We start from the raw sequence: 53,074 nt of genomic DNA on the forward strand, positions 1-53,074 counted from the left end.
GTGGTGAGAACCCTTTTTCCTTGCGTATATTAGCTTGATGCAGGAATGTCCCAATCTTTGCTTGTGTGAAAAATTGTAGCATACGGGAATTAGATTTTTCATTTTCAGTAGAATTTGGTAAAATGGTAGACACAGAAAACATCCTTTCTTTGGTTGGTGTCGATACCAATATTTTACCAAAGAATAGGGTGTTTTTTGTGTTTACTTAATATTTTTTTCAATCAAAAGCCAAGTATGGCAAGGAGTTATGAGTATTTTTTTACTCCGAAACTTGAGTCATTAATAATCAAAAGGCTGGTGTTCTCACTTTTTTAAGAAATGTATTTGCCTATTACTGTTAATAGTACATTCTGATATATATTCCTCATTCGATTGTGATAAGGTCCAATTTCCTAACACAATCATTAATTCTTTATACTTCTTTTCCCCTTTGAATTTATTGTAGTAATCCCAAAATAATTTTTCAGTTGAAAAGTTCAATTTAATATGTTTCCCGTTTGGGTACGACGGATAGTTCATTTTATATGCAAACTCATCTTGAAACTTATGGTAGGGTGTGCATTGAACAATTTTCTTTCCTACAATTCCATTTCTATATCTATCAAAATTTCTTTCGTCTGCAAGAATATTATCAGACAGGTAATTATTATATATATCGTATTTGCGACACATACAATAGATTTGAAAAATTGTAGATATTGACTTTTCACCTCCTCCACCAGTTAAAGCTCTAGTTCCTTTTCCAACTTTTCTTCTAGAACTACTAATAGGATTTATCAGTTTATCAGAAATGTCATTAAAATTAAATTTAGACTCATTATATTTTGTAGGATCAAAAATTCCATCAGCTGTACAGAATACACTAGCATGCTTTGGGCCACTTGAACGTCTTCTGAAATGAGCACGTTCTGGATCGCCACCACTTACCAAACTCATTTCAGCTTTGCAATCTTTTGTATGACAGTAAAATATTTTGCCTACATCAACTATTGTAGTATCGTGAGCCTTGATTTCTAGGGTCTTATTAATATCTCTATATGCTTTATATGGCATTTTAAAATCCTCCTATCGACATTATATATGTGGATTTATTATAGCATGCTTTTTGGTATTAAATACTATTTTGATTTTAGTTCTACATCTAGTACATTACTTTGTTTTCCACTTAAAAACGCCATTGATCGGTAAAATACCGTTCAAATGACGTTTTAGGTGTGATTATAGATATGTTTAATTGTCTTTATTTTTTTGTAACCCCTTGACCAGCAAGGCTTAAAGCTAGTTGTCTATATATACATGCTTCCAATGGAGCTGGGAAAACAACGACCATTCGCATGATGGTCGGACTGATTAAAATCAGCCAGGGAGATATTATCATCAAAGATCACAGCATTACAAAGGACTTTGAAAAGGAAATCCGAAATGTAGGAGCGATCGTGGAAAATCCTGACTTATATAAATATTTAACGGGATATCAAAATTTAAAGCATTTTGCACGAATGGTTCCCGGTGTTTCCAAAGCGCGCATAAACGAGATAGCAGAAAGCGTTGGATTAAAGGTTAGCATTCATGAGAAAGTAAGTACCTACTCTCTCGGGATGCGCCAGCGGTTAGGGATTGCCCAAGCACTGTTGCATCATCCGTCCCTTTTAATATTGGACGAACCAACGAACGGACTAGACCCGGCCGGGATTCATAAACTTCGTAATGATTTGAAAAACCTTGCCCATCAGGAAGGGGTAGCGGTGTTTGTTTCCAGCCACCTGCTTTCAGAGATGGAATTGATGTGTGACAGGATAGCAGTTTTGCAAAAGGGGAAACTGGTCAGTATCCAGGAGGTACAGGACTTTATTTATAATAGTGAAGTTTCCCGTGTATGTCTCGAAGTAGAGCCTGCCCAAATAGAACAAGCAAAACAAGTGATTGCCGATTTACACAAAACGGTTATGTCAGCAGGTCAACCCGGAAAATTATCGATTCAGATGAATAAAGATCAAATCCCAAAGATAAACAAGCTGTTGTTGGATCAGGGTATTCAGGTATATAGCATGCAATTGCAGGAGCAAACCCTTGAAGATAAATTCTTGGAAATAATGGAGGAAAAGAAATGAAGGGATTAATAGCAAACGAATTAATGAAAATATTTAATCGTAAATTAACATGGGTCTTATTGTCCCTGTTGATTACAATAACAATAGGTGCCTTTATTGCGAATAAAATGAACGATAATCCTCCTACAGATTGGAAAAGTGAAACGACACAACTTGTACACCATGTTGTATGAATAACCGAGTGATAATAGATTGTCGCGTTACACATATACTTGAATAACAAATGGAATGAAAATTTGGATATCTATGTTAAAATTTAGAAGAAGTCATGAAGAAGTATTTATACAAACGTAGTTGTTATAACAAAATGAAACGATTATTTGTGGAGGATTATATGAATGCTAAAAGGCTTGCGGGTGAAAAAGCAATAGAATATGTCAAAGATGGAATGCTACTAGGCCTTGGGACGGGTTCAACAGTTTATTGGTCCATTTTAAAGCTGGGCGAGTTAGTAAAAAAAGGACTTGATATTAAAGGGGTACCTACCTCTATACACACTGAAAAGCTAGCCATTGAATTAGGGATTCCATTAGTAAGTTTGTCTTCAATAAACCAATTAGATTTAGCAATAGATGGTGCTGATGAAGCCAATCCGAATTTTGAACTTATAAAAGGTGGGGGAGGAGCCTTATTACGCGAAAAAATGGTGGCATCCATTTCCAAAAGATTGATTATAGTTATGGATGAAACCAAATACGTGACGAATTTAGGTCAGTTTCCTTTACCCGTTGAAATTGTCCAATTTGGATGGAAAGTGACTTATAATCAGATACGATCATTGGGTTGCAAACCTACATTACGAATGGAAAATGATGTCCCGTTTATTACAGACAATGGAAATTATCTATTGGATTGTTTTTTCGAGAAAATACAAGATGCCCATGCCCTGAATAATAGGCTAAATATGATTCCCGGTGTAGTGGAGAATGGTCTTTTTGTTCATATGGCTGATACGCTTGTGATTGGGGATAGAAATGGAAATGTAAAGACTTTACTCAAATAAAAACTACCATATTGAATTAGAATTTATCCCGAATTAACTGGCAGTAAGACCCCCACTTCGAGAATTCGAGGGAAAACAAGAATTGCAAGTGGGGGATCAACTGAAAGTCAAATCCCCGATTCGTTCAGGCCAACAGGATGTTGGTCACAAAGGCGTTGCGACAGGACGTCGCGAATTTAGCCTTTGATCTTCTCATCAGTGGGGGATGAAAAAACCCCCACTAAATGAAGTTTCACTTTATGAGTGAAGCCAGAATGAGTGAATCTTTTGCTCAAAGTGTTTGAATAAAAAAAGGGGGATTTCAATGGAGATAAAATACAACCTAACAGAAGAGGATTATCTAAACTTTAATCTGTTCCATGTCAAAAATTCAAAAACGGCAAAAAAAGCGATGAAAATGCAAAGATTTTTAATACCTATCGTCTTTATTGTTATACCCTATGTACTTTCAAAAATGGGGGATATGTCTTTATTTGGGTTACTTATCCCTTTTTTACTAATAAGTATTCTATGGATTATGTTCTATCCAAAATATTTCTATCATTACGTGATCCGTCATACGAAGAAATTAATAAAAGAGGGGGAAAATGATGGTCTATTAGGTGAACATCGTATGATTTTGTCAGAGGAGGGAATTGTCGATTCGGCTTCTAATCGTGAAACCAAAGTAACGTGGTCTGGTATAAAAACGGTTAAAGAAGACAAACATAACATCTATCTTTATAACAGCTCCGTAAGTGCCTATATACTTCCTAAAAGAGATTTGGATGATGTGGAAGAAATAAAAATTTATCTACAATCAAAATTAATAGAGATAGATTCATAATCTTAGAGTGCTCAAAAGCAGTAAAATGAAGAAGGGGGACCAACAACACAATTTTGGTACAATAAACATACCTTCAAATCGCCACTGTAGCTCCAGAAGGGAAGAGCGCCGGAAAACAAATTGTAGAGCCGGGTCGCAAGGCAAAGGTTTCAGAAGCACCGAAAAGCAAAAATAGCTGAGGCAGGTGCAATTCCTGCCGGTGAAATTCCGTAGGGAAGCGTGTTCTCCCTTAGCCTAAGCTTAGGAAACGAGTGCGGGTTCGAATCCCGTCAGTGGCATCTCCTTTATTACATAGTTAAAGAAAAGAGGGGATAATTTGCCCTGTTTGTGAAAAGGAAGATTAACACCATTTTGTCGTGTTAGCCTTTGCAGCCTTTTAGCAACCGTTTTACACTTCCTTAGCTGGAGGTATAAAAAATACTTGTTGTTAAATAAGAGGAATTTCCTTTAAATGTAGTTAGGGATTTTGATTTGACATCCATAGGAAGCCTTATATCCTACTTATTTGTCGTTTGCAAATGATGAAAATGTTTAATTTTATGGTAAAAAAACAAAGTAAATGGTTGCACCATTAAGTAAACACTAAATGAGTAGGATAATTTCCATCCGCTGTAGTTAAAAATATTAAATTTAACGGCTATTCCTTCAAACATTGTTCCAATAAGTGAAGAAATGACAATATAAAGTAATATCCAGAAACCTCGTACTTTTAATCTTTCATATAGATAGACATAGATATAGGAGAATGGTGCATATAAACAATATGAAATGACGTCAAATAATTCATATTTCCCTGAATCCATGATACTGTATAAGTCTAAATCAGGTGACGACAATAAATGGTCATGGATTCTTGCAGCAGTCGAGCCAAAAAAGCAACATAAGAATGATAAGACTTAAAGGAAAACGTTTAGGAAGCCAAAATATAAAAGAATAAGAAATGATGATTCCAATGATGATAAACCACTCATTCTCGTCAAATGTTTTAGGTAATTGTAAAGGTAGCATATTCAAATCCCTTCCTTGCGTAAGACCTGTTTGAAACTTAATTGCAGTAGATACGAAATAAGCAGAACGAAAGAAATGATGAGAAGTGATTGCCAAAAATGCCACTCGTTATAGTGAATGACCTTCCCTTTAACAAGCAGAAACTCAACACCATATAGAATGGCTACAAAAAGGATCGTGAATATTAATTTGGTCAAACGAGATTTAATGGTAACCAATAAATTGAAATACGTTAAGTGTAACAGCGGGATTGTGATTATTTCGTAAAGTCGAAAAATAATAAATAGTTCATGACTTTCCGTTATTTTCCATACTTTTAAATTGATATATAAAACACTAAAATAACTTGTAATTAAAAATTCCTGAATCATGAAAATAAATAAGTTCTCAAGCAGATTAAGCCTTTTCTTTACAATAAAAAAGACGACTATGAGCAGGATCATGATATTAAGAAGTATGAGGAACATTTTTATCAACTCTCATTTGTAATGACACATATCAATGAATGAATTCAGGGTTGTCATGACTTTCTCCTATTATCTGTATAAAAAATGTGAATATGTAAGATGAAATCTCATTTTTTTGTTATGTACGATTAGTCCCTTTTGTATGGGTTTCAAATTAATGACTGAGTTGATTGAATGCGATAGGTGGGAGAATAACGAAAATCATGAATTAAATTCACCGATTGTAACAAATACCATAAAAAAGAAAAACAAAAGAGCTGGTAGAATTATTGATGGTAAAGCAGTCTTTTTGATAATCAGAAATTATGTTCGAACATTGGTGACAAAAATATAATAAACCCTCTTCACTCTATTCTAAAAAAATCACCGCAGCCCTTTGCTTCATTCCTTTAACCTTTTATTCCCATTTCGTCCCCAACAAATGAGGCCCACTAAACTTCCGCTGAATGAGAGGAAAAAACCGATCCAATTTAACAGGACAAGCGATAAGATCAGTGTAGAAAACGACAGAGCAAGATTTGTTTTCCACAACATAATAAAGCCAATTAGCGCTACGATCGCGCCGAAAAAAAGAGGAACAATCAACGAGCCGCTTAATAGGAGTGTGAAACCGGTAAGGGCTACAAGGAGTGGACCGCTTTGTTGGGCATGAGCTTCCTCCGTCTCTTTGATCATCATTATAAAGTGGTAAATGGTGAACAAACCACCAGTCATCACAAACGAACCAGGAAACCATCTTACGATGAAATTCATACGACACCTCCACATTCTCTATTGTACCATTTATGGCATGACATGATAATTATGAAGGAGGCCTTTCAATCAGTGCTTTAAATGAAGTAAACATAATTATTTAACAAAACAAATAGAAGAAATTGATCAACAAATTTACTACTGGGGACTCCAAAAATGATCGAGATAGACGAATGAACTCTTTCGTCCAGATCAAGTGTGGAGAAAATTAATACGTCATTACCCATAGGTGGTACAACAGTTGTTCAAAAAACATTATAAATGATATAATTTAGTTAAATAAAATGCAATAATTATTTTGTTTAATGCTGCACAATCTGCACAATCAGAGGTAGTTGCAAATGTCTGTTTTTTAAACCCAAAAACAGGTACTTGAAATGATGAATGTTTCGGGGTTAACCATTTTAAGATGGGAAGAAAAAGGGTTAGTCCATCCTGTCAGACTAGAAAGTGGGCACCGTCGTTATAAAAAGAGTGAAATTGAAAAACTTTTAGGTTTAGATACAATAAAGTTGGATGATAAAGTGAATTGCATCATTTACTCAAGAGTGTCTACGAAAAAACAACAAAAATCAGGAAATCTTGAAAGACAAACGAGTCGGTTAAAGGAATACGCGTTAAAAAGAGGTTATCACATCATTGAAGTATATGAGGAAGTAGCTTCTGGGATAAATGAGAACCGGAGACAATTGAACTGACTTATGAAAAGGGTTGCTAACGAAGATATACATGTCGTATTGGCTGAATATAAAGATAGAATGGCAAGATTTGGATTTAACTATATTGAAAGATATTGCGATTCTCATAAAACTAAAATTGAATGAATTGAAACAAAAGATGATCAATCGTTAAACGAAGAAATGGTTGAGGATATGATTTCGATCATCACGTCGTTTTCTGCACGATTGTATGGTCAACGGGGAGCAAGAAAAATAAGATATCAAATGGATAAACTGAACAATGAGAATGAGAAAGGAGAGCATCTTTGATGGCTAAGAAAAAAGTTTCTGTCCATTTAACCTATCCTGGCATTGTGCAAGATCCAGAAGAAACAGAAACGCTGATTTTAGATGAGTTGATGCGCAAGTTCCAATCAGCAAAGCGTTATTTACGAGAGCGCATTTTCGAAGGCTATAATCGAAAAGAGGCTACGAATCTAGCGAAGCCCTTATTTATTGATAATACTCGTTACATGAGAGATGCTTTCCTGGAAGCAGAAGCTTCTATTTCCTCGCAAAAAGAATTGCTCCCTACCTACATACAAGACAACGAGAGGAAAATAGAAAAGTTAAAAAACCAAATTATTCGGCTCTCTACATCCAACAATAAAGTAGAGAAAAGAAAATACAAAGAATCACAGTTGAAGAAAGTGACCAAACAAAGGGACTATTTTCAATATCATGTGGATCATGGAACGGTTCCCAAAATGGTCGATGGTTCCAAACAACTTTTTCGAGAGTTGAAAAATGGGAAAATAACGAAAGAAGAATGGCGAGATAAACGAAGTAACGCGATTTATTCTCGTGGTGAAAAATCAAAAGGTGGAAATGAAAATATCAAATTGTTCTACTTAGGCGAGAATCTTTTTGAAATGCGTGTATTAAATCCTCTTCGTGCAAAACGCGGAGACCGTTTGACCTTTACGGTGCGAATTCCAGATAAATTCGCCTTTTTGATTGCTTCGTATTTAGAAACGGGAGAAGCTTATTCTGTCAGAATCCTACGAATAAAAGGAAAATATGAAATCCGACTATCTTTAGAAAGCCACATCACGACGGTTCCTCATTTTGACAAAGGAATAGCAGGGGTAGATATGAATCCTGATAATGTAGCTGTTACCATTACCTATCCGGATGGTAATTTTAGGGCATCCAAAGTATTTTGGATGCACGATCTCAACACGGTATCTGCGAATAAACGCGATTGGATAATCCAAAATACGGTTTTAGACGTTTTACAATGGATAAAATCGTTTGGCATTGATACGTTAGGCATTGAAGAATTAAAGTTCCTGCAGCAAAATAAAGGTGCTGCTTTTAATCGAATGGCGAGCAACTTTTCTTTTAGCAGTATGACAAAAGCCATTGTTTCTGGTTGCTTCAAAGCAAATATTGCCTTGATGGAAGTGAAACCTTATTATTCAAGTTTTATTGGAAAAATGAAATATCAGCAAACCTATGGTTTGTCCATTCATCAATCAGCCGCTTTTGTTTTAGCGCGTAGAGCTATGGGTTTTGAAGAAAAGATTCCGAAAGAATTGACGTCAGTCCTTTTCGCAAAGGAAGCAGAAGAGGGACAACAACTTACGGATTTATTCAAACACTGGAAAGCGGTTAAAAAATGGCATGATGATTTGTTAACGAAAAGGAAAAAAGTCCATTTCCACACAAGATTATGTTTCTTGCATGATTTTCTTATTTTAGATAGGTCGTTAAATCAAAGAATAGAGGTTCCGTTTTCATAAAATCGTTTCCTTAAGCTTGAATGTCTGCATGGACACTTGGGTGTGAAAATTCCAATGGAAGGATTGCCATGCGGGGATTTGAGTAGCTTTGGTAACGCCAGCCCTTTGGTGTGCTCTTCGGAGACCGAAAGACTTGGGTGACTACGGTAGCTAGACCCTTGCCAGCGTAGGGTCGAATAAAACGACTGTTTTATTCTTTACTTCAAAATACCTAAGATTTATTCTATTTTTATATGATAAATTATGGTTTTAAAGGAGCTGGAAAAGGCATTTCGACTACTTCACAAAATTAGGTAGAGTCACTGGATGTTAGGGGAAAGAGTTGAAGAAAATGAACTTCACTGACAGGAGTTGTCAGGGGAACTACTATATAATCTAAGTATACCTCAACGCAACTATCAACATCTGGGAGAGGTGCTTAATGATTAGATTCAAAAACTATATAACAAAGGAGAGAATGAATTGGTGATTTCAAAAGAAGAATTTATGGAGATATTGGAAGGAAATCGAAGGTTAACGATCCGAACGATGGAGGCTTTTCCAGAAGATAAGTTGTTTGATTATGCACCTGTAGAACCGCTTCGGCCTTTTGCGGAGATGGTGAAAGAAATTTTGAATGTCGAACGAGCTTTCATGAGGGGTATTGCGCGTGATGATTGGGAGTATAAAGACGTGTTTTCGGAGGTATCGACGAAGGCTGATTTGCTTTCGGCTTGTGAGAAAATGCGTGGGGAGACACGTGAAATGTGGTCCTCCGTTACGGATGAAAGACTTGCCGAGATGAAGGAAGATCCGTTTTTTGGCGCCGGGCAGCAAAGCCATATTGAACGGCTTCAATACGCGCTGGAAAATGAAATCCATCACCGTGGGCAGGGGTATATATATTTGCGAGTGTTGGGTATTGAACCACCGGCTTTTTATATCAGGTAAAGAACATTTCGTCTAATTCTAGAAGTGAAAGGAGGGGAAACGAATTCAAGGCATTCATTATGAATGTTTCATTTATCAGTGTCTGAGTATTTAACAACCAATATGAAAAATAGGGTATGGAAGTATCTGAAGAGGTTGGTATGGTGACATATCAACAACTGAGATGGCACCGCGAAACTATAACTCTCGTCCTCAAGAATTATTTCTTGGAGGTGAGAGTTTTTTTATAAGATACAAAAGTATAAAATTGGGCTAGTGCTGGGCTAGCTCCAGCAGCTAGCCCCCCGAGAGGCTCGTAGGATGCGAGTCCAATGGTCAGCAAGCTGGCTGACACTTGTTTTTATTCAAAAATAAAGTAACATGGTTAATGATTACACTTAAATTATTTTTAGGGCCTGTTTTGTTCCATCTTTTTTACAAAAACAGGCTCTTGCTTTGTTGTTACATTAGGTTTTATCGGCTAATTATTGCCATTTGCAAAGAAAATGCCTACAAAATGTGAAAAACATTAGGCTAAACATAAAGAAAGTCGAAACTTCCCACCTTAAGCATTGGTGAAAAAATAACAACAAATCATTTTGAACGAGGGATGATAATGAGTAAACCGCGAATTTTAATTGTGGAAGATGAGGAGAAAATAGCGAGAGTGCTTGAACTTGAGCTGACATATGAAGGATATGAAACGGTGAAGGTGCATGATGGACTAGAGGGATCTACGATGTTTTTAAAAGAAGAATGGGATTTAATCTTGCTCGATGTCATGTTACCAGGATTGAGTGGCATCGAAATATTACGCCGCATCCGTTCAAATGGGTCGAGTGTACCTGTTATTTTATTAACAGCGAAAGATTCAGTCGAGGACAAAGTGGCAGGACTGGATCTTGGGGCTAATGATTATATCACGAAGCCATTTCAAATTGAGGAGCTACTGGCAAGAATTCGGGCAGCGTTAAGATTAAATCGCAAACAAGACAATCCTGATACAGATACTAATTGGCTCCAATTCTCAGATATAAAACTAAGTGAGGATACGCGGGAAGTATATCGGGGGAAAGATTTAATTGAGTTGACACCGCGAGAGTTTGAACTTCTTGCTTACTTGTTAAAAAATGCGCGCCATGTTCTGAATAGGGAGCAATTATTAAATGGTGTATGGGGATATGATTATTTTGGGGATACAAATGTAGTGGATGTATATATCCGTTATTTACGTAATAAAATTGATAAGCCGTATGGCCATTCACTTATACATACGGTAAGAGGAGTCGGCTATGTGCTGAAAGATGAACGATGAAGTTGAAAACGAAAATAAATTTGTACACAACCGTAATGTTTATTCTCTTACTTGTATTGATTAATAGTGCAATCTATGTCACTTTTAGTCGGATGATGTATGATCATGAATTGGAAAGATCTGCAGCAGAAGCGTCAAAAACTGTAGAGGGAATGAATGCTGCGAATGCTACAGTCGAGATTGGAGATTTACTTAGGGCCTATATGCCTGTCAATGGAATGATTAAAATCGTTGATACAAATGGGAAGTCTGATGAAATCTTTACAGATCCCAACCAACAACATTTAATCGATATTCCTACCTCCTTTTATAAAGGAGAAACAAGAGAGATAATCGAATATAAAAATATGCCTCACACCTTCATTTCTCTACCTATTATTACAAGCGGTGGAGAGGTAGCTAATTTGCAACTGACGGAAAGCTTAGAGGGGACTGCTCATATTTTACGTACTCTCAGGGTTGTATTCATTGCAGTTACATTGATTGCTACTATCCCTGTGTTATTATCTTCACAGATTTTAAGTAATTTTATCTCTAAACCGATTGTATCGATGATCGAAACGATGGTCGAGATCCGGAGAAGTGGAAAATATAAACGTATTTCTCTACCGAAGCAATCAAACGATGAACTATCTCAAATGGGGAAAACATTTAATGCGATGATCGATCAACTCGAAACGAATTATGAAAGCCAGGAACAGTTTGTGATGAATGCTTCTCATGAATTGAAAACGCCGCTTACAATTATTGAATCATATACTGATTTATTAAAGCGTCGTGGGTTACAGCAACCGGAACTTTTTCATGAATCGATAGAAGCGATCCATTCCGAGGCGATTCGAATGAGGGAATTGACACAACAATTATTATTGTTGGCAAGACATAAGGATCAGTGGAATATGACGATGCAATCGGTTGATGTAGAGAAACTGGCGAGCGGAGTGATTCGATCTTTCCGTGCAGCTTTTAACCGGAAAATAGATTTGAAAATGAAAGAGCCCGTCATTGTTCACGCTGATCAGAAAAAGTTAAAACAATTGTTTTATATTTTAATGGAAAATGCCTGTAAATATAGTGATGCTCCGATTACTGTTCATATCGATAAAGATGAAGACAAAGGATTCATTGAAATTATAGATTTTGGAATAGGTATCCCCGCTGAAGAATTAACGAAAGTATTTGATCGCTTTTATCGAGTAGATAAAGCGAGGACAAGAAAAACAGGTGGCTTCGGTCTCGGCCTTTCGCTTGCAAAGGAAATTGCAGATGCAATGAATGCTCAGCTTCGTTTACAGAGTGAAGAAGGAAAAGGTACGACAGCGAAAATATATCTTGATCTTGCTGATTCTTATTAAATTCTCATTTTCATCCAGTATGATAAAACGAAAATGATGATTATGGAGTGAAATGTATGAGCAAAAAAATGAGGCGTCGACTAGGAATGATTGCTGTCCCTCTCCTTCTCCTTTTACTTGCCGTCATCGTCTGGCAATTGCTCGGTGTATCGAATTTTAGAGAGCCATTATCAGAAGCAGAAGTAAAACAAATGGCTGAAGAAAGATTTAATGGGAAAATGACCGATATTGAACTGGCAAATAATATATATGATATGACCATTAAATTGGAAACAGGGAAGTACCGTATAAAAATTGATCGTTCCTCTGGGGATGTGCTCGAAATTATTAGAACGGAAAAAGCACCCATTCAGAAATTTTCGGAGGAAGAGATAAGAGGGATCATCCAAAAAGAGCAAACCGGAGAAATTAAAAAGCTAAAAAAAAGGATAGACAATCAAGTGGTTTATTATGATGCCATTGTCGAAAATAGTAAAAATAAGACGTCTATGACGATAAACGGAGAAACCGGGGAAGTAATCAAAACAAAGGAAGAAAAAAAACAACCGCCAAAAGAGGTAACGAAGAATATAACGGAAGCGGAAGCGATAGAGATTGCGCTTGATACCGTCCACGGCAAAGTCGATGATGTTGAGCTTGAGAGTTCGGAAGGACAACTGTATTATTTCGTGGAAATAGAGCTTGATGATGATCGAGAAGCGAATATTCAAATCCATGCCATTACTGGGGAGGCAAAGATTATTGAATGGGATGAATAATACGAAAGCTTCTTCTCATCAATTTCTCATCTTCTCATTCCTATGTTCTCATAGTGGATGGTTATGATGTAATTAAATCAAAAATACAAGGAGGACATAGAAGATGAAAAGGAATATATTGATTACAGGGATTGCTGGATTTGTCATCTTAGGAGGAGCTGTTGGGGCGAACGCCATTTCACCTTCCAATAAAAAGCCGATTACACAATCAGAAGAGAAATCTTCAATTATTACAATGCAAAAAGCAACGGAAATTGCCATAAATGAAGTGGATGGGGTATTAGAAAGCGTTGAATTAGATAAAGAAAATGGTCGCTTCATTTATGAAGTCGATCTATCTGTCCCAGGTTACGAAGATGTGGATGTAGATATTGATGCTACTACCGGTGCAGTCATAAAGGTGGATAAAGAGAGAGCGAAGCAAACGAAAGTGAGCCAGCAAAACGAAAATAAAAACATGCCAATTACAGAGGAAAAAGCCATTTCCATTGCCTTGAGTGATACACAAGGGGAAGTGACAGAAATAGATTTTGATTCAGAAGATCTTGAATATGAAATGGAGATTAGCACAGGAAACAAAGAAGTAGAGATAAAAGTAGATGCAAAAACAGGTAAAATCCTTGAAAAGGATATTGATGATAATCATGATGATTGAGTAGTGAAAAGCTTCATAAAAAAGATGGACTTTTAATGTATAAGTGCGTGTTCAAAAGGGGGATAAAAAGGACGAAGAAATTCAAAATCCATTTTTACCGTACTTTTGAACATCATCTATAAGTAGGTGGTAGTATGGCAATTGAAATTTTTAGAAGGAAAGAACAAAAATATTTAATTACAAAAGAACAATATAGTGAATTAGTGAAACAAATGTCTCCCAAGACGCGTCCAGACAAAAATGGATACGATGGTAAGTATACGATCACATCTCTTTATTTTGAAAGTCCTGATAACAAAATTTACTTTGAAACAAAAAACAAATTAAAGTACCGGCAAAAGCTTCGATTACGCGTATATAATCATACGGATATTTATGGGCCAGCTTTTTTTGAAGTCAAACAAAAGCATAAAAAGGTCGTAAATAAAAGAAGGATGGTTATGCCGCTTGCAGATGCCTATCGATACGTAACAAATAATCTTCACTTACCATTAGAAGATTATGAGACTTCGAATCCACAAGTATTACGAGAAATTCATTATTTTCGTCAATTATATCAATTATACCCTGAGATGGTTGTCAGTTATGATCGACATGCTTTGCATGGTATCGACGATCCTGATTTACGGGTAACATGTGATTTTAATCTTCGTTGTCGTAACGATGATCTTTCTGTTGAACATGGACCTTTTGGGAGAAACTTTATTGATACAAATCTGGTTGTCTTAGAAGTGAAAGTAAACGATAGTGTGCCTCTGTGGTTAACTCGTATTTTACAAGATTTACAGTGTGAACAAAGGGGGGCATCAAAGTTTTGCACAAGCACGGAGTTATTAAAAGGTGAAGATCTTCCGAATGGTATCATAAAGGAAGAATTACAATTAGCAGGAGTTTTATAGAATGGATGCTATGAGTCAGTTTTTTTTATCAAATAATGTTATAAATGGGGCAACAGCATGGAAAAGTTTACTTGCTATGATGATTGCACTAGTACTAAGTTTGATCATTACAAAAGTCTACCAAATGACTTTTACAGGTGAACGATATTCTCAAGCTTTTGTCCATACCATTATTATCATGAGTGTGATCGTTTCGGTTGTGATGAATGTTGTAAGTGGTAATTCAGGAGTAGCCTTTGGATTGTTTGCGGTATTTTCTTTAATTCGCTTCAGAAGTGCTGTAACAGATGCTAAGGATATCGCATACATTTTCTTTGGTCTTTGCGTTGGTATGACCTGTGGTCTATTTAAATTTGACTTAGCGATAATTTTAACCATATTCGGTAGTTTCATATTTTATTTACTTTATAGGTTTAATTACGGTAGAGGAAAAGATACACAAATATTAAAAGTGACCATTCCCGAAAATTTAAATCACGAAAATTTATTAGATGATATATTTAAAGAATATACAGAAACCCATCAACTTCGACAAGTTGAAACGACCAATCTAGGTACAATGATTTTATACACATATGCCATTCGTAGCAAAAATGCGACAAAGGATAAAGAATTACTTGATCGAATCAGAGAGAGGAATGCCAATTTGAAAGTTTCATTAACCTATTTGGAGACAGCCAAGTAAATGAATAGAAAAATGGAATTCAATGTAGAGACCATCTGTAAATAAGTTTACAATGCAGGGATATAGCAGGAGGCTATAGGTTGTGGGGAACGCCTATTGAGGGGGCAGCCTCCTTATTTTTGTTTTAGTCTCCTTTTTAATGGGTAAAGGATGTACATTATCGACATTAAAAAGGAGAGATTGCATGAATAACGATCATAAACCGGAACCTAAAACACAGGAACCTCAAGATGACTATTTGATGCCTGATACTCAATCCAAAATGAATCCACTACCTAAGATTGAAGATGACGATTATAAAGGCAGCGAAAAATTAAAGGGAAAAGTAGCCATTATTACAGGTGGTGACAGTGGAATTGGTCAGGCGGTTGCGGTCGCTTATGCCAAAGAAGGAGCAGATATCGCCATTGTCTATTATGAGGCACATAGTGATGCAGATGAAACCAAAAGACTCGTTGAAAAACATGGTCAAACCTGCTTAACGATCGCTGGGGATGTGGGAGATGAACGTTTCTGTCAGCAAGTTATAAAACAAACAGTCGATGCTTTAGGCCATGTCGATATACTAGTGAACAATGCGGGAGAGCAACATGTTTGTGAACGGATTGAAGAGATTACGAATGAGCAATTGGATCGCACTTTCCGAACAAACATTTTCTCCATGTTCTATCTGACAAAAGCAGCGATGAAACATTTAGGAGAAGGGGCTTCTATTATTAACACAACATCTATTACAGCCTACCAAGGGAACCCTATACTTTTGGATTATTCTTCGACAAAAGGGGCTATTGTCTCATTTACGCGGTCATTATCGCAAAATCAAGAAATTCTTGACAAAGGTATTCGAGTAAATGGTGTAGCACCCGGTCCAATATGGACGCCTCTAATACCTGCTACATTTCCTGAAGATAAATTGGAAACATGGGGGAAAGATGTTCCTTTGAAACGACCTGGACAACCGAAAGAACTAGCCCCGACCTATGTCTTTTTAGCTTCAAAAGATGCGTCCTATATTTCGGGACAGGTCATCCATGTGAATGGCGGGCAGGTAGTGAATGGATAACCTTTCTAGGCAATATGTTATTGTAATTTTTTTACATGAAAATAATAAGTTTATTGGAAAAATGATGGTATGATGGACGTTCATACCATCATTTTTCATTTTATAGAGGGGGAAGGGCAAACATACTTCAGTACCCGTCTAGGTACTCCTATTAAGTCGATTCCTTGCAGTGATATTTTTCTTCGAAATGGGTATATGCGTCATCGCCTTACCTAACCCATATAAAGGCATATTTCCATAAACTGATTCATAGTGGCCACTCTTCAGTTCATAGGTTTCATGATAAATACCGACAGCCCCATTATTACCGACTTTTTGGTTGAAATTTTTCCAAGCGTTTAAATGCTTTTTGCCTTTTGCATAGGCCAATAAACCGTCGACCGCCAGTATGGTAGTCGAATGTCAAAGGCTGTGTGTAAATATATATAAAGTTAGTCTAAATTTTGCATTATACAGAAAGAACAAATTAACAATAAAAAAATCATAATTAGGAATAAAAATTTATTGTAAATCGATAAATGAAGTGTTAAAATCAATTTGACATTGACCAAGTGAGGTGCTTTTTATGAAACGAGGCTCAACGCTTTTTTTGAAAATAGCTGTTTTTCTGATTGGGACTCCCATTCTTGCCTTATGTTTATTTGGATTACCAATGGTCGCCAAAGAGGCAGTGGATAGTTATTCGGAGTTTGCTTATGTACTGTATGGCATTTTAATTGTGATGTATATATCAGCGATCCCGATTTTTATTGCCCTGTATCAGGCATTTAAACTTTTAAGTTATATTGACAAAAACAAGGCGTTCGCAGACATCTCTGTAAAAGCTTTGAAAAATATAAAATATTGTGCGATCTCGATTAGTAGCTTTTATGTCGTGGGCATGCCACTGTTCTATCTTATAGCGGAGGTAGATGATGCTCCTGGAATCCTCGTCATTGGATTGATCATTATTTTTGCTTCTTTGGTCATCGCCGTCTTTGCGGCTGTTCTGCAAAGACTTTTAAAAGAGGCGATCGCTATAAAATCGGAAAATGACTTAACGGTCTGAGGTGAATAGGATGGCAATTATCATCAATATTGATGTGATGTTGGCTAAAAGGAAGATGAGTGTGACAGAACTTTCAGAGAAGGTTGGAATCACGATGGCGAACCTTTCGATTTTGAAAAATGGAAAAGCCAAAGCGATTCGCTTATCAACATTAGATGCAATTTGTAAGGCTTTAGAATGTCAACCTGGAGATATTTTAGAATACCAAAATAATGAAGGCATTCAGGATGAATAGGAGAAAAGTGTGGAAGAAACTGGCGAGTTCCATTCAAATACATTGCAAAAAGAGGGGTTAGCGATGAATTTAGCCATTGAAAATAAGTCACAGAAAAAAACTTTAAAAGCGAAAAGCTTGAGAGCCAGTAAACAACTCATTCATTTTGGTTGGGAGCAGGCGCTGTCCTGTTTGTTTCCTGTTGTTATTTTTTCCGCCTTAGCTTTGACGAAAATTTTACCACTTCCATTTCTTGGGCGATACGACTGGATGCTGATCATTTGTCTTCTCATGCAGTGGTGGATGGTGCGTTCCGGGCTTGAAACTAAAGACGAATTAAAGGTGATCACCATGTTTCACCTGATTGGGCTTGCTCTCGAACTTTTTAAAGTACATATGGGCTCATGGTCATATCCAGAGGAAGGATATTTTAAAATTTTCGGCGTGCCGTTGTATAGCGGATTTATGTACGCAAGTGTCGCAAGCTATCTCTGTCAGGCATGGAGGCGGTTGAAGATTGACCTAATTAAATGGCCACCATTTCTGATCGTTGCGCCGCTCGCCGCAGCCATTTACCTAAACTTTTTTACCCATCATTATTGGATCGATATTCGGTGGTGGTTAGCTGGACTTGTGATCATTGTCTTCTGGAAAACGTGGGTGACATACGAAGTTAACGGAGCATGTTACCGGATGCCACTTGCCTTTTCTTTTATGCTGATCGGCTTTTTCATCTGGATCGCCGAAAATATTGCCACATTCTTTGGAGCTTGGACATATCCAAATCAGGCAGAAGCATGGAGCCTTGTCCATTTAGGAAAAGTCAGCTCTTGGGTTTTATTAGTAATTGTTAGTTTTTTGATTGTCGCAATGTTGAAGCGGGTGAAGGGGAATTCTCGTTAGGAAGGTTCGTAGTTTCTTTCAACTATAAAAATGATCTGTTTGTTTTTCGGAATGTTATAGATAGTCGCCTTTTTTACCTAGAGAATCGAACCGCTTACCCGATATGACGGAGAAGATGAATCTAATCCCCTTTAAGTAGACAAGAAAGTGAAAATTCTGTTTTCTTGAGGGTATCTACGGGGAGATTGCTAATTAGATAGTACACTACGTGCATCCACTCAACACCAGAACACGTTCTATTCCGATTCTTGTTCTGATTTGCTTTGCATGTGATGGAGCCGTAGACTGTCGGCGAGCTTCAGTTTTGTCTCCTCAAGTGACTGAAGCAATATATTTAAAAGTGGTCTTTACCTTTTTCATCTTTATTTGCTTCCCTTTATATTCTTCTCCCAATTGAATCAGAAGTTGTTTTTTTCCTTCAGAAATATTGGAGATCGTATAGGTGGTGGGCGTATCTTCTCCAGCTGCCACCTCGCCTTCCCCACTAATCCAATAGCCTGTGTTCATGTAGATCAAAGGCGTAATTGGTGGGAGGGATGTAAGAAGTTTAATACACTCCTTGTATTTCGGGAATAATAACTTGAATCAGCTATGTTACAATGAAAAAATAGGGAGGAAATAGAAATGGCAAAAGTTGGGATTTTAGTCGGAAGTCTTCGTAAAGATTCATTCTCTAAAAAAATTGCTCAAAATGTTGCAACCCTCTTTCCAGAAGAATACGAAACAGAAATGATAGAAATTGGCACCTGCCTTTATACAACCAGGATTACGATGATGAAAACAAGGTACCAGAGGCGTATACTACATTTCGGACAACCATGCAGGAAATAGACGCAGTATTATTCGTCACACCTGAATACAATCGCTCAGTACCTTCCGTATTAAAAAATGCATTGGATGTTGGTTCACGACCTTATGGCTCAAGTGTGTGGGATGGTAAGCCTGCCGCGATTATTAGTCAATCTCCTGGGAATTTAAGTGCATTTGGTGCAAATCATCATTTGCGACAGTCTCTCGTCTTTTTAAAAAGGTAAGAAAGTATAAAAATTGGCTAATGTTTGGATCTAGCTCCAGCGCCTAGCCCCTCGAGGTCAAATAACCCTGAACCTATGAAGGGAAAGATCGCCCTTCCTAGGTTCAGGAACATTTGCTTGTCGGGGCTGAACAAGGCGCTTGCGCTTTTCTTAATATGCCAATACTTCAGCAGCCAGAAGCCTATCTTGGAAATGTTGCAGAATTATTAGATGCAAATGGACACTTACAGAATGAAGGAACAAGAAACTTTTTACAAACATTCGTGGATGCGTTTATTGAGTTAATCAAGAAGCACTAGCAGAATAATTGTAATGGAAGAGGCTGGGACATAACTAGTACTTAGAAGCATTGGTCTTGGAAGAAGATGATTTATACAAGGTTGAACAGCTTATATTTGATGGTGGTCATGAAATTTACCATATCCTCAAACCAGATTGGGATGGAGAGGATAATTTGTTTGAAGTTGCATCGGTTGAAGGGTTTCAGCATTTAAAAAATTTAAAAACAATTGTTTATGTTTCAACATGTAGTCTAGAAGTACTGAAGCCTTTTGAAAAAGCCGGGATTGAAATTCGTTAGTAGTGCGTGTTCAAAACCCCCATGTCTTATCCAGACACCGCAATACATGAAAATGGGGGTGTAGCGGTTTAAATCTAAGTAATCACGTTAATCCTTTGAATGCAGGTCCGAAGTCGTCTCTTTTTTGGTGAAATTAAACCCGAGTTCAAAACTGACGTAATACATTCATGAGTACCGCCTATTGTTGCCATGAGCACGCGTATAAAAATACTCGCTCAAGAATGTATGGCCTAGCATTATACAAAGGATGAGATAATATGGATGCTATTTTAGAACGTGTTGCAGGACTAGATGTTCATCAGGAAACGGTTGTTGCGTGTGCTTTATATGGCCAGTTAGATCGTAAGCCGAAAAAAGAAACAAAAACATTCGGTACTACTGTCAAAGAATTACTCAAACTTCAAGACTGGCTTGCAGAACGCAACATTACAAATGTTGCGATGGAAAGCACTGGTGTTTATTGGAAACCAGTTTGGAATATTCTTGAAGGTCATTTCACTTTAACCCTTGCCAATGCCCAACGAATCAAGAATGTACCTGGCAGAAAAACTGATGTTTCCGATGCCAATTGGATCGCAAAACTGCTACGTGCAGGTTTGGTCGAATCCAGTTTTGTCCCTCCGGTAGAGTTTAGAGACTTACGGGACTTAACACGCTATCGTCGCAAGTTGTTGGGTCATGCAACGTCTGAAAAAAACAGAATCCATAAGATACTGCAAGATGCTAATATCAAACTTAGCACGTATGTTTCCGATGTATTTGGTGTTTCAGGGCGTGCATTGCTAGAATCTGTTCTTAACGGTGAAGTATTAGAAGTTGACCAGGTCAGGGCAATGGTAAAAACAACCCTGAAGAAAAAGGTGCCACAAATTGTGGATGCTTTAAATAGTCGAATTCGCCTTCACCATCGGGAATTGATTAAAATGCATTATGATCATCTACTTTACATTGAAAAGCAAATTAAAGAATTGGAAAACAAAATTAATCAATCAGTAACCCCCCATCAGGAAGTAATGGATTTATTAATGACCATTCCGGGTATTAAGGAAGATGCAGCGGCGGGCATCATGGCGGAAATAGGTATTGATATGTCGCAATTCCCTTCCGATGGAAATATTTCATCATGGGGTGGGTTCAGCCCTGGTAATAATGAAAGTGCTGGAAAAAAAAAGAGTACTAAATCCACCAAGGGAAATAAAGCTTTAAAAGCTGTACTGTGTCAGGTAGCTTGGGCCGCAATGAAAACAAAGGACAGCAGACTTTCCTCCTTTTATTACCGAATCGTAAAACGACGAGGTCCAAAAAAGGCAAATATGGCGCTAGCACATTTAATATTAAGGATCATTTACCAAATGCTGAAAACCAAAACCCCATATAAAGAACTTGGATGGGACTATCTTCCAAGTAAAGAAAGGAAGAAAGACTATTTTATCAAAAAACTGCAAAATATGGGCTATGAAGTAGACATTCAAGAAATCGAATCCGCCTAATTTTAATCATCCATAGCCAAATTTTAAAAAAATGGGTAATCCCCATTACGGGAGGGTGCTTTTTTGCGCCATTTTTAGGCGGAACCCCGGTGGAAACCCCATTTTCGTATAAAATGAGGGGCTAAAGGCACTGACGTCAATCTTATTTGTTAATAAGAATCTATGAAAAAACGGTTCACTGGCGGTTACACAGTATTAAAAAAGTGGTGATCGTTCACGATAAGATTCAAGTGTAATCACAATCAAAAATGAAATAACTTCTGAGAAAGCCGCATTTTTAATCAAGGAATGCGGCTTTTTCCTGTAAAAGAATATTAAAACATCATCGTTTAATTGGGACATTAGCTTGTGGGGAAAAATTATTGACAAGGATGATCTCGTCATATGTTTGTCGTTTTCATATCGCTTTATTCTACAAACACGCCTTAAATGGACTTTTGAACAATCTGTGTATACTCTAAAGCAAATTCGTAAGGAGTATATTGGTGTTTATATTGAAGCCAATTGTTCACCATGCTAACGATTGTATTTGTTAGGAAGCACTTGAAAATTTTACTTGGTCCGCTATGTTCTAGACTAGCATAAGCAGAATCGCCAAGATAGCTAATTACTGATTCCTCTATTAAGCGAGCAAATGATTTGGCGAATACTTTTGTATCATCATGTTCAAGGAGCAATTTGTAACTCACAGCATTTTCATTGACATGAAGCAATATGTGATAAAAACAAGGGTCAACTTTTAGTGTTTCTTTTTCATTCATAAATGTGAATGGGTGATTATTTAAAACAGCGCTAAAAAGCTTGAGTTTTCCTTCAATTAACTGGTTGAACAGATCGAATTTGTCAACATAATGACTGTAAAATGTTGAGCGGTTAATCATGGCTAAATCACAAATCGCTCTTACTGTAATATTGTCAAAGGAGTTTTCAGCTAACAATGTTAAAAGTGCGTCGTTGATAAATGATCTTGTTTTGAGTACCCTCCGATCAATATCAAACGAATATTGTTGTTCTTCCAAAAAAATCACTCTCCCCTGCATTATCCTAAAACATATTATTCATACCAGAATATAATGAAATGATTCATAAGTAAATAGAAAAAAAGAAAAAATAAGCAAATATTAAAAAAGTGTATCGTTACCCAACATTTATAGATTTTATGTTGCTTAAACAATTGTTTTTAAAATAATGGTGGTATAAATAAAGATGGCCCGATGATAGAATATCAACATATCCGATGTAAATAGGTGGAATTAATGTGCTTGACAGGAGGGGAACGATTGAATAACAAGACAGGGAATTTTGGAGAACTATTTACAGAAGCGGTTAAACAAACACCAAATAAGATTGCGGTCATTGATTATGAAGCTCGTTTAACCTACAAAGAGTTGAATGAAAGATCAAACCAAGTGGCTTCATTTTTACAGTCTTTAGGGGGAAAAAAAGGAGATCGGGTTTCCTTACTTCTTCCAAATGATTTTCGTTTTATCGAAATTATATATGGAACGATGAAATTAGGCGCGATACCTGTACCCATCAATATAAAATTACCACCATCAATTATTTCCTATATTCTAGAGGATAGTGAAGCGACCATCTTGTTTTGTCATCATTCGTTACTTGATGTTTTACACAATTTGGATCTAGAAAGAAAAGTGAATGTTATTCAAATTGGAGGTACCCGAAGAAAGGATATTTACTACTATGATTCACTTCTAGGCGGGTATTCTACCAATTTTGAAACAGAGCCGGTTAATGATCATGATACATGCCTTTTGCTGTACACATCAGGATCAACAGGAAAGCCCAAAGGCTGTCTCCTTACTCATGGTGGGCAGTATTGGAATGCTGAAGCTCTTTGCGAGGTGCGTGAATTAAATTCAAGTGAACGATTGCTAATTTTTGCTCCCTTGTATCATGCGAATGCGCTAGTCAATATACAAAGTACGCTGTTTGCAGGTGGATCAGTCGTTATTTTACCAAAAGTGGATGCTACGATGATTTTTGAAGCAATTGAACGTGAGCAAGTAACTTTTATGACTGCAGTGCCAGCTATTTATAAAATGCTTCTAAGTTATTACCGTGACAATAAGGAGCATAACTTATCAAGTCTTCGCTTCTTATTATGCGGTTCTTCAGAACTTGCACAAGAGGTTGTGATCGAACTTGAGAAACAATTCAATGTGAGTGTTTTAGAAAGCTATGGGCTGACAGAAGGTGGTCCGGTTGTTTTTTCTTCACGAAGAACGAATCAAACCGGGCAACGCCCATTTTTAGAGGCATTACCTGGTGTTCAGGTCCAAATCGTTGATGACGAAACACCCCTCGCAACAAATAAAATTGGTGAACTTTGGGTGAAAAGTCCAGGTGTTGCAAAAGGTTACTGGAAATTACCAAAAGTAACAGCTGAACGTTTTACAGATGAAGGCTGGCTGAAAACCGGTGATCTCGCAAGAATCGATGAAAACGGTCATGCCTATATTGCTGGAAGAAAAGACGACATGATTAGCGTTGGCGGCGAGAATACATATCCAAAAGAGGTTGAAAATGTTTTGCTCAAGCATCCAAGTGTTCGTGATGTGATTGTGACTGCGATTCCTCATCACCTAAAAGGCCAAGTCCCTATCGCTGTTGTTGAATGTCGAACAGGTCACTCGATCACTGAAAAGGAATTACAGGACCATTTCTTTGAGCATGGGCCAGTGTACGCTTATCCAAGACATATATTCTTTCTTGAATCATTGCCTCTAGCTGGTACAGGAAAAGTCGATAAAGTTTTATTAAAACAATACGTCGATGAGCAATTAAAGAAAATAAAGGGGGACTAATGAAATGTCAGATTTAAAAGCAGAGATTCAACAAAGATTAAAACACGCTCCATTTAATAAATTTCTCAATATTGAAGTGTTAGAGGTTGAGGACACCTATTTAAAAGCAAAACTTCCTTTTCAAGAAATCTTCCAAGCCGGCTCTGAAGAAAGAGGCTGGTACATTCATGGAGGAGTCATTGCTTCATTCATAGATGTTATTGGTGACTATGTCTTTGTTCCAGCCTATGGACAGCCGCTGCCTACAGTTGACTTAAGGGTTGATTACCTGCGAGCAGCTAAATCAGAGGATTTGTATGCTGAAGCAACACTTGTAAAAGGAGGGCGTGCTTTAGGAGTGAGTGATATTAAAGTAACCGATGGGAATCAACGGGAAATAGCTATTGGTCGAGGGGTTTATAGCACACAAGGTGCAGCAAAGCGTGCTGAGAAGAAATGAATTATCAATTTGATCATATCATTCATTATGTAGCCAGCCCAGAAAAAACGTTGGAGATTGCAAAAGCATTTGGGCTTCATGCGGTTGAAGGTGGCTGTCATGAAACGAGAGGAACATACAATGCACTTTGCTACTTTGATTTAAGTTACATTGAATGGATTGGTATTTTTAATCAACAGCTAGTAGACGAAAATCATGTGCCACTAAGCGTCATCTCAAGTATTAAAGAATCTGATTATACAGAAGGTATTGTAAGGCTTGCGCTACGTACGACGCAAATTGAAAAAGATGCGCAATTGTTTAGAGAAAAGGGGCTTGAAGTCATTGGGCCCATTGATGCGAAACGGCGCCGTCCAGATGGAGAATTGATTTATTGGAAGCAACTTTATATAAATGATCCTACTATAGAAGTGCGCCTGCCCTTCCTTATTGAGTGGCAAGAGCCTGATAGGGAAAGGCGTGAATCTCTACAAAGACAATCTATTATTGCTGAACATAAGCTGGGCTCATTGAAATTGCAAGAAATCCGGATTCCGATTTCTGATTTAACTTGTGCAAAGCAATGGGGAGATATATTTCACTTAAAACAGGAAACAGAAAAAAATGAGGTTCGTTTGCGATTATCTGGTGGAGATATCGTTTTTCATCGTTCGCACAAAAAGGAAGCTGAGTCATACGAAGTTTTGTTACATGATGCAACGGTTGATGCTAGTACCACTATTTTTGGTGCCACATATAGATGTTACAAAAAATGAGAGTAGAAAGAGGGATGAAAAATGAAAGCAGCACTTATTACTGAAAATGGAAGTCTTGATAAAGTCGTGATTGGAGAGCACCCTAAACCGGAAGTTGGAGCAGATGATGTCATTGTAAAAGTAAAAGCGGTTAGCTTAAACCACTTAGATATCTTTGTTCGTAGAGGGATGCCTGGTCAAAGAAAGAAACCTCCTTTTCCTCATATCTCTGGGGGAGATGTGGCTGGATTCATTGATACAATTGGTGAAAATGTTGAAGGTCTTCAAGTTGGTGATCGTGTCCTGATTGATCCGAAAATTGCCGGCTACGGGGCACTAGGTGAAGATTTACAAGGTGGGTTAGCTGAGTTTGTTAAAGTTCCAGCTGTTAATATCATTCCACTGCCTGAAAATATTTCATTTGAAGATGCAGCTGCTCTTCCTATTGCCTATGGAACAGCTTGGAAAATGTTAATCAATCGAGGAGAGCTAAAAGCCAATGAAACGGTTCTTATTTTAGGGGCAAGTGGTGGTGTAGGAAATGCACTTGTTCAAATTGCAAAAATTGCTGGTGCGAATATTATTGCTGCTGCAGGATCAGAAGAAAAACTAGAAAAGTTAAAAGAATTAGGTGCGGATCATGTCATTAATTACAACGAAGAAGACTTCTCTCGGAAGACATGGCAGATTACGAAAAAACAAGGTGCAGACGTAGTGGTTGACTACACTGGAGAAGCGACTTGGCCTAAAAGTATTCTTGCGACTAAAAAAAGAGGACGGATTTTGACTTGTGGGGCCACGACTGGTTTTAATGCTGTGACAGATTTACGCTATGTGTGGAAACGCGAAATCTCAATTATTGGCTCAACTAGTTGGGAGAGAAGAGATTTAGAGATTCTATTAGAGCTTGTTGAAAGTGGAAAGCTTAAACCAATCATTGATCGAATCCTTCCTTTAGAAGAGGCAAGGGAAGCTCATCGTTTAATGGAAGAACGTGAAATCTTCGGAAAACTTATTTTGCAGCCTTAAACGAAACTGCCGTCAGTGGGAGGAAGCTACAAACTACGGGCTGTAGATCATGCAGACAAGAATATACAGATGTAGCGAATTAAGTCTGTATCTTCTTCCCTACTGATAGTTAGCGGAATTTATCGGGGCGTTAGCGTCCATAATCCCCCACTTCGATTTCTTGGCATTTCATGTCTTGTGGGGGCTTACGGACGGTGGCACCGGGATAAACGCTTCGACCGGAAGGCGGTGACTCTGCCTTCCGGTTTGTTCTATTACTAATTTGAAGCTAGATGGGAGGAGAACGAAGGTGAATGGAAAAATATGGGGTAATCGTTTAGCACAAATTATCTTTCTCCTCATCTTACTAGGAAGCTGTGAATGGGCTGTCCGCTCTGGTCTTATTAGCACACTTTATTTAGCAGCACCTACAGAAGTTATTCGTGTGTTTGTTTCTTACTTCACCACCGATCCCATTTTTACGGATATGTATGTGACCCTTTCTGAGTACTTTGCCGGGTTTGCAATTGCGATTGTTATTGGAGTTGGTGGAGGCGTTTTTCTTGCTATTATTCCAAAACTAGAAAGGTTTAGCTCTCCTTACTTGGCGGCATTAATGGCGATACCGAACGTAACACTGATTCCATTGCTTACGTTATGGCTTGGGATTGGGCTAACTCAAAAAACAATGATTGTGATCCTCTTTTGTGTCTTTCCAATATTGTTTAATACATTGGCTGGTGTTAAGGAGACGGAAGAGAATCATTTAAAGGTAGCGAGAGTCTTTGAAGCTTCAAAATGGCAAATCATTACAAAGGTATTGATCCCTTCAGCTATCCCGACTATTTTTGCTAGTTTCCGTCTTGCAGCGGCAAGTGGGTTAGTCGGTGCGCTATTTGGAGAAATGCTTGCATCACGAGCAGGGATTGGAAACTTACTTACAAGAGCAGTCTCGCTATATAATACGGCAGATGTGTTTGCTTTAATTACGTTGGTCACATTGATATCCGTGTTGAATATCGCAATTATTAACCTGATCGAGAAAAAACTGTTTTTGGGTGGAAGTCATTAAGAGGTCATGGGAGGTTAGGAAGATGACTTTGAAGCAGATGATTATAGCAATTGGATTTATTTTGTTGCTATCAGGATGTGCGGGAGAAAAATCAACAGGAGAAAACAAGGACGGATCTTTACAAACCGTACGCTTTGCGGGATTTGCTGGGATCAATGGCTTACCCGTTCACTACGGAATTGAAAAAGGTTTTTTTGAAGATGAAGGACTTAGTATTGAGTTTGTCGATACAGAGGATCAAATAGCTGCGCTTGCTAGTAATGAAGTTGATATTGCGGAAGCATCGACAACCAATGCAATTATTGGGGCGGGGAGAGAAGTCCCATTGAAAATAATATCGTCGATGTATCGCACAAAAGGCCCTTTTTATTTAATTAGTCAACCAGATATAGAAACAGTTGAAGACCTGAAAGGAAAAACAGTCGGTATTGCTCGTAACGGAATAGGAATGGAACTCTATACACGTGAAATCTTGAAGCAGCACGGAATAGGAGAAGATGATGTAACGTTACTTGCTAACGGACGTCATCAAGACGCGTATTCAAGTTTGTTAAATAAACAAGTGGATGCCACAATTATCCATGAACCGTTTGCTTCTTTAGGGGAACTTTCAGGTAAAGCAAGGTTGCTTGCAAATGGTTGGGATTATTTACCGTCTTTTCATACGGGTGTCGTGACAGCTCATACTGATTTTATTGACTCTGAGCCTGAGGTGATCACAAAGTTTTTGCGGGCATACTTTAAATCAAATGAATATGCAAAAGAAAACCTAGATGAATATTTAGAATATGTCGGTAAAAATGTTGATATTGAAGCAGATGTACTTCAAATGGTATTTGAACGAGAAGAGCCGATTTGGGAGAACGAACCGCAGCTAGATTTAGATGCAATACAATCCACCCAAGAAATTCAGCTTGAATATGGCTTTCAAGATGAAATTTATGATGTTGAACAATTCATCGATTCACGTTTTATATCTGACCTCGATGAAGAAAAGGAGGAGTAACCATGTCGGTTTTCTCTATTGAACATCTATCAAAGACATATCAATCAGGTGCGGAAACAACGACAACTTTAAGTAATATTAATTTAACAATCAACAGTAATGAATTTATTTGTATAATTGGTCCTAGTGGTTGCGGCAAAAGTACACTCCTTGAGATACTTGGTGGATTACGAACGGTTTCAGCAGGTAAGGTTCATTTTCAAGGGAAACCATTAGAGAAACCATCGAGACGAATTGGTGTTATCTTTCAAGATGCATCCTTGTACCCTTGGAGAACGATCGAACAAAATGTTGGGATTGGTCTTGAAATGAGGGGAGTAAAGAAAAAGGATAGAAGAGAAGCTATTCATTCATATTTGGATATGGTCGGATTAAATGGTTTTGCTACAAATTATCCACACCAATTATCAGGTGGAATGAAACAGCGAGCAGGTATCGCAAGAGCACTTGTGAATGATCCTGATGTCCTTTTAATGGATGAGCCATTTGGAGCCCTAGACCATTTAACAAGGCTGTCCATGCAGGATGACTTGCTGCAAATTTGGTCAAAGGAAAAAAAGACGGTTGTTTTTGTCACCCATGATGTAGCGGAAGCTGTTTTCCTAGCGGATCGTGTCGTGCTTATGAGTCCTCGACCAGGAAAGGTCAAAGAAATTTTTTCAATTAAACAGAAACGACCAAGAAACCGTGACGATGAGCAATTACTAAAATTACAATCCAAAATCTATGAAAGTATAAATCGAGCAAAAGAAAAAATAATGCCTGAGTATTCAATTTGATCCATATGTCCCTCTGAAAAATGGAGAATCAATGGAATATGATGAGGAGTATATCTTGAAGTTTTATTTTTTACTAAATTAATAACAATGAAGTTTAGGACTGGATCCAGTATGGGTTTCGGTCTTTTTTATGGTCTAGGAATTTATAAAATTCTTAGCTTGTGGATAACCAGCTTATCTTGCAGTTGGTGTCTAGCTCCAGGCGCCATCGGCTCGAGGTCAAATAACCTGAGCCAAAGAAAGGCAAAGAACGCCTTTCTTTGGCTCAGAACATTTGCTTGTCGACGATTACGGGCGCCTTATACTTTTCTTGTTTTTTCTTCTAATAATATTTTAATCAAGTCTATATTCCCCACTAAAGGGATACGAAGCAAGGAGAGGTTATTAAGTAGACTTTAATGTGACTTCGAAAGCCGTTTTCTTCTTCAAGGTGCAACCCAACGATAAGCGGGAGATGAATGACGATTGGCAAAGCCAAAGAGTTTAACTGTTGGAACTAACGTTCTATAAAATATCACTCTATGAAACCATCATGGATTTAACCAATGGAAGGGGGGCAACGGCTGCGATTGATTCGATCGGAGGGATGGCCGGGAATGATTTGGCCTTCTGTGTATGTCCAAATGGGAATTTTCTTACCATCGGTCTTTTATCCGGGATCCAAGTCAATTGGGAAGATATTGTCAACAAAGCAAAAGTGAATGCGAACATATTTCATTTACGTCATTGGAATCAAAAGGTTTCCACAGCTCAATGGCAAAGAACGTTGAAAAATGCAATAAAACTATTAGAAAATCAGCAATTACGCTTGATGAAGGCTGATGCACAGTATGATTTACTTGACGTGAAAAAGGCGATTGAAGCTGTAAATAGTAGTAAAGGGAAAGTGTTTCTTACAAGCCGTTTTAACTTATAAATGCGTGGTCTAACTCCACCGTCTTTAGACGGTATTAGCTTTTAGCCTTTTCCCAGCGTGTCCATACTAATGAATGAGGTGATGGTATGGACGGATATAGAAAAAGCAGTCATGCAGTGTATGACATCAAGTATCATATCATATGGGTTATAAAATACAGATATAAAATGCGGAAGGGCTAGGGAGTTAATTAGGCAAGGTTGTGAAGCAAGAGGCATCACAATCTTGCAAGGAAGCGTAGGAAAAGATCACATCCATTTATTGTTATCGTGTCCGCCGGGTATGGCACCGAGTAAGATATTACAATACCTAAAAGGTAGATCCTCAAGATTATTACAGGATGAATTCCCTGTACTTAAAAAAGGTATTGGGGACAGTACAACCGATTTGGTATAAACGTTTTCTCTCTTTAGAGGAAAAACAAGAAACCCAAAGAATAAGCTAAAAGAAATAAAAGTATCGCCATACAGAATGGAAGCTGATGAAGGGTTATATACGTTATACCATAATGATTTTCGCTTACTAAATGGGAAATTATTAGAACACTATGGTTTTACCAGTGAATTGAAAGAAACGTTCAGTCATTTTCCAGCAATTATAGACTTGGAAGAGGTTCAATCCGAAGATGTGGAGAGATTCATTCCGTTTGTATTGGGCGATATGGATTACAACCCGGAAGATGTCCATAAAGATCTCAATGTCTTTACATTTGACCAGATCATTGGCTATATAGAAACAGCGGTTGAAGTAGGGATGGTCAAAATAAAGCCTCTCCTAGCTTAAGAGATTTTTCTTAGTCTTATTCTAACAAGCCTAAGTGTCGAAAGAATCTAACAAGCCAATATAAACGAGTGGAGGGCGTATCATGGAAAATACATTCAAAGCTTTAGTAATAGAGCAAGAAAATGAAGGTTTAAATTTAGAGATTAAGGAAATGAAACCTTCTGATTTACCAGATGATGATTTCTTAATTAAAGTGAAATATAGCGGTATAAACTATAAAGACGGTCTTGCCGCTCACCCCGATGGGAAAATAGTGAATCAGTATCCTTTTATTCCAGGAATTGATTTAGCTGGAGAAGTTGTTTTATCAAAAGATGAGCGTTATAAAAAAGGGGACGCCGTTATTGTAACGAGTTATGAATTAGGCGTTTCCCATTTTGGCGGCTATAGTGAGTATGCAAGTGTCCCCTCAGAATGGATCGTACCACTCCCATCTGGTTTAAGCCTAAGAGAAAGTATGATAATGGGTACCGCGGGTTTTACGGCCGCGTTATCTATTCAAAGACTAGAAGGTGACTAATGTGTAGAAGTGGCGTTGCATATATTTTCATAACCTGTATGAACCGATTATGGTGAAGAGGAATGCAATTTTTTTGCAACCTCTCTTTTTATTAGGTGAGAAAATATATAACCACTTCTTTTCACTTTTCCCTCCAAAGTTTTTCAGATTCCTAGCATGATTAGCTAACTTCCTATATTATATCTACTATAATTACTTTCTGTGAAGAGGAGCAATGGGATGAAAAAGTCAGTAGTGGTAAAAAAATCTGGACTTTTAAATAGATATCGAACAATCCAACAAGGCATAGCTGCTGTTGAAGATGGTGGTATTGTTTATATCGAAAGTGGACAATATCAGGAGAATTTGTCAGTGGACAGCAGAAAGATCACCTTGATAGGACGGGGTAATGTTCTTATTACTGGAACACAGAATTATCCTTTATTGAAGACTGCGGATGCAACCGTTAAGCTGCAAGGGATCACTTTTCATCAAAAAGGGCATTCAAATGCCATTTATGTGAAAGAAACATCAGTGATTGAAATAGAAGAGTGCACAATCGAAGGCGAGAATTATCCTGATGTCAAGACACCTTATCCAGCCCTTTGGATTGGATTAGAGTCTACGGTGAAGGTAAAAAATAGTACGTTGATCGCCCATACCTCCAATAGTGTATACATTCAAGAATCCGATGTCACGCTAGAAAATTGTGATATAAAAGGATTTGGGCTCTATGCTGATTTAGAAAGTAAATTGAACACAGTAAACATTAATATTAAAAATCCAAGTAGCTATGGTATCTATGCAAAAGAAGCCCGACTTCATTTAGAAACAATCAACATGACGGGCGGCGGTGTAGTTGTAATAATGGAAAATAGCCAAGGGTATATTCAAAATCTAACCAGCAATCATACATATCGTGATGTTCTTCGCATTGACAAAAGTGAAGTGACTATTGAAAAAGGAGAAATCAAGCACTTTTGTGAAATGAAAAGTGAAGATAATAAAGCTAGTTATCCAGGCATTTCGATTAAAAATAACTCCTCTGTTAAAATTAAAGATTTCAATATTCATGATTCTCCTTTTGATGGGATTCAAGTTTACCAATCTCACTTAGAACTTTCCGATTCTACTATATCAAAGACGTTTATGGGCATATATATTCGCGAACAATCCACTGTAGAAATCGACAATTTAGAAGTCAATAAGACGGAATATAATGCGATAAGTATTGCAAATCAGTCAAAAGTTTCCATTCAAAATAGTACTTTTCATCAATGTGTGGATAAACATGAAAAAAACTACCCTGTTATTTTTATGAAGGAGCAAGGCAGCCTTGCTATTGAGAAAACGGTGATCAAAGAATCTTCAAATGATGCCATCTATATCGCTGAACTACAGGATGCATATTTTCAAGACATTACCTTTGATGCTGTGAATACCGGTATTTACGCTCATAAATCAGTAGTAAACGCTGAGCAATTGACGATTAAGAATTGCTTTAAAAATGCACTTATTCTTTTTGATTGTCAAGCAGCCATTAGCAATAGTTATATCGAGAATAATAATATAGAAAGTACCCCCACATATGAGGCAAATTCAGACGTACCAAAAGCAGTTGATGCGGCGCTAGCAATTGCTAATTCAAAAGTGACGCTGAATAGTCTTGATATTATAGATAAAACGGCTTCGATTTCTTTACGTGAGCGTAGCAAAGTCGAAGGAACATCACTTCGACTTTCAGGTGGCGTCTTCTCGCTAAATAGTGATTTAGAGGTCTCCTTCTTATCATTTACAAACCTGGAAAAAGAGGCTATTCATTTCAAATTATTGATGGAATCCTCTGCAAAAGTGCAGTTTGATGATCCAGATATATCCATACTTCTGGCAAAGGATATTAATAGCTTTATGGAAACAAATTTAATACACCCGCCACACACGATTGTTCAGCATGATTTTGCTAGTAAGACTAGTCCGATGATGCCAACAAAAGAACCTATCCAAGTAGAGATGAACAATACTGAGTCTCAGGCGCAGGAAAAGCATCAGGTAGACAAATTGATTGGACCTATTGCTTACAAAGAAAGCATGCAGCAACTATTAAAAGAGATTTCGTTAGTGAAAATTCGCGCCACACAGGGGATCAAGTTACCACATCATTGGTTAATGTTATGGATACAAGAGGGAATGGACGACCTGCAACCATTTATCGAGCAGACCCATCATTTGCTTCAACAAGTAGACTTATTTGGAGAAGAGGAGTTCTATCGTTTGTCAACAATGGCAACATTTCAGGAATTAACTCAAATCAAAAAAGGGTTACTATGGATTGATCAACTGGAAAACTTGCAAAATGACCCAGACCTTGTAGAATTACTACGAAAAAAAGCAATGGACCCAGATGATGAAATCGTAATGATCTTTTCTGGAACAGAAGATAAAATCAAGCAATTGCAGACCTACGCTCCTGAATTATGGGAGAAAATAAACGATCAGGTAACATTTAGTATTTATACTGCAGAAGAAGTGGCAGAGATTGTCCGACAGAAACTTGTCACCCATCAATTTGTGTTTGATACATCCTTCTTGCGACAAGCAATTGAGGAAAATTATCCCAATGATACGGATGAAAGAATTAACAATTGGCCAGAAAAAATAGTAGAAGCTATTATTCAAGCACAATCCGAGCGCTTGTTAGAGGAAGGAAATCAACAATTTACGAAAGAGCAAATCGTGAGTTTAACACAAATGGATCTATTTAAAGGCGTAGTGGCAGCACCTCTATAGGAGTGTTTGAAAAGTGGGAACTACTTGATTGAAAGAAACACGCCAGCCTAGCTAAAGAATACAAGATTAATGGATGTGTTATGAAACGAGAATTAACGCTATTTTTATGCAAGACCCTATTAAGATAAATATTGATATTTGATACTTGTTTGAATTTTTGATATCATTAGTCAGAGAACAAAAGTTCGATAACGCTGAGATGCGCAAAGCGTTAGTAGCTTGTTAAAGTATATCAATGTGATTATGGAGGGATTATCTATGTATGTAACGATTGCAGACTTTGTTAGAGAATGGAATTGGGAGGCAACGCTAACGCAAAAGGTTCTGGAAGGCTTAACTGATGATTCATTGAATCAAAAAGTTTATCCAGAAGGTCGTACATTAGGAAGAATTGTTTGGCATTTTACAACAAATATTCCAGAGTATTTAGCACATTTCGGACTGAAAGTAGATGAAGTAGAAGATGCAAAAGATGTCCCTACCTCAGCTAAAGAAATTGCTGAAACATTTAAACATGTAAGTGCTTCTGCAATCAAAGCCATTGAAGAACAATGGACAGATGAGTCTTTGAATGAAGTGCAAACTGCATTTGGCAGAGAAGAAACAAATGCACAAATTTTTATGGGGCTAATGAAGCATATTGTTCATCATCGTGGACAAGTTACAATTCTTATGCGTCAAGCTGGAATCAAACCTTCTGGGGTGTATGGCCCACCAAAAGAAGATTGGATTCACTTAGGTGTGGAAAATCCACCACTTTAATAGTATTATGGACAGCTCGTTAGGAATTCGAAAGGGAAATCTTTCCCTTATTTGACCTCTTATCTACACTAAAAGTTAACAGAGATGTTTGGTATGAATGATTTAATGCCGAGGAGATTTATATGAACCTTTGTATCCGTTTGTGGAACCGCATCCATAGGATTTAGAACTTTTTAATACTGCGAGGAAATGGAGAAGGGATACCCAATCAGTGTGTGGAAAATCTACATTAAAGTACCTCTATGTAATGGAGATATGTTAACGAGTATAAATGCAGAGGCAAAAAATAGGGTGAATTATTTATCTACTTTAGTGTTTGATTTAGAAGTCTGTAAATTGGGACGTGCTAGACAAGAATCCTATTTATATGGGGTTCTTTTTTTATTAAATAATATTAATCATGGTCCCAATCAGCCTCCTGTCAAATTCACCAGATGATTAGAAAAGGGTTTACAAATGGATAAAGACGCATTTTTACTGCAGCAACCAGTCTTTCGGCTATGGCAGCTCCTGTTGGTTCCTTACTAGGTGGAAGTGTTGGTGCATGGATCGGAAGCGTCCTCGTCGTGACCTGTTCAGGGATTATTGTTTTAATTGTCGCCATATGTTGGCTGTTAAATGCGGAGGTTAGAAAGCTTCCTCCTACAAAATCTTTAGATGAAAATAGTCTAGTCATTCAAGGGGAAGGATAACCTATTTTTCTATATAAGCGCTGTTATAAAGGGGACTGAATATAGCTAAATGATAGCGTGATGAAACATCCGACAATATCTTTATTCGGAGGGACTTATGGAAATGAAAGTAGAGTTAGTGAAGCAATTAATCAGAGAACAATTTCCCCAATGGAAGGAACTACATATTAAACCTGTGAAAAATGGTGGCCATGATAATCGTACGTTTCATTTAGGTGAAACGATGACGGTGCGATTACCAAGTGGGAAGGAATATGAGCCACAAGTAAAGAAAGAAGCCAGATGGTTGAATTTATTAGTGCAAAATGGACATTTATCAGGGGTGATTGATTTCGGTATTTTGGGTGTCGGTGATCCTGCTTGCGATTTTGCGATGGCTTGGACCTTTTTTGATCGAACGAGTAGACAAGTATTTAAGAAACAGATGGATGTTGACGAGGGAACGTGGAATCGCGCAAAAGGCTGGGCTTTATGGAAAGCGTTAATCACATATCATCATGACGAGAAGAAAATGAGAGAGCATGCACAAGCCACGATCAAAGAAATTTTAGCAGATGAGGACGATCGCGAGTAGAGAGAAAATTGGCATCCACAGAAGGCTACTTTTTGATAATAAAAGATGGCCATCGTTTCTTGAGATACCATTCTATAATTACTTCTTGTTTGATGTTTTTCTCCCAGATAAAAACCATCCAATTACGGCAATGCAGATAAGGACACCCCAAAAGACAATCGTCCAAACGGTACTATGTGGGAAAGCCTCTGGCAATATCCCCACATTTTTATGAGAAAGAGTTATGACAGCCAATTTCACTCCAACCCATGCAACGATTAGGAAAGCTACTGTTTCTAAGCCAGGGCGCTTATCTAAAAGTTGCACAAACCAGTTTGCTGCGAATTTAATTAAAATTAACCCGGCGATTGTACCAATTACAATAACGGCAAATTTCCCTCCATCTAATCCACCAATTTGCGGTAATGTTGTATCGGGTAATGTGACAGCAAGTGCAACAGCCGCAAGGACAGAGTCAATAGCAAAGGCAATGTCGGCGACACCGATTTTTGCTACGGTCGGCCAAAAATCGGGCCTGCCTTTATTAGTACGGTTATCTTTTTGTTTTGCTTCCGATTGGAAAAATTTTTTATAAATATGCTTCCCACCTATGTAGATAAGGTAGGCTGCACCGATCGCCTGAACCTGCCAAACATTTGCCATAAAGGAGATGAGGAAGATCGAAATAATCCGAAAAATAAAGGCACCCAAAATACCATAATTAATGGCTCGCTTTTTTTGTTTATCAGGTAAATGCTTTGCGATAACGGCAATCACTAGAGCGTTATCAGCAGACAGTATCCCTTCTAGACCAATTAATATTAATAATGTCCATCCGTACTCCAACCAAATTGAATTCATATAAAACCTCCTTCATAGCGATCGCTTATCATATAGTATGAGATAGTGCTTTAAAAAAATGCAGTAAGTTTTCTTAGGAGAAAATGGCAGATAATGAATCGCTGGTGCATTGTCTGGAAAGAGGCTAATTTTTCTATATGACCACTACCTGTTAATTCATGTAAAGTTTCACAGTTGCCAGCAAAAATATCCAGAAAAAGATGTACGTTAGGGGCTATAAACAATTAACTTTTTTCGATATACTTAGAAAATATTCTAGTAAGTACAGGAAGTGGTTCGGTATGAAGGATCCTTTACGATCAGATTGTTTAAATTGTTTCGGGTTATGTTGTGTAGCGTTGCCATATGCTAAGTCGGCGGATTTTCCTTTCAATAAAGAGGGCGGAAAACCGTGTAGGAATTTATGCTCCAATCATCTCTGTTCGATTCACAGCGAGCTGAGAGAGAAGGGCTTTCGGGGGTGTGTGTCCTATGAATGCTTTGGTGCTGGACAACATGTTTCACAGAATTTATATAAAGGAAAAGACTGGCGAGCAGATGGGGAAAATGCTCAAGAAATGTTTGCCGTATTTCCTCTTGTGCAACAACTTCATGAGATGCTTTGGTATCTAAGGCAGGCTATGGCATTAAAGGAGACTCAAGTTTTACATACTGATTTGGAAAAAATGTATGAGGAGACGGTTGAACGAACTGTACAAACGCCAAAAGAAATTTTAGAAATGGATATGGTAGAACATCGAAGTAAAGTAAATGTATTGTTAATCGAGACGAGTAGATTGTATCGAGCAGACTTCCTTAAAAAAAGTAAAAAGAAAAGAATGAATAAAGGCTTGGACTACTTAGGCGCAAACCTGACAGGGCTGAAATTGCAAGGGGAAGATCTTCGGGGAACTCTATTGATTGCAGCAAACCTAAGCCATAGTGATCTGAGAAAGGCCGATTTTATTGGAGCAGATCTTAGAGACGCAGAGTTAAGTGGAGCTAACTTATCTGATGCCCTCTTTCTTACCCAGGCACAAATCAACTCGACGAAAGGAAATATTCACACCAAAATACCGAGCTATTTAGATAGACCAAGTCATTGGCTGAACTGAATGTAGCTAAAAATGTTAGCTAATGCGATACTATCTCATATTCAATATGCGTAATTTGTAATAGTTTTTTTTCATTTCCTTTTACAGGCTCTAAATACGTCAGTAGACATTCAATGAATACGGGAAGGAGAGACGCAATATGACTGGAACAAAGATTAGTATGGAAGAGGCTCATTTAGCAGGGATTGATGTGAATTTTGAACGGATGGAAAATGGAGAGAAACGCTTTAGATTGGTGGGTACTGATGGAAGCTCTTATTGTCGGACGATCGCTTCAGAACGAGGGGGCTGGCAAAATAGTCATTACCATAAATCAGCATCTGAATTTTATATTGTTCAATCTGGCTGGATTGTCTATGCGGAAATCAGTTCAAAAGGAGCCTTGAATATAAGCTTTCTCCAAGAAGAAGAAAGTGTAACTGTCAAACCTTTTGTTCATCATAATATCTATTTGCCTCCTCATGCCGTCATCCATACGATTAAATATGGTGATGGAAGTACTGTTATTGATTGGTTTCCTTCAAAGGAATTAGATCAATATACTCAAAAACTTGCAGAGGATGATCTGCTTAAGATGAGTAAGAACTAACAATGAAGTGATGGTGTGGATTGAATGATTACCGAGATGAATCTGTTAGGGAGAGACATGGATGGGGTATATTATGGAGTTGAGAAAAATAGTTGGCAGTCGCCCACTTATAATGGTTGGGGCATGTGTGCTTCTACTAAATAACGACAAAGAAATATTATTACAGCTGCGAAAGGATAATCATAGCTGGGGACTGGCTGGTGGTTCTTTGGAGCCAGGTGAAAGCCTGGAACAAGCAGCTAAGAGAGAATTGTTCGAGGAGACTGGTTTGAAAGCAAAAAAACTACAGCTATTTCATGTTTTTTCTGGAGAAAACTTTTATTACCAATATCCTCATGGTGATGAAGTCTATAATGTCATAACCGTATACCTTTGTAATGATTATGAGGGAGAGCTACAAAATGATGAAAGGGAAGTTCAGGACTTATCATTTTTTGATATGAATAAACTGCCGTCTAATCTGAGTCCACCTGATGTTCCTATTTTGGAATATTATCGGAGAATGTACTGACCTGTGTCCTCTAAGCAAAAGAATGAGCCTAAGTCAACTATATAAGATGTAAGAGATCATGGAGGGTAGCTTGTTATTCTAAACGAGAAGGATAGTTAAGAAGAGTCCAAAAGATTAATCTAAATAAACATCATATTATTCAGGAGGGAGTTACTTGCAATTTTTTATCGGAATTGTTCCTTCGATTGAATACAAACTAAAAATAATAGAATTTCAACAAAGATGGAAAAATAATATTATTACAGAAGCGGTTGAACCCCATATAACCCTTAAGGCACAAGGTGGTTTAACACCTGATATAAAATGGATAAGTAAAGTCAAAGAAGTTTGTAGTCAATTTCAATCATTTCAAATATCGTTAAGTAAACCAATGTTCTTTGGTGATGACGTTGTTTATCTAAGTGTAAATTCAAAAGAACTATATACATTGCATAATAGGATTGTGAGAAAAATTTCCCCTACAAACGATTTAATTAAAAAGTATTTTGAACTAGATGATTTTGTACCACATTTGACTTTGGGACAAACATATTACGGTTTAACAAAACATGAACTTAGAGATATGGCAAAGTTGGCGAAAAAAGAGCTCAGTCCCTTTCCAACTTTTGCGGTTAGCTTTATAAGGGTTTATAAAGAAATTGAAACAAATAAATACGAAAAGTATTTAGATATTCCGTTTAGTTAAATAAGCATTTAGGACCATAAGCACAAGGAGAGAGTCGTAAATGGAAAATGAGCGATTAAAAATTTTTGATGAAGACAGAGAGCAGATAGGTGTTGCTACTCGTGAAGAGGTCCATCGGATTGGGTATTGGCACGAAGTTTTCCATTGTTGGTTTATTAGCAATGAAATGGGGATCGATTATATCTATTTGCAACTCCGTAGTGAAACCAAGAAGGAATACCCCAATCTTTTGGATATTACCGTTGCGGGACATTTACTGGAGAATGAAACCGTTCAAGGTGGTGTAAGAGAGATTGAAGAAGAAGTGGGAATTGATATTTCCTTTCAAGAATTAGAGCCGTTGGGGGTAATGGAATATTGTTTAATAAAAGATAATTTTATAGATAAGGAACTAGCAAATGTATTTCTATATAGATGTGACAGTTCCTTTGACGACTTTACTCTTCAAGAAGAAGAGGTTGCAGGGATTGTCAAAGTTGAACTAATAATTTTATGGAGCTTTGGTGTTGTGAAAGAGACACAATTGATATAAAAGGGTTTAGAATGAATAAAGAAGGAAATAAAATCCTTTTCGATGAGAGTGTAGGACGGGATCGGTTTGTTTCTTACCAAAATAAATTTTATAGGACCGTTATTCAAAAAATTAAAGACAAGATATAATAGATCTGGAGTGAACTGACGATCGCTATTGTTATTTTCGAATGCTAATATTTTCTACTAAATGTCCCTTTCCTTTTTCTAAAATTAAGTCTGCTCTATCCCTGGTTGGTAAGATATTTTCATAAAGATTCGCTTTGTTTGTTTCATGCCAAATACGATCAGCAATCAGTAATGCTTCCTCTTCTGACAGCTTAGAAAAACGCTGAAAATAGGATTTTGGATTCTGAAATGCTGTTTTTCGTAAAATTTTGAAGCGGTCTATATACCATTTTTCAATGAGGGCTTCATCGGCATCAATATATAGGGAAAAGTTGAAAAAGTCCGATATAAATACTCCAACTTCCTTATGTTTTGGTGCTTGTAACACATTCACTCCTTCAAGAATGACTACATCAGGGCGACAAATGCTCTGTTTTTGATCAGGGAGAATATCGTAGGACAAGTGGGAATACACTGGGGCCGATACCTGCCCATTTCCAGACTTTAATACAGATAGAAATCGAATTAACTTGGCTACATCATAACTTTCTGGAAATCCCTTTTTCTCCATCAATCCTAGTGCTTTGAGCTTTTTATTAGGGTAAAGGAATCCATCTGTTGTGACTAGTTCTACTTGTGGTCTATCTCCCCATTGAGAGAGCAAATACTGAAGTATTCTTGCCGTTGTACTTTTACCGACTGCGACACTTCCTGCCATACCGATTATAAAAGGGCTCTTTTTGGCAGTCAATTTCAAGAAATGGTTCATCTCTTTGGAAAGCTCTTTATATTGTAGGTAGTGGAGGCGAATCAATTGTGATAATGGGATGTAAATGTCTTCAATTTCTTTTAGTGTTAAATTTTCATTGATCCCTTGCAGAGAGTCTAGGTCAATATCAGATAGTTCGATATCATTCGTCTCTCTAAGTGTTGTCCATTGTTTTCTATTAAAAGAAATGTATGGTGAATATTCTTCTTTGTTCATATTTGACCCTCACGATTTAAAGTTTAACTGCTTTTGTATACAAGATAACACACCTATTGAAGATAATATAGTTCTATATGTTCTGATTTTGATTTACGCACAGGAAGTACGAGTAGACGGATATACGGTCAGAAATGATCAGTTCATAGTCTGTCAGAACTGGAAAGGATGTATGATTATGAAATCCCAAGAGGTTTATACAATAAAAAAAGTGCAAGAGGATGAATCCCCCCAAGTGATCGACTTTATGATGAGCATTCGAAGTGAGATTTTTCCGATGTTGTCAAAAGATCAACTACCTCCAGACTTACTTCATTTTCAATCATTCTATCTTCAACGAAAAAACGCGATTGTGTATGCTGCTTATTCTCAATCCAGGCAAGTGTTGGGCACGATCGGTGTTTGCCCATATGATGATCGATTTTCACAGTTACAAACATTTTACGGGGACTGGTCAACCGCAGAAATTGTTAAATGCTATGTCGATCCACAAGCTCGCCGACTAGGAATTGGAACGAGACTTTTTCAAGAAGCATTGCAATTTTGTTGTGATGTCGGTTATCAAAAGCTGTATTTACATACCCATCTGTTTTTGCCAGGTGCGCTTTCATTTTGGAAGACCAAGGGTTTTGCGGAGAGATGGGCGGAGGATGATCCAGTTTGGCAGACAGTGCATCTGGATATGGAGCTATAAGCATATGTAGGGCGAAAAGGTGATAGTCACTACTGTCACCTAGTCCTCTAAGGAGTTTAAGAGCAGAATATTCCCACTAATAAGATAACGGAGGACCGATAAACATGAATAAGAAAAAATTATTAGTAACTATTCTTAGTTTAGCATTTGTTGCTGTCTTTTTTTTCTTAGTATTACGTACTGAGACTAATCCAGAAGAGGAAATCTGTGCTCTAGCTTCAAAGCAATTTGATCTTTCTAGTCAACTTCGTTTTATGGATGTATCTGCAAATATCGTTTTTTGCGAAAGTGAATCAGGCGTAATGCCAGTCCTTACTAATAAAGAGTTCACAAAAGTAAAGAATGCCTTTCATGAATTGGATTTCCAAGAGTTCAACGAGGAAAAAGTGGAGAGGGGATTGATCAGTTGGCAAGCTGACCAATTCCCTAATGAGAAGTTTGCAATGATCAGTGGATTTGCGAATGATGAAGTTAAGGCAATCATCATCAATAGTGAAAATAGTGTCCAACCCAATCGTTTTTTAATCCGTGATAACTTATGGTTTTGGTATTTTACAACTGAAAAAGAAAAAGTAAACATGCCAATAGAAGTGACCGCTTTTGATGAAGAAGGCCATGTTATTTCTGAAGAAGTTGATGAATAAATATTTTTGCGGCATTACTAAGACTATTTCATCTCACTTGGTCGAATGTTAGCCATACAGATGGACATCCTAATACGAGGAGGATGAACAATGGCTACTATAAGAATTTTACTCATTTTAGTATTATGCAGTTTATTCTTTACGATGGGTGCTTCCGCTGAGACTCCGCTTAAAGCTGCATTTATCCGTGACCATCAGCTATGGATAAAAGACGGAGATAAAGAAATACAACTTACGAAGGGCCGATATGTATATTCACAGAAATGGTCTTATGACGGTCGTTTTATCGGATATATCGATGGTGATGAGCATGGAGAAAAATCGGATTTATTCATTTATGATATGGAGAAAAAAGAAAGCTACCAGCCTTATATAGGGATTGAAACATCTGATTTTCAATGGTCTCCGATTAAAAATCAATTGGCATACAATGATCATGGCGTATTAAATGTGACAAAAACAGAGAGAGGCCGTCCGCAAGGGTTTGAAAATATTGCATTAGGTGTGAGTGGATTTGCCTGGTTTCCGAATGGGCAGGAGTTTATCGTATCCTCCTCAGCCGTTTTGCGCCCTACTGGCTGGGGACCAGTCCCCCTATATAGAATTCCCCTGGATGCTAATCTGAACGTCGAAAAAATCAAGCCCTTTTATACACTCCAAACAGATGAAAAGGATTTGTTTGCGACTGATGTGGGGAATTTTAAATGGAGTTCCGATGGAAAATGGATTAGCTTTTTAGCCACCCCTACGGCATCATGGGCAATGGATAGTAATACATTAGCGGTCTTATCATCACAAGGAAAAGAGTTTCAAGTGATAGGAAAAATGTTGCAATATCAAGATTGGATGAAGTGGGCCCCAACAGCCAATCAATTAGCCTATATTTCAGGTGAAGGAAGATTCCTTGTTGAAAACAAAAAAATGACGATTGCTGACATTCCGATTTCTAAGCAACAAAAGGAATATACACCTAAAGGATATGTTGATCTTGATTTGGAATGGTTCTCCTCAGAAAACGTAATCGTAGCACGAGCAAAAGAGAACAAGGAGTGGAAAGAAGGCCCTGTTCCGACGATGCTTACAACACTCTATGCGATTAACATAAAAACAGACCAGCAAAGACAAATCACCTTTCCTGAAAAGAATGAACTGGATGAAGAGCCACAAGTTGTTGGTTCTAAACTTACTTGGTTTCGTCGATATAAAGAAAATGAGCAAGGGGAAGTGTGGATCAAGGATGGTTTAAACGGTCAGGAGCATGTATGGATTAAGCAGGCTGATTCAGCTCCTGTTTTTTTTCGCAGAATACCGTGGTGACTGTAAGGGGATTCGGAAAGAATGTGGGGAAACAGCACCCGACTTTCATCACGCACTGCTTTTATTGGGTAAAGAATCTGGATTCTTGCACATAAGGATATTAAATATATATGTTCAGTTTGTACTGGGGCATACATAGCCAGAGAAACTGGTTTGCTGGAAGGAAGGCTACTACTCATCATTTAACTTGGAAAACCCTTCAACAAAAATATCCCGATATTCAAGTAATAACGGACCGTAAAGTTGTTCATGATGGTAATCTTATTACTTCTGGGGGTGTATCCTCCGGAATCAATATGAGGATATCTATCTTGTAGAGCAAATCATGGGGAAACCAGCTGCTGAAACCATTGCTGTGATGATTGAGTTTGAAGGAATTTAGTGAACCGTATAGAAATTATAATTATGATTATAAAAAAACAGGGGTGATGATGTTTTTACAATTTAAGAGAGAATTATGGCTTGCTTTAAAGGTGTGATAACAGGCGATGCCGTTGGCAAACAGACCGAAACGCTTGCCCATGAAGATATAAAAACATGGTATCCAAATGGGAGTTCTAATTTTCATGGAGAGATTGGCGAAGTTATGCCAAGATATAAGAATAGACATTACGGATATTGTTTCGGAGAAACTACTGATGATTCTGAACAAACTATTGTAATTGCTAGAGTTATAGCGAATGATGAGAAAATTACTCATACTTCTGTAGGTCGTGAATTAATGACCTGTAAAAAATCCAATAGACTAACTTATGAAACGGTAATCTACGTCAGAATTAGGGGAGCCTGGGAGCGGATAGTAATTCATATTAAAGGTGGTGATTTGCCTTGGAACAAGCATTTATCAAGTGGGTATTTCAATATAAAACCATATTCTAAATGGCTTATATTTGTAATGATTGGGGTGCTTATAGTCGGTGTAGTGAATATTGCGAATGCCCACTTGATCAAAATAATGACGGACATGGCTTTAAGCGGGGATTGGTCAAAAACATTTTATACTGCTTTTCTTATTCTCCCGGTTATTTTAGTTGGAGCTATTTCGGAATATGTTTCTAAATATTCAACAAATGTATTTAGCGGTGGGATTATGAAAGATTTAAATCAGGATGTCATTCATAGAATGTTGCATTTACAGGTGTCAATATTGGAAAACAGTCATTCAGGCGATATCATTTCTCGGATGACGAATGATATAAGATTCATCCAAGATTTTTTTAAGAATACCTTTCATAACATGATTTTACAGCCGGTTCTTTTTCTAGGGGCATTTCTTTACTTAGTCACCATTAATTGGTTACTCGCTATTTGCACGGTTATCCTTATGCCTATTATCACAAAAATTGTTAGCAAAATAAGCAACATTATCGAACGGTTTTCAACTGCTGTTCAAACTCGGGAAGGGCGAGCTAACACCATGGTTAGAGAAACGATCACAGGTATATCCATGATCAAATCTTTCAATTTACATCAAACATATTACAAAAAGTATGAAAATGAAGTAAATGAAATGCTTGAGCAGAAACGCCAAATTGCGAAACGAACTTTCTTTATACATGCCATCACGTCGTTTCTTGTCATGACCCCTTATTTAATGATTGCCTTATTCGGGGGTTACTTAGCAATGAATACGAATATGAGTGCAGGAGATCTTGTTGCTTTTATTTTTCTTATGCAATACTTATCGGGACCTATCAGTCAGATCCTGCACTTGTTTTCTCAATTTCGAATAAGTATTTCTGGATTTAGACGTATTTATGAATTGTTTGATTATCCATTAGAACGTCAAACCGGTAAGCCACTCGATCCAGCTTTACTTAATGAAGAAATGGCCACCCCGATTATTCAATTTAAGAATGTGCATTTCTCCTATAACAAACAAATATCGGTATTGAGCAATTTATCGTTTACCATTCATCATAATGAGACGGTAGCCTTAGTCGGATTAAGTGGTTCAGGGAAAAGCACAATAGTAGATGTTTTAACTCTATTCTACCCCATACAAAATGGATCGGTATATGTATATGGAAGACCTATCGATGATTGGATTCCGAATGAATTACGACAACAATTCGCAGTCGTTTCTCAAGATGTCCACTTATTTCCTAGTTCTATTGCGGATAATATCCGATGTGGAGATCCACAAGCATCATGGGATGAGATTCAAAATGCTGGTAAAATGTCGTTTGCACATGACTTTATAATGGAGCTACCTGAAGGCTATCAGACAATCGTTGGCGAAAACGGAGTCACGTTATCAGGTGGACAACGCCAAAGAATTGCCATCGCTAGAGCCCTTTTAAAAAAGGCTCCTATATTACTATTAGATGAAGCAACTTCTGCTCTGGATACAGAGACAGAGAGGAAGATTCAGCAAAGTTTAAACCGTTTAAGAAGAGGGCGAACGACATTCATTATTGCTCACCGAATTTCTACAGTGAAAAGCGCCGATCGCATTTTAGTATTGGAGGGTGGAAAGATTATTGCAGATGGTACACATGAAACGCTTTTACAACAAAATGACATGTACCGCCATTTATTCGCACAATAAATGACAATAGGAAGGTGTCGGATTGCATAGATTAATAAAGGATAATCCATTTTTTAAACTACTTTCACTGCTTGGAAAACATAAAACGTACTATTTTTCCGTGTTAATGTGCGCTCGTGTGCTGACTTTGGTTCAGACCATACTTTTTGCGTGGTTATTAAAACTGGTCATCGATACAGTAACCGGGCTGATACGGAATTTATGCTCATTTCTATTAGTATCACAGCTTTCATATTTGTCCTTATGGTAATAGAGTTCTATTTAAATTATTTACTTTCTACACGAACAAATTACATAATTGGGCAGATGAGATTAAGATTTATTGATCATTTAATACACATGCCTCTTGCATACTATGATACGCAACAAAGTGGAGAACTTATGTCACGGTTAACGAACGATATTCATACTGTCGAGAGTGCCTTCACTAGTAAAATTGTAAATTTGAATAGTACACTAATGGGAGGAGCTATCTCCATTGTTGTGATATTTGTAATGGATTGGCGAATGGGGATTTTTTCAGTGAGTGTGGGTTTACTTATGGGAACAACGAATGCTATATTTGCGCCAAAATTCCGTCATATTGCCGAACAACTTCAAGAAAAGTTAGCTTTTTTGAACTCAACTTTATCCAATATGTTATCGGGTATCCGCACCATTAAACTTTTCAATCTATATGGACAGCAGAAAGAACAATTTGGTAAGGATAACGCCAATATTTATTCGTTATTTATCCAACAAGGGAAGTTCGAGGGAAGATTAGCTGGGCTCAATCTATTTCTCAACTATTTAAGTAGTGTTGGGATTTTGAGCTTTGGTATTTTACTATCGACTTATAGTGATATCGGGATCGGAACGGTGGTGGCTATACTATTCCTACAACAAAGCGTGACTTCGACTTTCTTATTTACTGGCAATTTTGTTTCTGATCTACAACAATCTCTCGTTAGCACAAAAAGGATTTTTGAAGTACTAGATATTCCTCAGGAAGCTGATCATTATTCGATTCAGTCAGATGGTCAAACTGTATGTGATCCGAACATCGTCATTCACCTCAAGGATATTTGTTTTCGTTACAAAAGAAGTGACTATGTATTATATGGACTCGATTTATCCGTTCGGGAGGGAGAAAAGGTTGCTCTTGTCGGGCCTAGTGGGGCAGGGAAGAGTACGATCTTTAAAATTTTAATGGGGTTCTATTCATTTGAGTCAGGTTCAATAGCAATTTTTCACAAAGCTATTCATCAGTACTCAAAGGAAGAACTTCGACAGCAGATTGCCTACGTGCCTCAGGATCCCTTTTTATTTCATACAACGATCGAGGAAAATATTCGTTATGGTAATCTTAATGCAACTAGACAAGATGTGATAGAGGCGGCAGAGAGAGCCAATATACATGCTTTTATAAAAACTTTACCTCAAGGATATGATACAGTTGTGAATGAGCGTTCGACAAATCTGTCTGGGGGACAACGCCAACGTATTGCGATCGCACGTGCATTTGTCAAAAATGCTCCGATTCTGCTACTTGATGAAGCCACTTCCGCACTAGACACGGAATCGGAGAAACTTATTCAACATGCATTGGAAGAGTTAATGGCCAATCGTACGACGCTAATCATTGCTCATCGACTGACAACCGTTCAAAAAGCGGATAAAATCTTTGTTGTCGACGAAGGAAAAATTGTCGAGGAAGGGTCACACAAGCAATTGTTAGGTGAGAAGGGCCGCTATCAGAAACTGTATTTAGAGCATTAGTAATAAGACTCTATACAGTTAAAGCAGTTGGAGATTAGTAATCTGCGAGGTGTAATGATATCAATCGTCACGAATAAACATGGTCATCGATTATGCGGCAAGTGAAGCACAATTACGTGGGATATGATATCGAATATAGGGATTGTCGATGAAGTGGACGAGTATATTGCGAAGATGATAGTGAAAACGTAGATTAAGATATAATACGAAGGGGAAAGGGAGTGACGAATCAGGTGCCAAGCGTTCAAAAGATAGAAGAATTAATCAGGTCGTATTATAAGGTAGCGGTTATAAAAGATGTAGAATATTTAGGAGAAAGTGACAATCTGACCTTTTGCATTCACACGGTGAACGACAATAAATATTTACTCAAATGTCATATGGGAGCTAAATCTAGTTGTTTCATTGAGTCCGAATTGCGATGGCTTGAGGAATTAAAAACAAATACTAATTTAAAAATCCAAACACCCGTAAGAAATACGAACAATCAATTTATAACTAGAATAAATGATAATAAAACAGGCACTCCGGCTTACTGGACCTTACAGGAATGGATTGAAGGAGAGGTATTACATAGACAACCAACAGACACAGAGATTGAAAAGCTGGCCCGCTTAATGGTGACTCTTCATAGAAACTCTTGCTCTTGGGACGCCCCGGAATCAGTAGAAAGACCTTGCTATAATGCTGAAAATTTATTGAGTTCACTAACTCAATTAGAACTCTTGCTCCGACTAAATATCGTGACATCCAATGATTTTAAAATCATTCAGGAGACGACAAGGAAAATTGAAATGGTCATTCATTCACAAAAGAAAACTAATGATACATGGGGAATGATTCATGCAGATATACACGAAAGCAACTATGTTTTTCACAATGGAGAACCTTCCATAATTGATTTTTCATCTTGTGGTTTTGGATATTATTTATTTGATGTTGCCGAGACCTTATTACATCTTAGTCCAAACAATAGGAGGAAATTTATTACATACTATCAGGACGAGAGAAAATTAGTAGGGGATTATCTGGAAGTGATTGAGGCGTTTTTTATCTGGGCAATCATACGAAATTTCGCCTTTCTTTCTAAAAATAGCGACGAACATAATGAGTTAGCGACAATGATCCCCTTTGTAGTTGAAAACTATTGCAGAAAATACCTTAAAGGAGAAGCTTTTTTATAACTTTCTCTCAGCGATCCTTTTTAGCTCTTAAACATGGATCGGTGCATGGATGAAAATTGCGTGTTTAATGATCGGCATATTTTATTTCCCTTTCATGTATAAAGTTACTTAAATTAGTATTCTACAGCAATAAGAGCGAACGTGCTTTAAACATTTCCGTATTTAGAATGGTTAGTAAAAAAGGAACATGTATCGAAAGGGTTTTATCAGCCTTTCGCGAATAATAAATTATAATGGTAAATTTTAAAAATTTTAGCAGAAAATTATACTGATGGTTTTATGCTTTTCCACTCTAAAACGCTTAGAAAAAACGCGGAATTGGTTTTATATGTTGAAGATCACTGGCTAGAAACATGGAAATCCTAAATGAATTCTTCTTAATTCAATCGTTAAGAGGACAAGGAATTGCTGAGCAAGCGGCAAATCTAGTGTTTGAACAATTTAAAGGGAATTGGGAATTATTACGAATCCATCCGAAAAGAATATTGTAGGTAAGAAATTTTGGAGGAAGACGATTTCTATTTATACAAAAGGTGACTATACGGAGGAACATGGCGAAACATTTGATGGTTATAAGCTTATTTTTCGCTTTTCTAATGTGGAAATATAATGAGATCGTGTGAGTATCGGGAGAGGAATAAAGGCTATGGAACAAAGAATACTTGAGTTACTAAACGAGATCTACCCACTAGATTTCGTGCAGATTGAATCAGTTACAGAGCAGATGTATCGCTGTACAACGGAACAAGAGGAATTTTATGCTCGGATAACGAATTATAAAACATATGATGAACAATTAGAAGAAGTGACATTCACAAACTTCTTATATAAGGAAGGATTTGGTGTACCGCCGGTAATCTCGTCATTAAATGGAAATTTAATAGAACAAATGAACCTTGAAGGGGAAGTTCTGACAGTTTTATATCGAGCGGCTCCTGGAATACATTTGCCAAGAAATCAATGGAAACCGAATGTCTTAAAAGAATTAGGGAGGCAAATAGGGAAATTACATTGTTTATCTAGGAAATTTGAAGAATTGGAAACAGTTAAGTATAGGAAAGATTGGTATGAAAATGAGGAATATCATTTTCTTACATTTATCCCTAAAGAAGAAACTACGATTAGGCAGGTTGCCCATGGGGTTTTATCAACCATTAGCGAATTGCCAAAAAATCATTCCACATACGGATTACTACATGGGGATTTATGGTTAGAGAACATATTGATAGATCGTGACTCCAATGTAACGATGATTGATTTTCAAGATTGTGAGAGACATTATTACCTCTATGATCTAGCTATACCAATCTATAGTGCTTTGGAATATACGTTTGTTGGAGATGGCAATCTCATTAACTATGAACGCTCCATCACAAAGGCCATAATCGATGGTTATCAAGAAGAAAATAATTTATCTTCAGACATGTTAGAGAAACTGCCACTTTTTATTAAATTAAAGGAATTATTCGAATATAATTCAATGCATATGAATTGGGATAAAGAGAATTTAACGGAAGAACAAATACGAATTATGAACCTATATAGAAGCAAAATTGAACGTGATTCTATCAATTTTAAGCTTTAGTAAATTACTGAAACATAAATAAATGCCCCAATTTCATTTGAAGAGGAGAGACAATGGAAAATTTTAAAAGAAGCCTCTCTTTGATGCTAGAATACGTATAGACTAAGGTGATGAAAATGTCTCTAAGATTAGAGGATATTAACTCAAATAACTGGATTGACTGTATTTTTTTAACAACAGATAAAGAAGAAAAGCATTTATTATTTGAAGAGTTTGTTGCCTCCAATGCAGTTTCTCTTGCACAATCAAAAATGGAAACTGGTTGGGAAACAAAAGCTATATACAACGAAGACCAAATGGTCGGATTTGCCATGTATGGTTTCGCAGAAAAGGAAGGGTTTTATGAGATTTGTCGGTTCATGATTGATTATCGTTTTCAAAATAAAGGTTATGGAAAAAAAGCCTTGTTATTGATTATCGAAGAAATGAGAAACATCCCTGACTGCCAAGAAATCTATCTTAGTTTCGATCCTGAAAATAAAGTCGCTCTTTATTTATACGAAAATATTGGATTTAAAGATACAGGGCGAACGGTAGAAGGAAATATTACGGAGGTTTTATATAGTTTGGAGCTTGATAAGTAACATAAGCCTTAGGATCGAACAGTCTATTTATGTAGCGATTTTTTCAAGGATAGATATTGCTACCACGTAAACGGAGACATGTAATATTTCGTTTGTGAAACCCCTTTATAATTTATTGTTTATTACTAATTTAAGATAGGATGTACATTAATGAAAATAAAACAAAGTAGTTTTTTCTTAATAGTTTTATTATTAATGTTAGTAATAATGTTTTTATTGTATTTATTGTTTTCTAGGCCAATTGGGTCTGTTAAATTATATGAAGATCTAAGTATAGCAAAGGAATATAAAGACATTGAAAAACTTATTGATGATGAATACATTGATCAATTTAGAGAAACAGATTTTAAATTATTAAAAAATAGTATGGGTAAGGATAGCCCAAATGAAATAAATGAGTACTCAATATTTAAGTACAATGATAAATGGATACTGATTGAAAAATCTCCAGGAACTAAAAACAATATTTTAAATATAAAAGTCTTAAATGAAGATAATATTAAAACTTTGAACCAATTTTTAAATTAATTGTTATTTTTATAGAAATTCTTAGTGCCTCAGCATTCTCGGTGGAAACATTTTTTAATAACTTATCAAGACCCATTTCACACCTCTCTCATACAATAACGTTCCAGTAATCAATTTTGTGGAATAAATTAAATGTTTTTTATGAGCACTAACTTTATTATTAAGCGCCACTACTGTTCCCAGCTCCGTGTATTGTAACAAGGAGACAACTTTTATTTTTTTGACGAAAAAACAAGGCAATCTTTTAAGAGAAGTTTCAAACAATAATAACGAGGGATTCATTAGGGGAAAGTAATTGAAAATAGGAGATGTCCATAATGGTATATTCAGATCAAGAAGAGCATATAATGTTCGGGGCCAGCTCTAATGTCGGTATTTGGTAGAAATTGGCCAACATTTTTGTCGGGGCATATACAAATAAAGAACCGTCAACTCTACTGACCATAGTATAATGATTAGTAGAGCTG

The 53,074-nt window shown here is 37.2% G+C and carries 52 protein-coding genes and 6 pseudogenes; 50 read left to right on the forward strand and 8 right to left on the reverse strand.

All coding sequences use genetic code 11. The features are described 5' to 3' along the window. Positions 1–303: 303 nt before the first annotated feature. The gene (locus MUB24_RS16495; RefSeq protein WP_244706002.1) at positions 304–1,053 is read right to left on the reverse strand and encodes a hypothetical protein; all 750 of its coding nucleotides are present in this window, start codon (positions 1,051–1,053) and stop codon (positions 304–306) included. Between the two features lie 239 nt (positions 1,054–1,292). Here MUB24_RS16495 and MUB24_RS16500 point away from each other — a divergent pair, with 239 nt between their 5' ends. The 4 genes from MUB24_RS16500 to MUB24_RS16515 all read left to right on the forward strand — a co-directional run bounded on the left by MUB24_RS16500 (position 1,293) and on the right by MUB24_RS16515 (position 3,940). Further along, entirely contained in the window at positions 1,293–2,111 is an 819-nt protein-coding gene (locus tag MUB24_RS16500; protein WP_313898468.1) for an ABC transporter ATP-binding protein, read from the forward strand. Beyond that, positions 2,108–2,284, forward strand: a complete 177-nt coding sequence (locus MUB24_RS16505; RefSeq protein ID WP_244706006.1) for a hypothetical protein — start codon at positions 2,108–2,110, stop codon at positions 2,282–2,284. Before MUB24_RS16500 ends, MUB24_RS16505 begins: the two co-directional genes overlap by 4 nt. A 161-nt stretch (positions 2,285–2,445) precedes the next feature. Then, positions 2,446–3,114, forward strand: a complete 669-nt coding sequence (gene rpiA / locus MUB24_RS16510) for a ribose-5-phosphate isomerase RpiA (protein ID WP_244706008.1) — start codon at positions 2,446–2,448, stop codon at positions 3,112–3,114. Positions 3,115–3,418: 304 nt separating this feature from the next. Next, entirely contained in the window at positions 3,419–3,940 is a 522-nt protein-coding gene (locus MUB24_RS16515; protein WP_244706010.1) for a YcxB family protein, read from the forward strand. Between the two features lie 1,010 nt (positions 3,941–4,950). Here MUB24_RS16515 and MUB24_RS16520 read toward each other — a convergent pair. After that, the gene (locus tag MUB24_RS16520) at positions 4,951–5,415 is read right to left on the reverse strand and encodes a hypothetical protein (protein WP_244706012.1); all 465 of its coding nucleotides are present in this window, start codon (positions 5,413–5,415) and stop codon (positions 4,951–4,953) included. Between the two features lie 381 nt (positions 5,416–5,796). Continuing rightward, positions 5,797–6,168, reverse strand: a complete 372-nt coding sequence (locus MUB24_RS16525) for a hypothetical protein (RefSeq protein ID WP_244706014.1) — start codon at positions 6,166–6,168, stop codon at positions 5,797–5,799. A gap of 374 nt (positions 6,169–6,542) precedes the next feature. Between MUB24_RS16525 and MUB24_RS23705 the strand changes: the two are divergent. The 10 genes and pseudogenes from MUB24_RS23705 to MUB24_RS16575 form a co-directional block, all read left to right on the forward strand. Further along, positions 6,543–6,866 (forward strand): annotated as a pseudogene (locus MUB24_RS23705) (recombinase family protein); the annotation flags it as partial. 290 nt (positions 6,867–7,156) lie between these two features. After that, on the forward strand, positions 7,157–8,632 hold the full coding sequence (locus MUB24_RS16535; protein ID WP_244706018.1) for a hypothetical protein: 1,476 nt from the start codon (positions 7,157–7,159) through the stop codon (positions 8,630–8,632). 465 nt (positions 8,633–9,097) lie between these two features. Continuing rightward, the gene (locus MUB24_RS16540; RefSeq protein WP_244706092.1) at positions 9,098–9,562 is read left to right on the forward strand and encodes a DinB family protein; all 465 of its coding nucleotides are present in this window, start codon (positions 9,098–9,100) and stop codon (positions 9,560–9,562) included. Positions 9,563–10,157: 595 nt separating this feature from the next. Beyond that, entirely contained in the window at positions 10,158–10,856 is a 699-nt protein-coding gene (locus MUB24_RS16545) for a response regulator transcription factor (RefSeq protein WP_244706020.1), read from the forward strand. After that, a complete protein-coding gene (locus MUB24_RS16550) occupies positions 10,853–12,211 on the forward strand; it encodes a sensor histidine kinase (RefSeq protein ID WP_244706022.1) in 1,359 nt (452 codons plus the stop codon). Before MUB24_RS16545 ends, MUB24_RS16550 begins: the two co-directional genes overlap by 4 nt. A 56-nt stretch (positions 12,212–12,267) precedes the next feature. Next, positions 12,268–12,969: a PepSY domain-containing protein gene (locus MUB24_RS16555; protein WP_244706024.1), complete on the forward strand. Its 702-nt coding sequence runs from the start codon at positions 12,268–12,270 to the stop codon at positions 12,967–12,969. 103 nt (positions 12,970–13,072) lie between these two features. Next, the gene (locus MUB24_RS16560) at positions 13,073–13,624 is read left to right on the forward strand and encodes a PepSY domain-containing protein (protein ID WP_244706026.1); all 552 of its coding nucleotides are present in this window, start codon (positions 13,073–13,075) and stop codon (positions 13,622–13,624) included. A gap of 134 nt (positions 13,625–13,758) precedes the next feature. Next, positions 13,759–14,523 (forward strand): polyphosphate polymerase domain-containing protein, encoded by a 765-nt coding sequence (locus MUB24_RS16565; RefSeq protein ID WP_244706028.1) that lies wholly within the window; start codon positions 13,759–13,761, stop codon positions 14,521–14,523. A 1-nt stretch (position 14,524) separates the two neighbouring features. Then, complete coding sequence (locus tag MUB24_RS16570; RefSeq protein ID WP_244706030.1) at positions 14,525–15,208, forward strand: DUF4956 domain-containing protein; 684 nt, start codon at positions 14,525–14,527, stop codon at positions 15,206–15,208. A gap of 184 nt (positions 15,209–15,392) precedes the next feature. Next, entirely contained in the window at positions 15,393–16,271 is an 879-nt protein-coding gene (locus MUB24_RS16575) for an SDR family oxidoreductase (RefSeq protein WP_280517041.1), read from the forward strand. A 138-nt stretch (positions 16,272–16,409) separates the two neighbouring features. Here the strand turns inward: MUB24_RS16575 and MUB24_RS16580 are convergent, their stop codons facing one another. After that, the gene (locus MUB24_RS16580; RefSeq protein ID WP_313898464.1) at positions 16,410–16,640 is read right to left on the reverse strand and encodes a monooxygenase family protein; all 231 of its coding nucleotides are present in this window, start codon (positions 16,638–16,640) and stop codon (positions 16,410–16,412) included. A 196-nt stretch (positions 16,641–16,836) separates the two neighbouring features. Here MUB24_RS16580 and MUB24_RS16585 point away from each other — a divergent pair, with 196 nt between their 5' ends. From MUB24_RS16585 to MUB24_RS16595, 3 genes are all read left to right on the forward strand, one after another. Further along, on the forward strand, positions 16,837–17,319 hold the full coding sequence (locus MUB24_RS16585; protein ID WP_244706032.1) for a DUF2975 domain-containing protein: 483 nt from the start codon (positions 16,837–16,839) through the stop codon (positions 17,317–17,319). Positions 17,320–17,329: 10 nt separating this feature from the next. After that, complete coding sequence (locus MUB24_RS16590) at positions 17,330–17,554, forward strand: helix-turn-helix domain-containing protein (RefSeq protein ID WP_244706035.1); 225 nt, start codon at positions 17,330–17,332, stop codon at positions 17,552–17,554. Positions 17,555–17,671: 117 nt separating this feature from the next. After that, positions 17,672–18,436 (forward strand): DUF817 domain-containing protein, encoded by a 765-nt coding sequence (locus MUB24_RS16595; RefSeq protein WP_244706096.1) that lies wholly within the window; start codon positions 17,672–17,674, stop codon positions 18,434–18,436. A 312-nt stretch (positions 18,437–18,748) separates the two neighbouring features. Here MUB24_RS16595 and MUB24_RS16600 read toward each other — a convergent pair whose 3' ends face one another. Continuing rightward, positions 18,749–18,907 carry a hypothetical protein gene (locus MUB24_RS16600; protein WP_244706037.1) on the reverse strand — a complete coding sequence of 53 codons (159 nt, stop codon included), beginning with the start codon at positions 18,905–18,907 and terminating at the stop codon, positions 18,749–18,751. 153 nt (positions 18,908–19,060) lie between these two features. On the opposite strand from MUB24_RS16600, the pseudogene MUB24_RS16605 reads away from it, so the two are divergent. The 4 genes and pseudogenes from MUB24_RS16605 to MUB24_RS16620 all read left to right on the forward strand — a co-directional run bounded on the left by MUB24_RS16605 (position 19,061) and on the right by MUB24_RS16620 (position 21,540). Next, positions 19,061–19,470, forward strand: a pseudogene (locus tag MUB24_RS16605) (NADPH-dependent FMN reductase). Between the two features lie 113 nt (positions 19,471–19,583). Next, positions 19,584–19,769 carry a hypothetical protein gene (locus MUB24_RS16610; protein ID WP_244706039.1) on the forward strand — a complete coding sequence of 62 codons (186 nt, stop codon included), beginning with the start codon at positions 19,584–19,586 and terminating at the stop codon, positions 19,767–19,769. Positions 19,770–19,807: 38 nt separating this feature from the next. After that, positions 19,808–20,050, forward strand: a pseudogene (locus tag MUB24_RS16615) (DUF6892 domain-containing protein); the annotation flags it as partial. Positions 20,051–20,307: 257 nt separating this feature from the next. Further along, the gene (locus MUB24_RS16620) at positions 20,308–21,540 is read left to right on the forward strand and encodes an IS110 family RNA-guided transposase (RefSeq protein ID WP_244706041.1); all 1,233 of its coding nucleotides are present in this window, start codon (positions 20,308–20,310) and stop codon (positions 21,538–21,540) included. Positions 21,541–21,965: 425 nt separating this feature from the next. Here the strand turns inward: MUB24_RS16620 and MUB24_RS16625 are convergent, their stop codons facing one another. After that, a complete protein-coding gene (locus MUB24_RS16625) occupies positions 21,966–22,559 on the reverse strand; it encodes a TetR/AcrR family transcriptional regulator (protein ID WP_244706043.1) in 594 nt (197 codons plus the stop codon). A 261-nt stretch (positions 22,560–22,820) separates the two neighbouring features. On the opposite strand from MUB24_RS16625, the gene MUB24_RS16630 reads away from it, so the two are divergent. From MUB24_RS16630 to MUB24_RS16695, 15 genes and pseudogenes are all read left to right on the forward strand, one after another. Then, on the forward strand, positions 22,821–24,368 hold the full coding sequence (locus tag MUB24_RS16630; RefSeq protein ID WP_244706045.1) for a class I adenylate-forming enzyme family protein: 1,548 nt from the start codon (positions 22,821–22,823) through the stop codon (positions 24,366–24,368). Positions 24,369–24,372: 4 nt separating this feature from the next. Next, on the forward strand, positions 24,373–24,807 hold the full coding sequence (locus MUB24_RS16635; RefSeq protein ID WP_244706046.1) for a PaaI family thioesterase: 435 nt from the start codon (positions 24,373–24,375) through the stop codon (positions 24,805–24,807). Continuing rightward, positions 24,804–25,562 carry a VOC family protein gene (locus tag MUB24_RS16640; protein ID WP_244706048.1) on the forward strand — a complete coding sequence of 253 codons (759 nt, stop codon included), beginning with the start codon at positions 24,804–24,806 and terminating at the stop codon, positions 25,560–25,562. The genes MUB24_RS16635 and MUB24_RS16640 overlap by 4 nt, the downstream gene beginning before the upstream one ends. 21 nt (positions 25,563–25,583) lie before the next feature. Further along, positions 25,584–26,570: a zinc-binding dehydrogenase gene (locus tag MUB24_RS16645; protein WP_207449191.1), complete on the forward strand. Its 987-nt coding sequence runs from the start codon at positions 25,584–25,586 to the stop codon at positions 26,568–26,570. Between the two features lie 289 nt (positions 26,571–26,859). Then, positions 26,860–27,621: an ABC transporter permease gene (locus tag MUB24_RS16650; RefSeq protein ID WP_244706050.1), complete on the forward strand. Its 762-nt coding sequence runs from the start codon at positions 26,860–26,862 to the stop codon at positions 27,619–27,621. Between the two features lie 22 nt (positions 27,622–27,643). Then, the gene (locus MUB24_RS16655; protein ID WP_244706052.1) at positions 27,644–28,627 is read left to right on the forward strand and encodes an ABC transporter substrate-binding protein; all 984 of its coding nucleotides are present in this window, start codon (positions 27,644–27,646) and stop codon (positions 28,625–28,627) included. A gap of 2 nt (positions 28,628–28,629) precedes the next feature. Beyond that, complete coding sequence (locus MUB24_RS16660; protein WP_244706054.1) at positions 28,630–29,406, forward strand: ABC transporter ATP-binding protein; 777 nt, start codon at positions 28,630–28,632, stop codon at positions 29,404–29,406. Positions 29,407–29,923: 517 nt separating this feature from the next. Then, positions 29,924–30,322, forward strand: a pseudogene (locus MUB24_RS16665) (MDR/zinc-dependent alcohol dehydrogenase-like family protein); the annotation flags it as partial. Positions 30,323–30,408: 86 nt separating this feature from the next. Beyond that, positions 30,409–30,702, forward strand: a pseudogene (gene tnpA / locus MUB24_RS23835) (IS200/IS605 family transposase); the annotation flags it as partial. A gap of 91 nt (positions 30,703–30,793) precedes the next feature. Further along, positions 30,794–31,105, forward strand: a complete 312-nt coding sequence (locus MUB24_RS16670; protein ID WP_244706056.1) for a hypothetical protein — start codon at positions 30,794–30,796, stop codon at positions 31,103–31,105. Positions 31,106–31,187: 82 nt separating this feature from the next. Beyond that, positions 31,188–31,616: pseudogene (locus MUB24_RS16675) on the forward strand (alcohol dehydrogenase catalytic domain-containing protein); the annotation flags it as partial. 228 nt (positions 31,617–31,844) lie between these two features. Continuing rightward, positions 31,845–34,391: a right-handed parallel beta-helix repeat-containing protein gene (locus MUB24_RS16680; protein ID WP_244706059.1), complete on the forward strand. Its 2,547-nt coding sequence runs from the start codon at positions 31,845–31,847 to the stop codon at positions 34,389–34,391. A 258-nt stretch (positions 34,392–34,649) separates the two neighbouring features. Next, positions 34,650–35,153: a DinB family protein gene (locus MUB24_RS16685; RefSeq protein WP_244706060.1), complete on the forward strand. Its 504-nt coding sequence runs from the start codon at positions 34,650–34,652 to the stop codon at positions 35,151–35,153. A gap of 500 nt (positions 35,154–35,653) precedes the next feature. Then, positions 35,654–35,845, forward strand: a complete 192-nt coding sequence (locus MUB24_RS16690) for a hypothetical protein (RefSeq protein WP_244706061.1) — start codon at positions 35,654–35,656, stop codon at positions 35,843–35,845. A gap of 97 nt (positions 35,846–35,942) precedes the next feature. Beyond that, the gene (locus MUB24_RS16695) at positions 35,943–36,419 is read left to right on the forward strand and encodes a phosphotransferase (protein ID WP_244706062.1); all 477 of its coding nucleotides are present in this window, start codon (positions 35,943–35,945) and stop codon (positions 36,417–36,419) included. A gap of 78 nt (positions 36,420–36,497) precedes the next feature. On the opposite strand, the gene MUB24_RS16700 is transcribed toward MUB24_RS16695, so the two are convergent. Then, the gene (locus MUB24_RS16700; RefSeq protein ID WP_244706064.1) at positions 36,498–37,259 is read right to left on the reverse strand and encodes a TerC family protein; all 762 of its coding nucleotides are present in this window, start codon (positions 37,257–37,259) and stop codon (positions 36,498–36,500) included. A gap of 281 nt (positions 37,260–37,540) precedes the next feature. Between MUB24_RS16700 and MUB24_RS16705 the strand changes: the two genes are divergently transcribed. The 5 genes from MUB24_RS16705 (at position 37,541) to MUB24_RS16725 (ending at position 40,670) form a co-directional block, all read left to right on the forward strand. Then, positions 37,541–38,353: a pentapeptide repeat-containing protein gene (locus MUB24_RS16705; protein ID WP_244706066.1), complete on the forward strand. Its 813-nt coding sequence runs from the start codon at positions 37,541–37,543 to the stop codon at positions 38,351–38,353. 139 nt (positions 38,354–38,492) lie between these two features. Further along, the gene (locus MUB24_RS16710; RefSeq protein WP_244706068.1) at positions 38,493–38,942 is read left to right on the forward strand and encodes a hypothetical protein; all 450 of its coding nucleotides are present in this window, start codon (positions 38,493–38,495) and stop codon (positions 38,940–38,942) included. Positions 38,943–39,003: 61 nt separating this feature from the next. Beyond that, positions 39,004–39,453: an NUDIX hydrolase gene (locus MUB24_RS16715; protein ID WP_244706069.1), complete on the forward strand. Its 450-nt coding sequence runs from the start codon at positions 39,004–39,006 to the stop codon at positions 39,451–39,453. A gap of 154 nt (positions 39,454–39,607) precedes the next feature. Further along, on the forward strand, positions 39,608–40,138 hold the full coding sequence (locus MUB24_RS16720; protein WP_244706071.1) for a 2'-5' RNA ligase family protein: 531 nt from the start codon (positions 39,608–39,610) through the stop codon (positions 40,136–40,138). A 40-nt stretch (positions 40,139–40,178) separates the two neighbouring features. Continuing rightward, positions 40,179–40,670, forward strand: coding sequence for an NUDIX hydrolase (locus MUB24_RS16725; protein WP_313898466.1), 492 nt, complete (start codon positions 40,179–40,181; stop codon positions 40,668–40,670). A 159-nt stretch (positions 40,671–40,829) separates the two neighbouring features. Here MUB24_RS16725 and coaA read toward each other — a convergent pair whose 3' ends face one another. After that, positions 40,830–41,762 carry a type I pantothenate kinase gene (gene coaA / locus MUB24_RS16730; protein WP_244706073.1) on the reverse strand — a complete coding sequence of 311 codons (933 nt, stop codon included), beginning with the start codon at positions 41,760–41,762 and terminating at the stop codon, positions 40,830–40,832. Between the two features lie 178 nt (positions 41,763–41,940). Between coaA and MUB24_RS16735 the strand changes: the two genes are divergently transcribed. From MUB24_RS16735 to MUB24_RS16775, 9 genes are all read left to right on the forward strand, one after another. Next, positions 41,941–42,456 (forward strand): GNAT family N-acetyltransferase, encoded by a 516-nt coding sequence (locus MUB24_RS16735; protein ID WP_244706075.1) that lies wholly within the window; start codon positions 41,941–41,943, stop codon positions 42,454–42,456. 104 nt (positions 42,457–42,560) lie between these two features. Continuing rightward, complete coding sequence (locus tag MUB24_RS16740) at positions 42,561–43,100, forward strand: hypothetical protein (protein WP_244706076.1); 540 nt, start codon at positions 42,561–42,563, stop codon at positions 43,098–43,100. Positions 43,101–43,190: 90 nt separating this feature from the next. After that, positions 43,191–44,417 carry a translocation protein TolB gene (locus tag MUB24_RS16745; RefSeq protein WP_244706078.1) on the forward strand — a complete coding sequence of 409 codons (1,227 nt, stop codon included), beginning with the start codon at positions 43,191–43,193 and terminating at the stop codon, positions 44,415–44,417. 457 nt (positions 44,418–44,874) lie between these two features. Further along, positions 44,875–46,968, forward strand: a complete 2,094-nt coding sequence (locus tag MUB24_RS16750) for an ABC transporter ATP-binding protein (protein WP_244706080.1) — start codon at positions 44,875–44,877, stop codon at positions 46,966–46,968. Between the two features lie 150 nt (positions 46,969–47,118). After that, on the forward strand, positions 47,119–48,726 hold the full coding sequence (locus tag MUB24_RS16755; RefSeq protein ID WP_244706082.1) for an ABC transporter ATP-binding protein: 1,608 nt from the start codon (positions 47,119–47,121) through the stop codon (positions 48,724–48,726). 221 nt (positions 48,727–48,947) lie between these two features. Next, entirely contained in the window at positions 48,948–49,910 is a 963-nt protein-coding gene (locus MUB24_RS16760) for a phosphotransferase enzyme family protein (RefSeq protein WP_244706084.1), read from the forward strand. A gap of 646 nt (positions 49,911–50,556) precedes the next feature. Then, entirely contained in the window at positions 50,557–51,495 is a 939-nt protein-coding gene (locus MUB24_RS16765; RefSeq protein ID WP_244706086.1) for a phosphotransferase enzyme family protein, read from the forward strand. Positions 51,496–51,611: 116 nt separating this feature from the next. Then, on the forward strand, positions 51,612–52,079 hold the full coding sequence (locus tag MUB24_RS16770) for a GNAT family N-acetyltransferase (RefSeq protein WP_244706088.1): 468 nt from the start codon (positions 51,612–51,614) through the stop codon (positions 52,077–52,079). A gap of 150 nt (positions 52,080–52,229) precedes the next feature. After that, positions 52,230–52,607 (forward strand): hypothetical protein, encoded by a 378-nt coding sequence (locus MUB24_RS16775; protein WP_244706090.1) that lies wholly within the window; start codon positions 52,230–52,232, stop codon positions 52,605–52,607. The last annotated feature ends 467 nt before the right edge of the window (positions 52,608–53,074 follow it).

This window comes from Lederbergia sp. NSJ-179, assembly GCF_022867885.1.
Classification (GTDB): Bacteria; Bacillota; Bacilli; order Bacillales; family Bacillaceae_C; genus Lederbergia.

Coding starts and splice junctions, on each gene's coding strand:
- MUB24_RS16535 (WP_244706018.1), top strand. CDS start 7,157: ATGGCTAAGAAAAAAGTTTCTGTCCATTTAACCTATCCTGGCATTGTG.
- MUB24_RS16690 (WP_244706061.1), top strand. CDS start 35,654: ATGGCAGCTCCTGTTGGTTCCTTACTAGGTGGAAGTGTTGGTGCATGG.
- MUB24_RS16775 (WP_244706090.1), top strand. CDS start 52,230: ATGAAAATAAAACAAAGTAGTTTTTTCTTAATAGTTTTATTATTAATG.
- MUB24_RS16700 (WP_244706064.1), bottom strand. CDS start 37,259: ATGAATTCAATTTGGTTGGAGTACGGATGGACATTATTAATATTAATT.
- MUB24_RS16590 (WP_244706035.1), top strand. CDS start 17,330: ATGGCAATTATCATCAATATTGATGTGATGTTGGCTAAAAGGAAGATG.
- MUB24_RS16525 (WP_244706014.1), bottom strand. CDS start 6,168: ATGAATTTCATCGTAAGATGGTTTCCTGGTTCGTTTGTGATGACTGGT.
- MUB24_RS16545 (WP_244706020.1), top strand. CDS start 10,158: ATGAGTAAACCGCGAATTTTAATTGTGGAAGATGAGGAGAAAATAGCG.
- MUB24_RS16655 (WP_244706052.1), top strand. CDS start 27,644: ATGACTTTGAAGCAGATGATTATAGCAATTGGATTTATTTTGTTGCTA.
- MUB24_RS16570 (WP_244706030.1), top strand. CDS start 14,525: ATGGATGCTATGAGTCAGTTTTTTTTATCAAATAATGTTATAAATGGG.
- MUB24_RS16735 (WP_244706075.1), top strand. CDS start 41,941: ATGAAATCCCAAGAGGTTTATACAATAAAAAAAGTGCAAGAGGATGAA.
- MUB24_RS16745 (WP_244706078.1), top strand. CDS start 43,191: ATGGCTACTATAAGAATTTTACTCATTTTAGTATTATGCAGTTTATTC.
- MUB24_RS16770 (WP_244706088.1), top strand. CDS start 51,612: ATGTCTCTAAGATTAGAGGATATTAACTCAAATAACTGGATTGACTGT.
- MUB24_RS16715 (WP_244706069.1), top strand. CDS start 39,004: ATGGGGTATATTATGGAGTTGAGAAAAATAGTTGGCAGTCGCCCACTT.
- MUB24_RS16565 (WP_244706028.1), top strand. CDS start 13,759: ATGGCAATTGAAATTTTTAGAAGGAAAGAACAAAAATATTTAATTACA.
- MUB24_RS16765 (WP_244706086.1), top strand. CDS start 50,557: ATGGAACAAAGAATACTTGAGTTACTAAACGAGATCTACCCACTAGAT.
- MUB24_RS16550 (WP_244706022.1), top strand. CDS start 10,853: ATGAAGTTGAAAACGAAAATAAATTTGTACACAACCGTAATGTTTATT.
- MUB24_RS16505 (WP_244706006.1), top strand. CDS start 2,108: ATGAAGGGATTAATAGCAAACGAATTAATGAAAATATTTAATCGTAAA.
- MUB24_RS16620 (WP_244706041.1), top strand. CDS start 20,308: ATGGATGCTATTTTAGAACGTGTTGCAGGACTAGATGTTCATCAGGAA.
- MUB24_RS16660 (WP_244706054.1), top strand. CDS start 28,630: ATGTCGGTTTTCTCTATTGAACATCTATCAAAGACATATCAATCAGGT.
- MUB24_RS16640 (WP_244706048.1), top strand. CDS start 24,804: ATGAATTATCAATTTGATCATATCATTCATTATGTAGCCAGCCCAGAA.
- MUB24_RS16685 (WP_244706060.1), top strand. CDS start 34,650: ATGTATGTAACGATTGCAGACTTTGTTAGAGAATGGAATTGGGAGGCA.
- coaA (WP_244706073.1), bottom strand. CDS start 41,762: ATGAACAAAGAAGAATATTCACCATACATTTCTTTTAATAGAAAACAA.
- MUB24_RS16670 (WP_244706056.1), top strand. CDS start 30,794: ATGGAAGCTGATGAAGGGTTATATACGTTATACCATAATGATTTTCGC.
- MUB24_RS16555 (WP_244706024.1), top strand. CDS start 12,268: ATGAGCAAAAAAATGAGGCGTCGACTAGGAATGATTGCTGTCCCTCTC.
- MUB24_RS16725 (WP_313898466.1), top strand. CDS start 40,179: ATGGAAAATGAGCGATTAAAAATTTTTGATGAAGACAGAGAGCAGATA.
- MUB24_RS16750 (WP_244706080.1), top strand. CDS start 44,875: ATGGCTTGCTTTAAAGGTGTGATAACAGGCGATGCCGTTGGCAAACAG.
- rpiA (WP_244706008.1), top strand. CDS start 2,446: ATGAATGCTAAAAGGCTTGCGGGTGAAAAAGCAATAGAATATGTCAAA.
- MUB24_RS16495 (WP_244706002.1), bottom strand. CDS start 1,053: ATGCCATATAAAGCATATAGAGATATTAATAAGACCCTAGAAATCAAG.
- MUB24_RS16515 (WP_244706010.1), top strand. CDS start 3,419: ATGGAGATAAAATACAACCTAACAGAAGAGGATTATCTAAACTTTAAT.
- MUB24_RS16645 (WP_207449191.1), top strand. CDS start 25,584: ATGAAAGCAGCACTTATTACTGAAAATGGAAGTCTTGATAAAGTCGTG.
- MUB24_RS16680 (WP_244706059.1), top strand. CDS start 31,845: ATGAAAAAGTCAGTAGTGGTAAAAAAATCTGGACTTTTAAATAGATAT.
- MUB24_RS16585 (WP_244706032.1), top strand. CDS start 16,837: ATGAAACGAGGCTCAACGCTTTTTTTGAAAATAGCTGTTTTTCTGATT.
- MUB24_RS16710 (WP_244706068.1), top strand. CDS start 38,493: ATGACTGGAACAAAGATTAGTATGGAAGAGGCTCATTTAGCAGGGATT.
- MUB24_RS16560 (WP_244706026.1), top strand. CDS start 13,073: ATGAAAAGGAATATATTGATTACAGGGATTGCTGGATTTGTCATCTTA.
- MUB24_RS16740 (WP_244706076.1), top strand. CDS start 42,561: ATGAATAAGAAAAAATTATTAGTAACTATTCTTAGTTTAGCATTTGTT.
- MUB24_RS16635 (WP_244706046.1), top strand. CDS start 24,373: ATGTCAGATTTAAAAGCAGAGATTCAACAAAGATTAAAACACGCTCCA.
- MUB24_RS16520 (WP_244706012.1), bottom strand. CDS start 5,415: ATGTTCCTCATACTTCTTAATATCATGATCCTGCTCATAGTCGTCTTT.
- MUB24_RS16575 (WP_280517041.1), top strand. CDS start 15,393: ATGAATAACGATCATAAACCGGAACCTAAAACACAGGAACCTCAAGAT.
- MUB24_RS16705 (WP_244706066.1), top strand. CDS start 37,541: ATGAAGGATCCTTTACGATCAGATTGTTTAAATTGTTTCGGGTTATGT.
- MUB24_RS16695 (WP_244706062.1), top strand. CDS start 35,943: ATGGAAATGAAAGTAGAGTTAGTGAAGCAATTAATCAGAGAACAATTT.